This is a genomic window from Mesobacillus sp. S13, from assembly GCF_020422885.1.
Classification (GTDB): Bacteria; Bacillota; Bacilli; order Bacillales; family Cytobacillaceae; genus Mesobacillus; species Mesobacillus selenatarsenatis_A.
Genome location: NZ_CP084622.1, coordinates 290,001 through 347,671, shown reverse-complemented (window position 1 = coordinate 347,671; position 57,671 = coordinate 290,001). Strand labels below are relative to the sequence as shown.

The window sequence follows — 57,671 nt, the reverse complement described above, 5'->3', positions numbered from 1 at the left end:
GCATCCATTTCATGTGCACGGCGGCTGCCGAACTCCATCGCGATTTCGTTCTTTACCACCTGTTTGATCCGTGAAGCCTTTGTCGCAATCAACGTCTGGTAGTTGACGATATTAAGCAGGGCCGTTTCAATCAATTGCGCTTGAACCAGTGGTGCATCTACCCTTACCAGGGGCTCATTGGCAAAAACAATCTCCCCCTCTTGCATCGCACGGATACTTCCTGTAAAACGCAGGTCTTTTAAAAAGGCAAGGAAATCCTCATCGAACTTTCCTTCCTCTCTCAAATATTGAATATCATCTTCTGTGAAGCCAAAATTCTCGATATAGCTGATGATTTTTTCAAGTCCGGCAAAAACGGCATAGCCATTTCCAAAAGGAAGCTTCCGGAAAAATAAATCAAACACCGCGCGGCGATTGTGAACGTCATCGCGCCAGTACGTTTCCATCATATTCAATTGATATAAGTCCGTATGCAGCATCAAGCTGTCGTCTCTGAATTTAGTGCTCATCAAAAAACCTCCAATTTACTGCCATCAATAGGTAGCTGACAAAACGCCGGTCTGTATTACTTGATCAGGCTCCATTCGAGCAGTTATAACTTCGTTGCGTTTTACATAATCTAGTCCTAATCGAGCAGTTATAACTTCGTTGCGTTTTACATAATCTTGCCCTAATCAAGCAGTGATAACTTCGTTGCGCTTTACTTGTCCTCCGCTCTAACCGAGCAGTTATAACTCATTGCGCATTACTTGACCTCCGCTCCAATCGAACTCTCAAAATGACGGAGCGACCATTCATGGCCGATTTGGTCAAAGGAAGCAACAGCATCTTTATAAACAATAACCTTAAATCCTTTGTTATAAGCATCCACCGCTGTATGAAGGACACAAATATCCGTACACACACCGACGAGATGGACTTCAGTGATTCCCCGCTCGCGAAGTTTTATCTCCAGGTCAGTACCGGCGAACGCTGAATATCTCGTTTTATCGATATAGTACACATGATCGAGATGCTTATTCTCTTCATAAACATTCTGCAGGCTTCCGTACAAGTCCCTTCCCTTCGTACCGCGGATATTATGCGGTGGATACAGCTTTGTTTCCGGATGGAACTCATCGCCCTCATCATGGACATCAATCGCGAAAACAACATAGTCACCATTTTCGATGAACTCCTTTGTCACTCCGACAAGCTTTTCTTCAATCGCCTGCCCTGGCTCTCCGCAAGTCAGACGGCCATCATCCGCAACAAAGTCATATGTATAATCGATATTGACCAACGCCTTCTTCCCCATTATGTATCCACATCCTTTTATATTATTATCTTTTATTTTCATCCAAATATGATTTACAGGCAAATTTTTCATACCGCCAGGATATTTTGTTAATATGCAAAGACTGGTACCGGCAAGGTTTTTCCGAAGTTACACCGAGTTTGGACAAAATCTTGGTTTCTCCTCTTCGTTTTGTCCGAAGTCATGCCTTGTTCAGACAAAATCTTGGCTTCTCCTCTTCGTTTTGTCCGAAATCACATCAGGTTCGGACAAAATCCTGGCTTTTCCTCTTCGTTTTGTCCGAAGTCATGCCTTGTTCAGACAAAACCCCTGCTTCTCCTCTTCGTTTTGTCCGAAGTCACATCAGGTTCAGACAAAATCCTGGCTTTTCCTCTTTGTTTTGTCCGAAGCCACACTAGGTTCAGACAAAACCCCTGCTTCTCTCCTTCGTTTTGTCCGAAGTCACACCGAGTTCGGACAAAAACTACTGCTACCCTCTTCGTTTTGTCCGAAGTCACTCCAGGTTCGGACAAAATCACGGCTTTGCCTTTTTGTTTTGTCCAAAGCCACACCGAGTTCAGACAAAAACTACTGCTAACCCTCTTCGTTATGTCCGAAGTCACTCCAGGTTCAGACAAAATCACGGCTTTTCCTCTTTGTTTTGTCCGAAGCCACACTAGGTTCAGACAAAACCCCTGCTTCTCTCCTTCGTTTTGTCCGAAGTCACTCCAGGTTCGGACAAAATCTTGGCTTCTCCCCTTCGTTTTGTCCGAAGTCACACTAGGTTCAGACAAAACCCCTGCTTCTCTCCTTCGTTTTGTCCGAAGTCATAGTAAGTACTTTAGTCTTATTTCAAGCAATTGATAATATCCTCCTATACCCTATCCCCCCAAATAAAAAAACCACTCCAATCGAGGAGTGGCTTCCGTTTATTCTGCTTTAAAGTTCAATTCCAGGTTCTCGGGACGGTCTTCTGGTCGGATTTCATCAAGGGGCACATAAACTTGAATGTGCCTGAACAGGTTTTCGAATTCAGCTGGCAGGTTGCCGCCGTATTCACCGTCAAGGTTCAATTGGACCGTTTCCTTCGATTGGACCTTGATACGGTTTGCCTGTGTGTAAATCACACCTGGGTCATTGATATGCTCACCGCGGACTGCGAGCGAGGCGATTCTGATAAAATCGGCCAAGTTTGTCTTTTTCAAAATCAATAATGAAAATAATCCATCATTGATTGAAGAGTTTGGTGCCAGACGTTCGAAACCTCCAACAGAATTTGTCAGTCCGACAAGAAACATCATGACTTCGCCTTCAAACAGCTTTCCATCATACTCAATGCTTACCTCAGAAGCACGGATGGATGGCAGCATCTCGATCCCTTTTAGATAATAGGCTAGCTGGCCTAGCATTGTCTTGAGTTTGCTTGGCACTTCATATGTCAGCTCCGTCAGTCTGCCACCGCCTGCGATATTGATGAAATATTTATCGTTGATTCGGCCTACATCGACCGGAATTGTTTCGCCTCTAACAATGATGTCGACCGCAGCCTCGATATCCCTTGGGATATGGAGTGCGCGTGCAAAGTCATTCGTTGTGCCGACCGGAATCACACCGATTTTCGGGCGGTATTCCTGTTCAGCGATTCCATTGATCACTTCATTGATCGTGCCATCTCCGCCAGCCGCAATCACCAGGTCATAGCGTCGCTCGACCGCTATCCTTGCTGCCTGCGTCGCGTCCCCTTCGCCTGTCGTTGCATGGCATGAAGTCTCATAGCCGGCATTCTCCAGCTTCACCAGGACCTCAGCAAGATGCTTTTTAAAAACTTCACGACCTGAAGTCGGATTATAAATGATTCTTGCTCTTTTCATACCCATCATCCTACTTAATATCGTATTATATTCCATTCTTTTACATCATAGCCCATTATGGATATCCAGGCAATTACCTCAATATCAATTCTACGGGATATATCATAAACGATTTTCTGTCCATTTGCCAAAAAAGAATCACGATTTATTTAAAATGTTAACTATCGTATTTTTCGAAAAACTCTTCCATTCATGCACATTTTTTTTTACAATACAGAGAGAATGGTTACATAAATTGGAAACCCTTACCGGTTATATAGAGGTACAGATTTATATCCAAAATCCGTTTTACACACTGAAAATTGGACAAGCCTCCAATGAGTATTGTTTAACAGGGTTGAACACCTTAGCGGTTTGGTCACTACTCACTTGCTTTTGCAAAAAAATGCAGCATTTACGTGCCTTATATATAGAAGAGACGTCCTAAAAGGTATAAAAGTTCCCATGGATTTGTTCCTGTACAGAAGATTAAAAATCGTTAAAAAAACATTCTGACCATGACTATTTTAGAATAAAATTCTTTAACTAGATTAAAAGGGTGACACTATATGACTTGGATCTGTCTTTTGGCAGCATATTTGGTTGGTTCCATTCCTACAGCATTATTGATTGGCAAATATTTTTTCCATGTGGATATCAGGGATCACGGCAGCAAAAACCCTGGCGCGACGAATACATTGCGGGTCATGGGGAAGCGTGCCGCGATTGTCGTGCTTCTTGTGGATGTCGCAAAAGGGATGCTGGCGACTTCTCTTCCGATGATTTTCGATACTCCTGTTGAGCCGCTATATGCTGGCTTGATTGCCGTCATTGGCCACTGCTTCCCGATTTTCGCCGGATTCCGCGGAGGCAAGGCAATCGCCACGACAGCAGGGGCGCTGCTGATTGTTGACATCGGAATGTTCCTGGCTGTATATGTGACCTTCTTTGCGGTCATTTTACTTACCAAATATGTGTTCATGGGTTCGATTTCAGTGGGAATCGCGATGCTCGTTTATTCCTTTTTCTCTCCGGAAATTGATGAACCATTTATCTTTACTGCTTTTATTTTATTTTTAATTTTCCTCCATCGTTCGAATCTGCAAAACTTTTTTGACGGCAAGGAACCGAAAATCAATGATAAAAAAGTGAAAGGTGACCGCCTTCCTCCAAAAGACCTTAAGATGTAACGTTAACCATGGCTACCTGGCCATGGTTCTTTTTTGTCCTATAGGTATATTACTAAAGTAAATTACTATTTCAAGAATAGTATTTTCTAAGAAAAAATAGATTGTTAATCATTTGTGCGAAATGATAGAATATTAATTGTATTAGCAATATTTTTTTAATATTTTTTTCGTAATAACAAAGGGGGAAAGATGATGTCCAATGAAATGTATCAAATCATTGCCATAGGGATCTACATGGCCGCGATGCTTTATATCGGCTGGTATTCCTATAAAAAGACTAGCAATCTGACTGACTACATGCTTGGCGGCAGATCGCTTGGTCCGGCAGTCACAGCGCTAAGCGCCGGTGCGGCTGACATGAGCGGCTGGCTCTTGATGGGTCTTCCAGGAGGAATTTATGTAAGCGGTTTAGCGAATGCATGGATTGCCATCGGATTGACCGTCGGCGCTTATCTTAACTGGCTTTATGTAGCACCTCGACTTCGCTCATACACCCATGTGGCGAATGACTCCATCACGATTCCAAGCTTCCTGGAAAACCGTTTTAAAGATGATACAAAGCTTTTAAGAATTGTATCCGGAATTGTTATTCTTCTATTTTTTACTTTCTACGTTTCCTCCGGAATGGTCGCCGGAGCTGTTTTCTTCGAAAGTTCTTTCGGCCTCGATTATCATACCGGCTTGGTGCTCGTTTCCGCAGTCGTCGTTGCTTACACATTATTCGGCGGATTCCTGGCAGTAAGTTATACCGATTTCATCCAGGGAATGATGATGCTCCTTGCCCTTCTGCTCGTGCCGATTATCGGCTTTGCAAAAACAGGGGGACCTGCTGAAACGTTCGATACCATCCGTTCAATCGACCCGACATTGCTTGATTTATTCAAAGGCACGACTGTACTTGGTATCATATCAACTGCAGCATGGGGTCTTGGCTACTTCGGCCAGCCACATATCATCACCCGTTTCATGGCAATCACTTCAATAAAAGAAACAAAGAGTGCAAGAAGAATCGGTATGGGCTGGATGATCTTCTCATTAATCGGGGCTGTCCTGACAGCTTTAATCGGCCTTGCTTATTTCACACAAAATCCTGATGTGAAGCTGGATAACCCAGAGGCAGTCTTCATCGTCCTCGGACAAATCTTCTTCCATCCGTTGTTCGCCGGCCTCATGCTGGCAGCCGTCCTCGCTGCAATCATGAGCACAATTTCGTCCCAGTTGATCGTTACATCCAGCGCACTGACTGAGGACTTATACAAAATTTTATTCAAAAAAGAGAAATCTGATAAGCAATACGTATTCTTCGGACGATTGGCCGTACTCGTAGTAGCGATCATCGCTGCTGCACTTGCATGGGTGCAGAACGACACGATCCTTGGCCTGGTTGCATATGCATGGGCCGGTTTTGGCGCAGCGTTCGGACCAATCATCATCCTGAGCCTGTATTGGAAGAAGATGACCAACTGGGGCGCGATCCTCGGTATGATTGCCGGTGCCACTACAGTTGTCATCTGGAGCAATTTCGGCCTTAGCGATGTCATGTACGAAATCGTCCCAGGCTTCATTATCAACCTGATCATTTCTGTTGTTGTCAGCTTGGTAACTTCCAAACCAAACCCTGAGATTGAAAAAGAATTTGATATGAGTGTTGAAAACTTAAAATCTTAAAAAACGATGCCACAGAGATCCTTTCTCTGTGGTATTTTTATTTCATTTTTCGATAAAATCTTACAGGAAATTACATGTGATAGGTGGAATTTCTATAAGAATTACAAAACTCTGAGGGGAAAAGTTATGAAGAAGAAGCTATTAATCTACGGAACATCTGCAGTACTGTTTTTAAGCGTGCTCATTGCCATGGATCGGTATAAATTATATAAGGAAGAAAAGCCACCCTTGCCCGTTGTAACGATTGAAGGTGAGAAAATTTCTGTCGTAACAGGAGAATACAATTGGCATGGAACCAGGCAAACTTCTGAAGAACCAATTAAGCTGATGGCAGGAACGATTCCATCCAAGGCCAAGGAAAGACAGGAGTTAACTGTAACCTTCCCCGCAGACAAAAAACCAAAACAAATCATGATTAACCAGGTCAATTCTGTTCCTGGTGCTGATAAACTATCAGCGCAAAGCGATACAATACTGATACCAAAAAGCCAGACCGTCCAGAACATACTCTTCCAGATCACAGCAGGCTGGGATGAGGAATTCAATTCTTTCAGCACCTATTTCGTCAACTTATCGATAGAAGACCTGCCTGATTTCTATGATTTCCTATCGAAGAATCCTGAGAAACTTTCTGTACTGGCCATTGTTCCACGTGGAGAGTCAGAAAAGTATGACATTCCCGACGAAGTAAAGGCTAAGCTTGATTCCTTCCACATATCTGATGATATTAATAGTCTAAAAGAGCGTTATCCTGAACTGACGACAAACGTAACACCAGTCTATATGATCTTTACTAATACGCATCTTGCCATTTCAGTATTGGATAAGGAAGCACTCTTTAACATCATAATGGATGATGGTCTGGATTGACGTAAAAGGCCCTTTTGCCAGGGCCTTTATGCTCTCTTAATCAAAATCAAGATAGTCCTTATTCAAAACCAATCTCTCGCCTTCCTTGAACACTTCTTCCAGTAATTCCATCAAATTTGGATAAGAATCAATTGGCTTAAAACTCCTCATATCCATTTGAAGGATTTGGCCTTCTCCGTTATAGACAAAGAATGTTCCGGTGGCCATCGAATCCGCAAACACAAATAAGCCATCCAGGCGTTTTCTATCGCGTAAATAAGGTGGGATATTTTGAAATGAAATTGGCTGATGAATCTGCTCCTCGATGGTCATCCCTTTATAACCGTCCTGTTTGCCTGCGACCCTCAATATATCAAACAAGTAGCAGCCATTAGACGTTAACAGGAATTCTTTAAAGTCATCCGGCACATTGCCTATCTCTTCTTCGAGTGAATGTAACTCTTCAAAGGTCAATGGTTTTTGGATATGAGTTTGCCAGCGGTCTTCGTACAGATTTCCATATAGGATTGTACCAGTCCTAAGTTTTTTCCGGTCATCTTGATAAAGCTTGTCTATCTTTTGCAGGATTTTATTATACATGATCACAACTCCTGGATTTTAATCAACTGTTATAGTACCTGTCCAATGACTAGATTTCAAACGGATCTCCAGGTTTGATCTTTCCAGGCTGTTTTTCTAAAAAACATACGAAATAAACGTATTCTTCGTTAAGTCTGTTAAACTCGAATACGATTTCTTTCACCTTTTTCAAGATGGCTTTTTCCGTTGGGTTTTCAATACATGGGTGTATTCCTTCAATCGATGAGTATAATTTTTTTCTGATACTTCGACGTCGGCAACAATCCGTATTCTTACATTACCTTCCTTCAAAAATTTGACCATTTCTACACAACCTTTATATGTTTTCAACGAGCCACTTCGTTTTCCTTCCCCGATTAGTCATGGCCACTGTTCTATCAGAAATCCATCTTAAATCACCTAGATATTGAGTAAAAACCAGTTCATGCGGCCTCTCCTGGAGGACTTTTTTGCTTTTGATCAATTCACCTGATTTCTTGTCCCTGATGTTCAGCGTTGCACTAAAATAGTCTATGTCATGCGTACAAAACATCTCTGCCATATACTTTCTGTCAGGTGAGGATCTTTGTGCCCAAGTATACTCATTTACATAGTTTCGCTCTTTTATTTCAGCTGTGATCCGATTGAAGACATCATGTTCCCATGAATACTCATTCGCAACTTTAACGATTCCCTCATCGATTTTATTTAGAATAAGTGTTTTTTTATAAAAATCGGATAGAGAAAAATATGAATCTACGTCCAACTTTACCGAAACCTCAGTGAAACCATCTGTGGTGGTCTGCACTCCATCTCCTGGAAATTCCACACAATTGATCATAATTTTCTTTGACCTGTCATTTGGAAAGCGACCTAGTAAAAAAGTGTACAAACCGGCTATGCACCTAACCTGGTCTCGAAACAGCATTCTTTTTCTCTTCCAACCTTCTTCATAATCAAAGCGTAACGCTTCGGTCTCAGTAAGAGAATGCCTGGCCATTACCCTTTTGATATCTTCGTCTTTTTTTATATAAGGTAAATCCAAATCAATATCTCTAAGTAAAATAGAGGCCAGCCCCCTTTTGTGTTCTCAAGCTAATAATAGCACCAGCACGTTTGTAAGAATATGTATTTAAAGAACTATTTTTAACCCGACTTTCCCCCTTTCCCGGGAAATATCGACAAAAAAGCTGGCGAACTAATCGCCAGCTTTCGCTATTATCTCTTATTCAATTCTTCGACTAGCAATTTGTTTACTAGCGGCGGGTTCGCCTGGCCTTTTGTTGCTTTCATGATTTGGCCGACAAGGAAGCCTTTTGCTTTGTCCTTGCCACCTTTGAAGTCTTCGACTGATTGCGGGTTTGCATCGATGATTTCAGTGATGATCTTGAGCAGCTCGCCTTCGTCGGAGATTTGGACAAGTCCCTTCTCTTTAACGATTTTTTCCGGGTCGCCGCCGTTTTCGACCAATTCCTTGAATACCTGCTTGGCGATTTTGGAGGAAATCGTTCCATTCTCGATCAGCTTGATCAAGCCGGCAAGCCCTTCAGGAGTCAGTGCTGTTTCATGCAGCTCTTTTGATTCTGCTTTCAAGTAGGCTGAGAATTCACCCATCAGCCAGTTGGACGCCTGCTTTGGATCGGCTCCTGCTTTAACGGCAGACTCGAAGAAGTCAGCCATCTCTTTCGATACGGTTAAAACTTCTGCATCATAAGCTGGCAGTCCCATCTCCTCGACATATTGCTTTTTCCGCTGATCTGGCAGTTCAGGGATTTCAGCACGGACTCTTGCCTTCCACTCTTCATCGATGTAAAGATCCGGGAGATCCGGTTCAGGGAAATAACGATAATCGTCAGATCCTTCTTTAACACGCATTAGCAGAGTGGTATTCGTCGCTTCATCAAAGCGGCGCGTTTCCTGCTGGATCTCACGGCCAGCGAGGATTTCCTCTTCCTGACGCTTTTCCTCGTACTCAAGACCTCTGCGGACAAAGTTGAAGGAGTTCAAGTTCTTAAGCTCCGTCTTCGTGCCGAATTCCTTTTGCCCGACCGGCCTGATCGAGATGTTTGCATCACAGCGAAGAGACCCCTCTTCCATTTTACAATCCGATACGCCCGTATATTGAATGATCGACTTTAACTTCTCAAGATAAGCATATGCCTCATCCGGAGTGCGTATATCGGGCTCCGATACGATCTCAACAAGCGGCGTTCCCTGACGGTTGTAATCAACAAGGGAATAGCCGTTGCCATGTGTCAGCTTGCCGGCATCCTCTTCCATATGGATACGGGTGATGCCAATTTTCTTTTTATAGCCATTAACTTCGATCTCAATCCAGCCATGCTCCCCAATCGGTTTGTCGAACTGGGAAATCTGGTACGCCTTCGGGTTGTCCGGGTAAAAATAGTTCTTGCGGTCGAATTTCGTATGCTCCGCGACTTCGCAGTTCAAAGCCATAGCGGCTTTCATAGCGTACTCAACCGCTTTTTTATTCACGACCGGCAGTACTCCAGGGTATCCAAGGTCAATTACGCTTGTATTTGTATTCGGCTCAGCACCAAAATGGTTCGGACTCGCCGAAAAGATTTTTGATTCTGTTTTTAATTCAACATGGACCTCAAGGCCAATTACCGTTTCAAACTTCATCATTTTCACCCCTTTACAGCTCAGGTTTTTGTTTATGGAAATCTGTTGCCTGCTCGAATGCATGGGCAACTTTATATACAGTGCTTTCATCGAAATGACGTCCGATAATTTGCAGGCCAAGCGGCAGACCTTTGTCAAAGCCGCAAGGGACCGAAATCGCCGGCACACCTGCAAGGTTGACCGGGATCGTCAGAATATCATTCGCATACATTGTCATCGGGTCTCTTGTGTTCTCGCCAAGTTTGAATGCCGGCGTAGGTGCAGTAGGACCAATAATGACATCATATTGCTCGAACACTTTCTCAAAGTCCTGCTTGATCAGCGTGCGGACCTTCTGTGCTTTTTTATAATAAGCATCATAATAACCAGAGCTCAGCGCGAACGTACCAAGCATGATCCGGCGCTTAACTTCCTCACCGAAGCCTTCCTCGCGTGTCATCTTGTACATTTCGAGCAGATTCTCAGCATTCGGTGAACGGTAGCCATAGCGGACGCCGTCAAAGCGCGCCAGGTTGGCAGATGCTTCGGAAGATGACAGCAAGTAATAAGTCGCCAGGGCATACTTCGAGTGTGGCAGGGAAACCTCTTCCCAAGTCGCTCCGAGACGCTCAAGGATAATAAGCGCATCCCTTACTGACTTGCGCACTTCTTCGTTGACACCTTCGCCAAGATACTCCTTAGGCACAGCGATTCTTAAGCCCTTGATATCGCCAGTCAATGAAGCGATATAGTCAGGGATGTCCACTTTTGCGGAAGTTGAATCCATTTCATCGTGTCCCGCGATTGCTTTTAACAAAAATGCATTGTCTTCTACATTGCGAGTGATTGGGCCGATTTGGTCCAAAGAAGACGCAAATGCGATCAATCCAAAGCGGGAAACCAGTCCGTAAGTTGGCTTCATGCCTACCACACCGCAGAAAGAAGCCGGCTGGCGAATCGACCCGCCTGTATCAGAGCCCAAAGAGAACAACACTTCACCTGCAGCAACTGAAGCAGCCGAACCGCCAGAAGAACCACCTGGCACCCGGTCAAGATTCCATGGGTTAAGAGTCTTTTTAAAACCGGAGTTTTCGTTTGAGGATCCCATCGCGAATTCGTCCATGTTCAGCTTGCCGATCGTCACTGTTTCCGCTTGCTTCAGCTTCTGTGTGACCGTCGCATCGTAAATAGGATCAAAGTTTTCGAGAATCTTGCTCGCTGCCGTCGTGCGCAGGCCCTTTGTGACGATATTGTCCTTGATGCCAATCGGCAGTCCGTATAACTTACTTGTTGGCACATTTTGGATAGCCTTATCATCCAATGCCTTCGCCGCTGCCCTTGCGTTTTCTTCATCCAATGTTAAAAATGCCTGGACTTTGCCTTCGACCTCGCCAATCCGCTTAAACGATTCATCGACCAGGTCGGAAACGCTTAGATCTCTTTTATGTATAAGCTCATGAAGCTCCGATATCTTGTGTTCAAATAAACTCATCGCCGGTCCTCCTACTCTATAATTCCTGGCACTTTGATCTGTCCATCCTGGTGCTCAGGCGCATTCTTTAAAACCTCTTCACGCGGAAGGCCCTCTTTTGCACGGTCTTCCCGCATGACATTCTTTATTTCAAGCACATGTGCAGTGGGCTCAACATTATCCGTATTCAGCTCATTCAACTGCTCAGCATATGTAATGATTTTATCCAGCTGGTCCGTCAGCATTTTTGCTTCCTTTTCCGTAATCGCCAATCTCGCCAGGTGTGCAACATGCTTCACCTGTTCCTCAGAAATCCTTGACATAAAAGCACCTCCATTGTAAATCGTCAGACAATAATAATACTGATCATAGCAAAGTTTTCCACGTTAAAGCAATACAAGCCTTGCTGTTTGTACTATTTTAACAGAAGCAGAGGAAGATCGCAGAATTATAAAACATGATATTTGTTTGTTGTTCATAAACAGCGGGAAGGTATAGCCAAAGGAGGTTTAAAGAACTTGGCTATCTTAACTTTTTTCCTGGTCATCCTGTTAGCAGGAGTTCATCTATCGGTAAAATACTACTCCAAGTTGATGGAGCAGCCGCGTAAGCCAATTCTCAGCTTCGCCGGTGGCGCATCCATTGCCTATGTGATCGTGCATCTTCTGCCTGAATTCCAGAAGGTGCAGGAGGAATTCAATAAGCTAATACACATTCCCAAGCATTATGAAGATTATAGCTTATACTTGGTCGCGACCGTTGGCTTCATCGTTTTTTATTCCATAAATCATTTTGTAAAAGCATCTGAACAGAACAGCCCCCATCGTTCTGTCTTTATTTATCATATTGGAGCATTTGTCCTCTATAATTCTTTCATTGGCTATTACCTGATTAAAGGTTTGAAGCAGGAACCTAAAGCAGTGGTCATATTCACAGCAGTTTTCACCTTGCATCTTATGATTAACGATGTCGGACTTCGGCTTGACCACAAAAAGCGCTATGACCCATGGGGTTCGTTGATCCTCGCAGTTTCTGTAGTCGGGGGATGGCTGCTTGGCTTCTTCATCACACTCTCTACCTTCATTTTCGCCCTGTGGTTCAGCTGGCTTGCAGGAGGAATTTTATTGAACACCATTAAAGAAGAACTGCCAAAAGAACGCAAGAGCAAGCTTCTTCCGTTCATTTTAGGAGTTGCAGCTTCAACATTATTGTTCATATTAATTTGATACTTCTAGTTTCATAAAGACTCAGCGAGTATAATTTTAATAAGTACCTAAAGTGGAGGCGTGATGTTCCATCCTACATTTTATTTTCGATTTAATCAGCGATCTATTTGCGAGTGCAGGACAAAGCGGTTCCATAAACACGCAAAAAGTGGATCAGAATATCGCAAGACTGAATGAGCATGAATGGTTCAAAGACATATATACAAATGAAAAGTACCGCCGTTTATTTTTTGTGAACCGCTATGTCAGGGGGTATCTGCAAAGCTCCTTCCGCGTTAACAAAATGATTCGCGATTTAGATGCCCGGGAAAAATTTTTACGATTATTGGACAAACAACTAGAATAGGGGATGGAATTCTGCTCCATCCCCTGCCCCATTGCAGGCATGCCTATGATATTGAAAACTCGAGGAAATTCTCTAATGTGTTATTTTCCATGACTCGAATGCTCACTGATTCCCAAGGCCATTTTTAAATACTGTACAAACAAGATGGATTGCTCTTTGATTTTCAAATCTTCTCTCGATAACATCGCGTCCTCCACCGCTAGGCCGTCAATGAACGCAATGATCGAACGCGCAACGATTTCATTGTCAAACCTCGTGCTGAATTCACCATTTCTTTGCCCGTCATTGATAATATTGGCATAAATACTCAAGCCATTATTGTATCGTGTTTTTCCGTATGCTCTCCTGTGCTCATCATTTCTTCCGATGATAAAATACTCAAGTTTTGCCGGGGCTAAAGGATCCATTTCATCATCAGGCTCCCCGCCCTCGCCAAAGATGGTTTTCATGAGCATATCCCAATAAGATGTCGCATTTTCCTTTAACATCTCCAATGTCTCATCCAATTCCAGCGATAAGCCTTCTTCAAGAATCGTTTCGAACACTGCCTCTTTATTTGAAAAATATTGATACAGCCCGCCTCTGCTGACATTCGCAGCGTCCATGATGTGCTTCATCGTGGCCCGCTCATAACCATATTCAATGAAAACTTTCTCTGCCGCTTTCAGAATTTCAGCTCGACGCTGTTCCATGTGCTCCTGACTGACCTTCGGAGACATTGACTCTCCCCCGTTCTATTTTACTTTTAAAAATCAGACCAACCACCGAGACTGCAACCAATAAGAGCCCTGTTATCACAAATGTTGGAACTACTCCCAGCATAGTAGCAAGCAATCCTCCAACCAATGGACCGATGATTGTTGCAGTGGTCGTTACACTATTTAATACACCAAAAACCCTGCCTGTCATGTGTACCGGAGTATCGGTTTGGACAGCAGCCTGAAAGGGGATGAACACCAAGCCGGCAGAAAATCCAGCAACCAATCCCAGAGCAGGACCCCATAAAGTTGGCAGGTCTAAATCCAATCGAGTCAATACAGCCATCAAACTAAAAGAGACCCCAATCCCACAAACCCCAATGAACAATAGAATCAGAGCATTATAGTCTGTTTTTTTAGCCAACAGCAATCCTGCAAAAAACATCCCGACCCCCGATGCCGTAACAATATAGCCAAACAGGTCAGGTGAAACATTCGACAGTTCCCTGAGTAAGACGATGATTTGGGAGTCAGAAAGCTGTAAAATCAGCAGGCTCACCCCTAAGACCGTAATTCCCACTATCAAGAAACGATTTCCCTTGATAAAGCTGATTCCTTCTATAAAATCTTCTTTAAACGAAGCTCCCTTGGATCCATCTGACTCACTCCTGATTGATGCCGCTGCCTTTGGTAAAGTGAGCAGCAGAAGCGCCGAAATGACAAATGTACCGGAGTCGATAAAAAACACCAGCTGTGTGCCAAAAGCCGAAACCAGGAGTCCGCTCAGCAATGGCCCCAGCACCTTCGTTCCTGAATCAATCATGGAAGTAATCGACATGGCGCTTTTCATGTTTTCCTGATTTATAATCTCTTTAAGCTTGCCGTTCTTTGCCGGGACAAATATAGCTGAAAGCATTCCGATCATGAACAAGCAAATATAAACAGTCCAGAGTGAGTTGGCAAAAGCTAGAATCAGAATAAGGCCTGCTCTCACTAAGTCTGAAACAATCATTAATGCTTTTCTATTAAACCTGTCAGCAATCGTTCCGGTAAAAGGTCCAAGCAGCGCCATTGGCACCGCCAAACAAAGGATAATCATCGACACCTCCATTGGAGATGCCTCCCACTTCAATCCAACCATCGTTATGATCGCAATGACACTCAACCAGTCACCAACACTTGATATTAACTGTGCTAGCATCAATGTAATAAACGCTTTGTTTTTTGAAAGACCATTCATCATAATCCCTCCATTTTTAAAACGACGGTAGTGTCGTTTTTCTTGATTTTATTATAACGACATTAATGTCGTTTTTCAACCACCTTTATAAAATTCGGGCTATTTTTTTAAAGTAATTGAAATGGAGGCAAAAAAAGAGGCAACCTTAAAGGCTGCCTCCCGTCTCTATTTTCCAAATAACTTCCTAAACCCAGATAAGAAACCCTTTTTCTTGTTGGCTTGAGCCGTCTGGATCACCGGTTTCTTTTTACCAAGATAAATCTCCTCTTTATCAATCGCATGGTTATGGGCCAAAACAAGTCCGAGCTCTGAGTCATAATCCTTGTTTGTCACGATCGTGAACTCAATGCCCCGCTTTTCAGCCGCTTTGATGTATTCCGATAAATATCGATATGATATATGGCCATTTAAAAAGAGGTGGGCTTCACGATTTTCATCCATAAGCTGCTCGACTTCAGGTTCAACACCCTTCCTCATCACCTCGCCCTGCGTGAGCGCAATGACCACCCGCTCCCTCAGTGTCGTAAGGAAACGCCGTCTCTCATCAGGCTTCGTCTGTTTTGCACCATGGATTCCCTGCTGCAGATACTCATCCAGTTTGCTATCGCTCAACCTAGTCACCCCTAACTTAATACATCACTCAATTTGTGTTCTTCATTCATCACACTAATATTAACCCTTACGAATCACCTTGAGCTAAAACTCTGCTCACTGCTGCTGCAAAGACGGACAATAATCATGAGTTCGATTTAATTTTTGTCCATCACAGCCTGGATGACGGACAAAAATCCTTCATTCTATTCTTTATCTGTCCGTCATTGCCTTGATGATGGACAAAAATCCTTCATTCCCTTCATTTTCTGTCCGTAATGATCAATATAATACTATGTATGTTTCCGCCCAAATGTCTGTGCTAGTTTAAGGTTATCCTATTTTGAGCAAAAAAAACCTTCTCTTCAGTTCGAAGAGAAGGACACAAATAGGAGAATGCAAGGTTAAAAAATCAAAAACTAATATGGTAAATCTTCGCCTGAGTTGGAGGGCCCAGGCGAAGAGAAAACCCGTGATCAGGAAGTAGTGAACTGTGCTTCTTCGGTAGAGCCTTTTAACGCAGTCGTTGAGGAAGTCCCTCCGGAAATGACCATTGATACATCATCGAAGTAGCCTGTTCCGACTTCGCGCTGGTGTCTTGTAGCTGTGTAGCCATACTGCTCGCTATCGAACTCAGCTTGCTGCAGTTCGGAGTAGGCAGCCATGCCGCGCTCTTTGTAGCCGCGAGCCAGTTCGAACATGCTGTGGTTCAATGCGTGGAAGCCAGCAAGTGTAACGAACTGGAACTTGTAGCCCATTTTGCCAAGCTCGACTTGGAATTTCGCGATCGTCTCGTCATCCAGCTTCTTTTTCCAGTTGAATGAAGGCGAGCAGTTGTAAGCAAGCAGCTTGCCAGGATACTTCTCGTGGATCGCTTCAGCAAAACGACGGGCTTCATCCAGATCAGGCTCAGAAGTTTCACACCAAACAAGGTCAGCATATGGAGCATAAGCCAAGCCGCGTGCGATTGCCTGGTCAAGGCCAGCCTTCACACGGAAGAATCCTTCAGGAGTCCTGTCACCTGTGATGAACGGAGCATCATATGGATCGACATCGCTTGTGATCAAATCTGCTGCATTCGCATCAGTACGCGCCACAATCAGGGTTGGCGTTCCCATGACGTCTGCCGCAAGTCGGGCAGCAATCAAGTTACGGACTGCTGTCTGTGTAGGAAGCAATACCTTTCCGCCAAGGTGTCCGCATTTCTTTTCAGAAGATAGCTGGTCCTCAAAGTGAACGCCTGCTGCGCCAGCTTCGATCATACCCTTCATCAATTCGAATACATTCAGCTGTCCGCCAAAGCCTGCTTCTGCATCCGCCACGATTGGTGCGAACCAGTCGATGGAATTGTCTCCTTCGCCATGAGTGATCTGGTCAGCACGCTGCAACGCCTGGTTGATGCGCTTAACAACAGCGGGAACGCTGTTCGCCGGATACAAACTCTGGTCAGGATACATATTTCCGGAAAGGTTAGCGTCCGCTGCAACCTGCCAGCCACTCAAGTAGATTGCCTTAAGGCCAGCTTTTACCTGCTGGACAGCCTGGTTGCCAGTCAAAGCACCAAGAGCGTTAACGAAATCTTCCTCATGTACCAGCTTCCACAGCTTTTCTGCACCGCGGCGTGCCAGTGTATGCTCAATATCGATTGAACCGCGAAGCTTGATGACATCCTCTGCACTATATGTTCTTTCCACCCCAGCCCATCTGCTATCCATTTCCCAGCTTTCCTGCAATTGCTTTACACGATCTTGAGTCATTTATTGTTCCTCCTAATGTTTGTTTTTATATGAATCTATCAATCTATTAAGCTAAAGCCTGATAGCCAGGCAATGTTAAAAATTCAACGAACTCATCATTTAGAATCAATTCATCAAACATTTCTGCTGCCTGCTCGAATTTCCCATTTTCAAATGCCGCTTCGCCGACTTCCAGCTTGATTTTTTCAAGCTCCTCTTCCTTCAGTTCATGGTACATTTCAACCGTCACTTTGCGGCCATCGTCCAGGACTCCTTTTGGATGGCGAATCCATTGCCATAGCTGCGCACGGGAAATCTCGGCTGTTGCGGCATCCTCCATCAGGTTATGGATTGGAGCTGCGCCGCGGCCATTCAGCCAGGAAGCTACATACTGGATGCCGACATTGATGTTCATCCGGACGCCGGCTTCTGTTATAGTCCCCTCTGGTACAGCAAGCAAATCAGCTGCTTTAACCTCAACATCCTTTTGCTTGCCAGATTCTATCTGGTTTGGTTCCGGCATTTCCTTATTGAAGGCTTCTAGGGCTACTGGAACCAGACCTGGATGTGCAACCCAAGTGCCATCATGGCCGTCTCGGGCTTCACGTTCCTTATCCGCACGTACCTTTGCGAATGCTTCAGCATTTGCTTTCTCGTCATTTTTGATCGGGATTTGCGCCGCCATTCCACCCATTGCCGGTGCCATGCGACGGTGGCAAGTCTGGATCGTCAGCAACGAGTAGGATCTCATGAATGGAACCGTCATCGTAACCTGGGAGCGATCCGGTAAAATCACATCATCCTGTGAACGCAGTTTTTTCAGATAGCTGAAAATATAATCCCATCGCCCGCAGTTCAATCCAGCGGAATGCTCTTTCAACTCATATAGAATTTCATTCATTTCGAAGGAAGCCAGGATCGTTTCAATCAAAACAGTTGCTTTAATCGTTCCCTGTGGAATGCCAAGATGATTCTGTGCATATACGAACACATCGTTCCATAGGCGAGCTTCAAGGTGGCTCTCCATCTTAGGAAGGTAGAAGTATGGGCCTGTGCCCTGCTCTATCAGCTTTTTCGCATTGTGGAAAAAGTACATCGCGAAATCGAATAATCCGCCGGAAATCGGGTTGCCATCGAGCAATACATGTTTTTCTTCTAGGTGCCAGCCTCTCGGGCGAACCATTAAAACAGCTGTTTTTTCATTCAATTGATACTTTTTGCCATTTGGATTTTCAAAAGAGATCGTCCTGTTGACGGCGTCCCTTAGATTGATCTGTCCTTCAACAATCGCTTCCCAAGTCGGCGAAGTTGAATCCTCGCAGTCCGCCATGAAAATCTTCGCTCCTGAATTGAGCGCATTGATGACCATCTTCCTGTCAGTCGGACCAGTGATCTCGACTCTGCGATCCTGCAGATCTTTTGGCAGTGGCGCGATTGTCCAGTCACTTTCACGGATGTGCTTCGTCTCCGGCAAAAAGTCCGGTAGCTTGCCTGCATTGATTTCTGCCTGGCGCTTTTCACGTGCTTCCAGCAACTCTACCCGGCGCTCACCAAAATGCCTTTCAAGTCTCTCAACAAAATCAAGAGCCTCTGGTGTCAAAATTTCTTCATATCCTTTTTTCATGCTGCCTACGATTTCAATTCCTGTAGTTTGTGTCGACATTTACTGTCTTCACCCCTTTGTTATAGTACAGTATCAATATCTCTAATATGTATTATATAACAGAGTATTTAGATTGCAACTATTTTGTTAAATTTTTCTGAAAAATTTTTAAATTAGTGCTTTAGCCTGCTATTCCATAAAAAGGTACTTGGTGAAATTATGAAAGAAAAGCGTGCGATTCCTCTCCTTATCGATGCAATTATAAGCAGGAATGGAGCAATTCCTAATATTCACCGTGCAATTGATGATTTAGAAAGGCAGACAACACAAAGAAACCCCTGATCACAGGGGTTCATTGGCATTCTTTTTCAATATGAATTTTATAAAGATAAATGTGAGAGCAGGCACAACTAAATTAGGAAGGAGAAATTGTACGAAGAAGGAGAGTACATCTGTAAGCTGATTTGCCTTGTCTGTTTGAGGGATCAGGATTTGATTCCCGAAAGGGCCTTTTGAGAAAACGGAGTTAAAAACAAAGTTCCATCCTAAGTGGAGACCAATTGGGAGCATCATCGATTTCGTTTTATCAAAGGCATATGCCCAAACTAAACCAGAGATTGACGTCATCAGGAACACAACAAGCATCAAAACAATATTTCCTAATACTCCAAATGAAAACCAGTGATAGATTCCAAAGACCACTGCGGATAAAATGATCCCTGTCTTTGCTCCCCATTTTCGGATAGCGATGTAGAGAAGTGCTCCTCTAAAAATCAATTCCTCAAAGACAACTGACTTCACATTCCACCAGAAGAAGTTTATTGTGCCAAGGACAGATAAATTTTCATTCAGTGTCCAGTCCGTATTTGTCAGGGCAGAATCCACCAGTTGTATTACTGTACAAAGAATTGCGGTGAAAATGAACCCAATAGCTAGTTGGGACATCCTTGATTTTGATGGTGTGATTCCTAATGCACCAAGGCTTTCCCTGTAAAAAACACGAAGCAAAATCCACGATATTATGAGCTGCACTACTATTCCAAGCAAAGCACCAACTCCAATTAGGATAATTTTACCTAATTATATCAAAGGACATATCATCACATTCCCTTAAATTGAAAAAATCCCCTCTCAAAACGAGAAGGGGATTCCATTTCTATATTAGTACATTTCAGAAGTAGTCTTCGCTTGCATGTGAAGAAGCAGATAGTCTGGTCCGCCAGCTTTTGAATCTGTTCCTGACATGTTGAAGCCGCCGAATGGCTGGTAACCTACGATTGCGCCTGTGCAGCCGCGGTTGAAGTAAAGGTTTCCGACATGGAAATCTTCACGTGCCTTCTGGATGTTTTCACGGTTACGAGTGATAACAGCTCCAGTCAGGCCGTATTCAGTGTTGTTTGCGATTTCAAGAGCATGGTCGAAATCCTTCGCTTTTGCGAAAGCGACAACCGGTCCGAAGATTTCTTCCTGCATGATACGGGCTTTTGGATCAAGGTCAGCGAATACTGTTGGCTTGATGAAGTAGCCTTTAGAGCTGTCTCCTTCGCCACCAGTCATCAAACGGCCCTCTTCCTTGCCGATTTCGATGTAGCTCATGATCTTGTCAAATGCACCCTGGTCATTTACAGGACCCATGAATGTGCTTTGGTCTGTTGGATCGTCAAGCTTAAGCTCATTTGTCAATTCAACGACGCGGTTAAGAACCTGGTCGTATACATCTTCTACGATAACTGCACGTGAACATGCAGAACATTTTTGTCCTGAGAAGCCAAAAGCAGAAGCAGTGATCGCTTGAGCAGCCAATTCAAGATCAGCGTCTTTATCGACAACCATTGTGTCTTTTCCGCCCATTTCAGCGATGACGCGCTTAAGCCAGATTTGGCCTTCGCTCAATTTAGAAGCGCGCTCGTAAATACGCAGACCCACATCACGTGAACCTGTGAAGCTTACGAAACGAGTGTCTTTGTGGTCAACAAGGTAGTCGCCCACTTCTGCGCCGCTTCCTGGTACAAAGTTAAGGACGCCTGCAGGAAGGCCTGCTTCTTCCATAACTTCAACGAACTTAGCCGCAACTACTGGAGTTGTAGAAGCTGGCTTCAATAGAACTGTGTTACCAGCAACGATTGCTGCTACAGTAGTACCAGCCATGATCGCTAATGGGAAGTTCCATGGTGAAATGACGATTCCTACTCCAAGAGGAATGTAATCATAACGGTTATATTCATTTGGACGGCTGTTAACTGGCATTCCGTCTTTGATTTTTAGCATTTGGCGAGCATAGTACTCAAGGAAATCGATCGCTTCAGCTGTATCAGCATCTGCCTCGTTCCATGGCTTACCTGCTTCTTTTGTTAAAAGCGCTGAGAATTCATGCTTGCGGCGGCGAATGATTGCAGCAGCCTTGAATAATACATCTGCACGTGTCTCAGGTTTTACTTTTCTCCAAGTCTTGAACGCTTCAACAGCAGCCTGCATTGCTTTTTCAGCTAAATCGCGATTTGCTTTTGAGACGCGTCCAATAACCTCTTCTTTATTGGATGGGTTGTAAGATACAATCTTGTCTTCAGTCGAGATTCTCTCTCCGCCGATCACCAAGTCGTAATCCTGGCCAAGATAGCCTTCTACAGTCTTCAATCCTGTAAGGTATCCTTCACGGTGTTCCTCATCTTTAAAATTCGTGAAAGGCTCGTGTTTGTATGGCTGAACCATTCTATCCCCTCCTATGTATTAAAACGTTTTCATTCCTTTCCCATTCTATCATGAGAGTCTTATAGTGTTCAATGACAACGTACTAGCAAGTCTTGGATTGCAAATTTTCACATTATTTATTATGGCAATATTGTAATTCAGCCGACTTTTGGGCTTGTTACAGAGTTGGTCGATAAAATGGTGAAAGTGGTCGATATTTTATAAAATCCGCTGATATATTCGAAAATGTGGTCGATATATTTAAAAATGTGGTCGATATAATTTTATTTTCGCCAATAAAATGATTACAGTAGTAAAATCACACGAATAATCAGCAGGGAATCCCCTTAATCTAGCGAATATTTATCTATCATTTAAAAAAGGGGTCTATTTTACATGAGAAAACGGCATGAAGTTTTGTTTAATCAGTTGGAATCCTATCGCAGCTATATTTTAGGCGTGGCAGAGACAGTTTCTGAGGAAGATGCGGAGATTATCCCTTCAGGCTTCAACAATAATATCCGCTGGAACCTCGGGCATATTTACCTTGATCAATATTTGTGGATCCAGGCGGTCACCAAGGAACCCGCAGACGTTCCCGAAGAGTTCAAGTCCTGGTTCGGCTATGGCACCTCCCCGGCCAATTTTACAGAGGAAACTCCGTCCGTCAGCGAGTTAAAAGAATTGCTGAAGACGCAGCCATCGAGAATAAAAGATTCTTATGGTGAGCGATTGGAAGAGGAATTCGCCCCAACCGAAATGGGCATGCATACAATCGAGCAAGTCCTGGTGCGGACCATTTTCCATGAAGGCATGCATTTACAGACCATCCTTGATATTAAAAAGTGTATATAACAGGCAAAGAGCACCGGCTCTTTGCCTCTTTTTCCAATCCCTTAATTCAACTTTTCAGCGACCTGGGTTTCAACTTCTGCAATCAACTTTTTGATATGATTGGAGGGGTAATCGAGGGCTTTGAGCTCAGCAAAATAAGGAAACATGTCTTTTATATCATCAGCGTAAAAGCTGCCATCCCTCGGCAGGGTGTGGCCGGTTACTTTAAAGGCGCCTTCACTTCGATCGACCTTCAGGACCATAGGCACTGACATCCCTGAACCTTGCTCGACGTCGGCACCCTCTTTATAATACTCCATGATCAATGCCCATAAGTAAATTTCATCCTTCTCTTTATTGGAAGCTAGTATTTCATATGCAGTGAAGATTTCTCCGCCAAAATTAGGACTCATCACCTCTTGACGTATGTATCTTTCAATTTCCTGTCCATCTTCATCAGAAATTGCCATGTTTGAACATCCTGCCAGCAACAAAATCACAACCAATAAACTCAGAACGTGTCTCTTCACTTCCCTCCGCCTCCTTAAAAATAGGACGATGAAACAGATAAGTTCGATACACGTTTTCCATAAAAAAAGCAAAGAGCCTCAGCTCCTTGCCTCATCTTACTGATAGATATGCACAAATGGTTCGTCCTGGTCTGGCTTTTTCACGATCAGGGCTTCCTGTCCCAGTACAGATGAAACGCTGATCTGCACGGAAATATAATTAGGGAAGTGTTCCATGACCAGTCCTGTCACATACTGAGTGAAGCCAATTGCCTCGGCTTCGCCATAAAACTGGATCGGTATTTCAATGTTTATTTCCTGAAGCTGGCCATCCAGGTAAAAGCCCTTGCCGATGACGCCATTGAAGTTAGGGAAATACTCCTCAACATCCTGTTTAAAGTTCTGGAAGAATGTCAGGTCATCCCTGTGTTCCTTCTCAGCTTCATCTGACGGAAACAGGATGTATTCTTCCTTTACATCCTTCCAGCTGCCGATATTGTTGCTGCCCTGGGATACCTCCGCATAGGTGAAAAAGTTGCCAGGTACAACAGAAGAGCGGCTTTCCTGTTCAAACAATCCGATGGTGATCGGGACATTTTTTAACTCGTCGATTCCTCTAATCCTGTTGACGACTTCCTGGGCGATCTTCTTCCCTTCCGCTTCAAGAACGGATCGGGAAATATTCTTCTCATATACTGCCCCATATTGTTCCACTTGATAATAGTGAACAGAGTTCAGCGCCAGTCCGATTGCGATGCCGCCAAGCTGGTACGTATCCTCTTTCCCTGATTGGACGAGGTAATTATGCTCGAGGATATGCGCCAGATAAATAGGATTCTTTTTATTCTGTTCGTGGGCATCACCCTTCCCAGGATTGGCAGGATTCAGACCCAGATTTTCCACTGTAATCTTTCTATTACTACCTTCTTTTTTAGCCTTAGCCTGTAATTCTTTTTTCTTTGCCTCTACCTGTGCCGGAGTCATTTCACGCTCCAGCCAGGATGATACAGCGTTGCGTTTGAGATACTGGCCTTCTTTAAAGACATACTTGTCTGTCGGGAAAGAATTTTGGGCAACCCGCATCAGTCCCGTTTCGAACTCAGTGATGTCATAACGCGTATTCAGATTGTTGACGACCATGCCGCGAGCTTCCCCAGGCTCGAACGGCATAATGGTACGGTAGTATTTGTCCGAAATTTTATATTTCGGGATAATCGCTTTTTCCTTTGTTTCATCATCCTTCTCCTGGACGACCTCTTCCTGCTTTTGAAAATTCGGGGCGCAGGCCGTCAGCAGAAGGACAAGAGATAGAGCGACCATTGAGAGCTTCCTCATGGCGTGTACACCTCTTATTTATTTAATTCTTCAAGCATTCTCTCCTCGTTCCACACTTCAATCCCCAGGCTTTCTGCTTTTGTCAGCTTCGAACCTGCGTCTTCACCAGCAATGACTAAATCCGTTTTCTTGCTGACGCTGCCGGATACATTGCCGCCAAGCGCCTCGATTTTTTCTTTTGCTTCGTTTCGGCCCATCTGCTCAAGCTTTCCGGTTAACACGATTGTTTTACCGGCAAAAAATGAATCCGAGTCTGCTGCACTAACCTTCTTAGGTCCTTTGTATTCCATATTGACGCCAACAGCCTTCAGCTCGGAAACCAGTTCTTTCACTTCACCGTTGTCAAAATAAGTGACAATGGAGTCAGCCATTTTTTCGCCGATTTCATTGATGGCCGTCAGTTCATCCTTTGATGCCTGCATCAGTTTATCCATAGATTCGAATTCCTGAGCCAATGTTTTCGCTGCTTTTGCTCCAACTAGGCGAATACCGAGACCAAACAATAGCTTTTCCAAAGAGTTATCCTTCGTCGCTTCAATCGCTGACAGAAGATTGTTGACGGATTTCTCACCCATTCGCTCGAGTGCCAGCAGCTGATCGCGTGTCAGTTTGTAAATGTCGGCTACATCCTTGATCAGCTCTTGGGCAAACAACTGGCTGACCACTCTCTCTCCTAGTCCGTCGATGTTCATCGCATCGCGGGAAACAAAGTGAATCAGGCCTTCCCTTATTTGTGCCGGACATTTCGGATTGATACAGCGCAGCGCAACTTCACCTTCGATCCTGACAAGTTCGCTGCCGCATTCAGGACATTCAGTAGGCATATGGAACTCGACTTCATCTCCTGTCCGCTGCTCGGCAAGGACATTGACGACTTCCGGAATGATATCTCCGGCTTTTTTGATGACGACCTTATCTCCAATTTTGATGTCTTTTTCACGAATCAAATCTTCGTTATGCAAAGATGCGCGGCCAACAGTTGTGCCAGCAACCTGAACTGGTTCAAGAATGGCAGTTGGCGTAACTACACCTGTTCGGCCAACGCTCAATTCGATTTCCTTCAAAGTTGTTACGACTTCCTCGGCAGGGAATTTATAAGCGATTGCCCAGCGAGGGCTTTTTGCAGTGGTCCCAAGTTCAGCCTGCTGGTCAAGCGAATCTACTTTGATGACGATTCCATCAATATCATACGGAAGGTCAGGTCGCTTTTCGACCCAGCTACTCACATACTCGATGACACCATCAATGCTGTCGACTTTCCGGCGCTCTTTATTCGCTTTGAATCCAAGCTTCTCCAGATAATCCAGTCCTTCGCTGTGAGCGCGGATTCCTGTATCACCGACATTTGCCACACTATACAGGAATACATCAAGATTCCTTGATGCAGCAATCTTAGGATCCAGCTGACGAAGGGATCCAGCAGCTGCATTTCGAGGATTGGCAAATGGCTCTTCCTCTTTTTCTTTCCTTGCTTTATTCAATGCTTCGAATGATTTCTTCGGCATGAACGCTTCACCGCGGACTTCAAGTGACACAGGCTCTTTCAGACGGATTGGCAAAGAGCGGATTGTCTTAAGATTAGACGTAATATCCTCACCTGTCGTTCCATCTCCGCGAGTAGCCCCACGCACGAGCAGTCCATCTTCATAAATAAGCGATACTGCCAGACCATCGATTTTCAGTTCACAAACATAAGCAACAGCGTCGCCAACATCCTGGCGGACACGACGGTCAAAATCTCGCAGGTCCTGCTCATCGAAGGCATTGCCAAGACTCAACATCGGAGTCGCATGCTGGACCTTATTGAACATCGTTAAAATCTCGCCGCCGACACGCTGTGTAGGTGAGTCAGGAGTCTGCAGTTCCGGGTATTGCTCCTCAATTTCAATTAGTTCCCTTAAAAGCCTGTCGTACTCCGCATCCGGAACAGACGGCTGGTCAAGAACATAGTACTCATAAGCATATTGATTAAGTAGATTTTGCAAATCCTTGGCTTTTTTCTCAGCACTTTGAAAATCCATAAATCCAGCCCTTTCATAACCGAAAAGCGCAAGCGCCTTGGTCAGCCCCGACAAGCGCTGGAGGGCCTGACAGTGAAGTCGTTCTTTGACTTCATTGGCAGGACCGAAGCGACTCGAGCTGCTCAAAGCTAACGCTTCTCGCAAGATACTCGAGGAAGAACTCGCAGGGATGATAACTGGCTAGGCACTTGAGCTAGACAGTATTCAATGTTATAAAAATAGTTTACGCCTTTGTAATCGGTGCGAACTTGGCCAGCAATCGTTTGATTCCTGTTGGGCTCGGGAATGCGATATCAAGCTCCGTTCCTTCTCCGGAACCTTTTACGCTGACAACGGTCCCTGTTCCCCACTTGCCATGCTGTGCTTTGTCGCCAACCTTCCATTCGATGCCTTCGCCGCCACTTGCTGCTGCGACCGGACGGGAAACAGCTCCGCGAGTTGGCATGGACGGTCTTGCTGAAGTGCCTGGTCTGCCACCACTCATTGGTGCAGGTCTTCCACCGCTCGTTGGTGCAGGCCTTCTGACTTTTGGCACAGCGTCTTCAACCAAATCGGCCGGTATCTCCTTGATGAACCGTGATTCCGGATTCATATTCGTACGGCCGAAAAGGGTACGCATCTGTGCATTCGTGATGAAGAGCTCTTCTTCAGCACGAGTGATTCCCACGTAGGCAAGACGGCGTTCTTCCTCCATCTCATCCTCCTCCATAAGGGAGCGGCTGTGCGGGAATACTCCCTCTTCCATTCCGATCAGGAAGACAACCGGGAACTCAAGTCCCTTGGCTGAGTGCAGTGTCATCAATGTGACGAAATCGGTTTTTTGTTGGCCGTCATCATCCAGGCGGTCGATATCAGCAACAAGCGCCAAATCCGTCAGGAACGCGACAAGGCTCTTATCTTCACTGCTTTCTTCAAAGCTCTTTGTTACCGTTAAAAATTCATCTATGTTTTCAAGACGGCTCTGTGACTCCAGCGATTTTTCCGCCTTCAGCATGTCACGATAGCCAGTTTTCTCAAGTACTTCCTCTACCAGCTCGGTCACTGACAGGTATTCCTGCTGATGAGTGTAATTGCTGACCAGATTGCGGAATTCGGCTGCTGCTTTTTCCGCCTTTGGGCTCAGTCCGATCATTTCGATCGTTTCGAGCGCCTGGAACATCGACAGATCATGCATGGTCGCAAAGTTGGCGATTTTATCAATAGAAGTTGAACCAATCGCACGCTTCGGAACATTGATGATCCTCTGCAGGCTGATATCATCATCCGGGTTGGAAATCAGACGCAGATATGCAAGGATGTCCTTGATTTCTTTTCTGTCATAGAACTTGATGCCGCCAACGATTGAGTAATCGATGTTCGACTTCAGGAAAGATTCCTCAATCACACGGGACTGGGCGTTCGTACGATAGAGAATCGCGATATCAGACAGCTTGCGGCCATTGCGAAGCTGCTCCTGGATTTTCCCAATGACAAACTGCGCCTCGCCCTGTTCGCTGTCCGCTCGATAGTACATGATTTTGTTGCCCTCTGCGTTTTCGGTCCAAAGGTTTTTCGGCTTTCGGTTCATATTGTTCTGGATGACCATATTTGCCGCCAGCAAAATCTTCTTCGTCGAGCGATAGTTCTGCTCAAGCAAAATCACACTTGCCCTTGGATAGTCTTTTTCAAATGATAGGATATTCGTGATATCCGCACCGCGCCAGCGATAAATCGACTGGTCCGAGTCACCTACTACACATAGGTTCTGGAATCTTTGCGCCAGCAATTTTACCAGCATGTATTGTGCCCTGTTCGTATCCTGGTACTCATCGACATGAATGTACTGGAACTTGCGCTGGTAGTACTCCAGCACTTCCGGCACGCGGATGAACAGCGTGATTGTCGTCATGATCAGATCATCGAAATCGAGCGCGTTATTTTTGCGAAGCCTGCGCTGGTACTCCGTATACACATCACTGACCTTCTGGGAAAAATAATCCCCCGCCGTCTTCGCATATTCCTCAGGCGTAATCAATTCGTTCTTCGCCGAGCTCATCGTTCCAAGGATCGCACGTGGATCATACTTTTTCGGATCCATATTCTTGTCCTTCAAAATCGACTTGATGACCGATTGCTGGTCAGTCGAGTCAAGGATCGTGAAGTTTCGGTTGTATCCGAGACGGTCAATGTCCCTGCGCAAAATCCGCACACACATCGAGTGGAACGTCGAAATCCAGATATCGTCTGCCGCGCCGCCCATCATCTTCTGGATTCTCTCGCGCATTTCGCGCGCTGCCTTATTCGTAAACGTAATCGCAAGGATGTTATAAGGATTTACCCCTTTTTCCACCATTAAATACGCAATTCTATGTGTTAAAACTCTTGTTTTACCAGAGCCGGCACCAGCCATTAAGAGCAGCGGTCCATCCACTGTCTTGACAGCCTTCTGCTGCTCCGGGTTCAAGCCATTCAATAATTTATCCGTTAAAAATTGCACTTGCTCACCACCACCATACAAACATTTGTTCTTATTTTATCTCAAAACAGTGTAACAAACAACTTGTCTATCAGCTTATTTTTTCACAGTAGCTACGGTCTTCAATGCTTCGTCAAGGTTGCTGTAAACAACATTCCCAACCACGATGACATCGGCATGCCTGGCCATCTCTTCTGCCTGCTTTGCTGTTTCAATCCCGCCGCCGTAAAAGAGGACCGTGTTGTCGAGCACACCTTTGGCTGCTTCCACATATTCAGGATTCCCATATGTCCCGCTGTATTCCAAATAAAAAATCGGCAGGTTGAACATTTTCTCCGCCATCATCGCGTAAGCCCGCACATCATCAATCGAAAGCTCGGTCTTCGCCTCAGTCAGCTTGGCAGCCTTACAATCCGGATTCAGGATGCAATAGCCTTCCATTTTCAGCTCGTCCCAATCCATCAGGTCGCCATACTCTTTGACCGCTTCATGGTGCAGACCTGTGATCCACTGCGGTTTGCCGCTATTCAGCACTGTCGGGATAAAATAAAAATCGAATCCCGGCGTGATTGAATCAATAGTCGAAACCTCAAGAATGCACGGAACCGTGTAACGGCGTACCCTGGACATCAAATCAAGGACACCTTCAAGAGTGACTCCATCCGTGCCTCCGACCATGATCGCGTCCGTTCCCGACTCGCAAATTCTATCTAATTTTTCATCAGTTATCTCTTTATTTGGATCGAGTTTGAACACATGTCTCCACTCGCGAACATCGTACATCCTTGAATTGCCCCCATTCTATATATCCATTCCACCATTATAGCATTTGTTGTGTATATATAAAAAAGGAAACATATGAAAAAAGCGCTCCGAATGTGGGAACGCTTTTTGGTGAAAAATCATAAATCCCGGTGCTCGTATTGCTCTGTGAATAATCGTGAAAAAACATAGAAACTGATTCCGCTGACAATCAACGCGAGATAAATAGGATCAAGTCCGAAGAAGCTGATGATCTCTTTTTCGCCAAGATAGACTGCCAGACTTCCAAGGAATAAGGATGCCAGGCTGCCTGCCGGGGTCGCTTTTTCCCAAATATGCCCGAGCACATAAGGAATGAAGGCACCGCCCGCTCTCAATGTAAAAGAGAACATCAATAGCGTAATAATATCCGACACATTCCAAATCGCAGTCAGCAGTGCGAAACCCGAAACAACATACATCGTATAGCGTACCATTTTTAAGAGTTTCCCGTCAGCGGCCTTCTTGTTGACGTATTGATGGTAGATATCATTTGTAAAAATGGAGCCCGCCGCCAATAGATTACTGGATGCACTCGACATCGTCGCCGAAATCAGCGCGGCGAACAGGATGCCTGTGACCACATCCGGCAGCACCTCCATTGCCAGTAACGGCAATGCATACTGCCCGCCTCTTTCCATTAGCGTTGTCCCGTCGATCTGGCCATTCTCAACCATCCCATACATGAATAGTCCGATGACTGCCGGGATGAACGCGAACAGCACGTAGACGATCGAAGTTATATAGGAAGCTTGCTTCGCAGCCTTTCCGTCCTTGGCTGAGTAATAGCGCTGGACCGCCTCCTGGCCAACCGTGAAGGACGCGATATACATGACGACAAGCGCAATGATCGTACCCCAGCCGGCACCATCAACAAGGCTCCATTTGGCTTCGGGGATATTGGCCGTCACCTGCTCGAACCCGCCGCCAGCCTGGAGCGTGAACGGAATGATCAGTGCCATCCCGACAATGATAAAAATCCACTGGACGACATCGGTATACACAACGCTGTACATCCCACCCATGACGCTGTATAACGTGACAACTACCGTCACGATGATGACTGAAACGATATAGCTCCATCCGGTCATGACCGATAGAATCGTCGCCGATGCGATGAACTGAACCGCAGTCAGTCCCACCATCGGCAGCAGCATGATAATCGATGTTACGAGTGAATTCGCTTTGCCATATCGCCTGCGGAAGTATTCAGGTACCGTTTTTACTGCCGCTTCGCGCAACATTGGTGCGAGGAACGCCAACACGATGAACGCAATCGCCATCGTGATCACATACCATACGGCCGAAAGTCCCCAATCACCATACGCTTTTTCCACCACCCCGAGAGAAGAGCCGCCGCCAACCTCGGTCGCAGCGAGACTTCCCGCCAGCAGCCACGGACCCATCTTCCGGCCCGCCACAAGGAAATCCTCATTATCATTGATCTTTTTCGAAGATATGTACCCAATCAGGATCATAATTCCTAAATAAATGATCACAATTGCAATAACCGTCAAACTTGCCCCCATCAACTCACTCCAATATGTATGTATTACCTACCCCCTACCCTTAACAGTTAGCTATTAACCTGGTTTATTGGCGAAGTTCACAAATTAATTGGCGATTTTCAAGTTTTATTGGCGAAGTTCACAAATTTATTGGCGATTTTTAATTTTTATTGGCGAAGTTCACAATTTTATTGGCGAACTGGAAATAATCAGTACTTTTTTCCAGTCTTTTTTTATGATTTAACGAGAAGATTTACCCCTGATATAATCCAAAATTAATTTTTAAAGCGAAAATCTGATTATATAGCGACATTTTTGTTTATATAGCGCAAATCTGATTTATATAGCGGAATTTCCATTTTTATAGCGACTTTTTCGATTATATAGCGACTTTTTCATTTATATAGCGAATTGGTAATTACCCGTGATTTTTCCCAACTTTTCACCGCATAAAAAAAACGGAACCACATCTGGTTCCGTCCTCATCAATAAACTATTTCGCTTTCTCAGCGTTTTCCTGCTCTTTCAATCTTTCGAGCGCCATTTCGTAGGCATCGTTTCCGTAATTCAAGCAGCGTTTGACACGGGAAATCGTTGCCGTGCTCGCGCCTGTTTCGGTCTCGATTTTATGATAAGTCTTGCCCTCACGAAGCATGCGGGCAACTTCAAGGCGCTGTGCAAGGGACTGGATTTCGTTCACTGTTGCCAGGTCGTCGAAGAAGCGATATGCCTCATCCAGATCTTTCAGCGATAAAATCGCCTTGAATAATTGATCGAGCTCTTTTCCTCTTAGTTTATCAATTTGCATATAGTTTACCCCTTATTTCGCTCAAATTTGTTATGGTTGAGAGTCGAACGAGACATCGCTGATCGATGGGACAATGTTGATCCATGTTTTCCCGGGAACGAAACCAGCTCTTGCTCCATCCTTATAAGGGACGATCCTGCCAGCTTCATTTTTCCATTGAATCTCATTCACTTTGCCTTTTTGGAACAGATAGCCTTTGCCGCCAGATTTCATGTCGATTTCCCTGCGGCCGGCATTGTCGATGATCCTATGGTCCATTTGCACGACAAGGATGTTGTCGAGCAGAACAGGATCTTTCGATTCCAAATCAACACTTTCTTCACTGCCATTGAAACGGTGATACTTCTGCTGTTCTGCGTCATACTCATAGATCAAATCGAATGACGGCGAACCGTATTTCACCATGAATTCCTCAGCTGGTGTACCTTCAAGGCCTTCTGCTTCCTCACTGCTCAAGAATACTGCAGGAGCCGGTGCTTTATCAAGTTCGTAGCCCTTCTTTTTAGCGCCCTTCACGATATTCTCATAGGTGATATAAGAGTTATGAGGTGCTTTTCGGAAATCCGCCCGTTTGAACAAAGTTCCATCGTATTGCATGCCGTTGATGTTATCGATTACTCCTCGTTCAAGCATGTCCTTCGCTTCAGGGCTGTAGCCATGGGCGATGAAAAAGCTGTCAAAGCCTGATGCCAGGCCGATGAAGTATTCCCTCGCACTGCGGACAGGTCCAACTTTTTCAGGCTGCTCGCTTTGAAAAATCGCGACGAACCTTGTCACGTCTCCTTCCGCAAGAACCTCGTGGACAATATCAGCATTGTTCAGACCTGATTGCGGCCGTGCCTTTGGATGGTTATTGACCACCACGGCCACAGCCCGGTCAGAACTCTCCTCGTCCGTACCCACCCCGGTCAGCGGGAATTGATATGGAAGCTCCTCCGGTGCCACAACTTCATCTACTTCAACCTGTTTTTCTTTATGTTCTGTTGCTTCTTTTTTCTCTGTCTCTTTACTGCTGCACCCAGCCGTAATTACCATTGCGGCTGCCAGCACAGCGATCCATTTTTTCATGATTCTTGCCACCCCTTGAACTCCAAGTTCCTTCATGGCTGTCTATGTCTAGATGCACTGTTATATTTTAACGCATTATCGTTGGAAAGAGTACCGTTTTTTTCATTACATCATAGATACCCTCCTGTGTGATTCGGATGTATGGCAGATGTGTTGAACTAAAGAATAATAGCGAATAAATCGGATCGGCGAACTTATAGCCTTTCTCCTTTAAATAGCCAAGCAGCTTCTTCTCCTCTGTCATCAGCTCTGTCACAGGATGGCTCGACATGATGCCCTGCAGCCTTAACGGAATTTCCCTGACAGGCATACCATTTTCACAGGCTACAATTCCCCCGCCAAGCTCCTTCATCCTGTTAAAAGCAGCAACCATATCAGGCTTGCTTTTGCCAATCAGAATGATGTCGCCAGTATTGGAGAACGAGCTTGCCAGCCCCTGCAAATCAGTGGCGAACCCTTTCAGCATCGTATTGATTCGCCATTTCCCATGACGGTCAATCAACATGAAAAAGCATTCATCATGGTTCGAACTCAGCACTTCATCGGAAACATCGATTGAAATCGAATATGGCTTCGTAATGACCGAGTTCTCCATCTTGATGCCGAACGGCATTGAGAATTGAAGGTCGTCCACCGTCAGGTCCCAATCCATTTTGAGCGGTTCGAAACCCATTTCGTTCCAATCAAGCTCTTTCGCTGCATCAATTGCTTCACCATCGCGCTTCACCCATTGGCCCTTTGCCAGCACTGACACAGGTGTCGGATTCATTTCATCGCTCAAAATATTGATGTTTGCCACCCGGCCTGTTGCAATATTGCCGTGAAGATGCTCGAAATTATAATAGCGCGCCACATTGATTGTTGCCATATTATAGGCATCAATGACCGGAACGCCTTTGTCGATGGCAATGCGGATCAATTCATCGATCACACCATTTTCATAAAAAGCGGTTGATGCTCCGTCTGTTGTCATCATGAAACGGTCGTATACCGCTATATCCAGTTCATGAATCTCATCAAGCAGCTTCGGCAAATCCGGACGGATCGAAGAATGTCTCAACGAAACCATATACCCCTGCATCAGCCTTCTGCGTACTTCCTCCCCAGTCATCGCCTCATGGTCGCAATCCGCGCCGAACAGCATCATTTTTGCGAGCGTCTTTTCCGATGCTCCAGGGAAATGCCCCTCGATTTTCTTATGATGGCGCTTCGTTTCCTGCATCCAATGGAGAATCATGTCATCGCCATTCATCAGCTTCGGCCAGCACGTCAGCTCCCCGCCCTGGACGACACTTTCATGCTCTAGCCAGGCCCTGACATTGCTGTTCGAGAAGACTTCCTCCTCATGCTGGATTTCAGTCTGCGCATCAAAACGACACCACCAGTACATCGTGACAGGGTTGTCATTCAGCTCATTAATAAAAGAAAACGCTTTCTTTTTTCCTAACTGCAGAGCCAGTACCATATTGTCGTTGATCAGTGTCGTCGTCCCCGTCTGCGATGCATAGGCAGCGAAAGAATGGGGATTATAAAGTTGAAATGGATGGGCATGAGGTTCAATATAGCCCGGCACCAGCTTCATTCCGGTGCAATCCACTATTTCACATTGCTTTGTATTTTCAGGCAGGTTTTCACCAACATACACAATCCTGTCATTGTAAATCCAAATGTTCGCAGTCATCCACTTGCGGAATGTCTGGTTCAAATATGTCGCGTTCTTCAATAAGACCGTCGGTGAAAGGGTGCCGTCCAAAACAGCAGCATGGTCGCGTAATTGTTTGTTTTTCCATCGATAACGTTGTTCCATACCATGATCCCCTTTTCTCTCTATATTTAAATGAAGTAAGTGTAAGCCCTTACATTATTGTACTATCGTAACATATTTCACTGTTTAACGCATTAAAGAATTTCAAATTAACTGTAAAAAATGGAGTAAAGGAGCGGTGAGTAAATGAATGTACGCCCGAATATTGGAATCATCAACGCACTCATCAGGATTACAGCTGGCCTGACAATCCTGGCATGGTCAACTTCAAAAATGGTGAAACGCCCGTGGAAGGATTCCTATATCTTCATGGCGATGATGGGTGCCATGAAAGTTGGCGAAGGGATCGTCCGCTATTGCCCGCTAACAGCCGCATATGAAAAAGGCCAGGACATGATGGAGGATAAGAACGCGGAAAACGGGGATTCTGAGGGCTGGATTCCCTATAATCCGAGCTGATCTGATAAAAAACAAAGCCCCCAGACTCTGGGGGCTTGCTAAAAGGAGATGATACTATGTTCTGGGAATATATAACAGATGTCAGCTTCGTCTGGATTGCTTTGGTTGGAAGCATCATTGCCCTGTTGCTCGTTTATTTGAAAGGCTCTAGCAAGAGACGTGCCCGATAGCCTTGCTGCCGATGTCCTTGCGGTAAAAGGTTCCCGGGCAGTCCAGTTTTTCAAGCTCAGCATATACTTTTTGCTGTGCTTCTTTTAATGATGACGCTTTTGAACCGACAAGCAGAACCCTGCCGCCGTTCGTGATAAACTCACCATCGATGTTTTTTGCTGTGCCTGCATGAAACACCTGCGACATTTTTTCGATACCCTTCAATACAGCGCCCTTTTCATATTCTTCTGGATAGCCATTGGCCGCAACGACCACACCAATCACGGCTTCTTCAAACCACTCAATCTCCGGCTTATTTCCTTCAAGCACTTCCAGCATGACCGCCACCAAATCCGATTTCATCCTTGGCAAAATCACCTGTGTTTCCGGATCACCGAAACGCGCATTGAATTCAATCACTTTAGGGCCTTCTTCGGTCTCGATCAGCCCAGCATACAGGATTCCGGTAAAGCTGCGGCCTTCCATCTCCATCGCAATCGCTGCCGGCTGAAGGATTTGTTCCACTGCGACATCGATTGATTCCTGACGAATATGAGGCACTGGTGAATAGGCACCCATGCCGCCGGTATTCGGTCCCCTATCGCCGTCGAAGGCCCGCTTATGGTCCTGGGCGATTTCAAGCGGAATCACATTGCCGCCATTCACAAATGCCATCAGTGAAAACTCTTCCCCTGTTAAAAATTGCTCCATCACCACGCTTGCAGATGCCTCGCCGAATTTGCTGTTCAGCAACATTTCCTGCAAAGCGAATTCTGCTTCCTTTACTGTCATCGCTACGACCACGCCCTTGCCTGCCGCCAGACCGTCCGCCTTGATGACAATCGGTGCTCCGACTTCGCCCAGATACTCCCGCGCTTCTCCATAATCACTGAACGTTTCGTACTTAGCTGTCGGGATGCCGTACTTTTTCATCAGGTCCTTCGCGAATGATTTACTGCCTTCGATGATTGCGGCAGCTTTGGATGGACCGAATACCTTCAGCCCTTCCTCGATGAAACGATCTGCCAGACCCTCAAGCAAAGGAACCTCAGGTCCGATGATCGTCAGTCCGATTTGCTCCTCCTTTGCAAAAGAAACAAGTCTATCCAAATCACTTTCATTGATCTCCACTAGCTTCGCACAATCTGCCATCCCCGGATTCCCCGGTGCAGCGAACACCTCTGTCACAAGCGGACTTTCACTGACCTTCCGGCAAATCGCATGCTCACGGCCACCTTTGCCAACCACAAGAACCTTCATATCACGCACCCCCGTAAATTTCAGAACTGCTTATCACTTATTATTCCATTGATATTAATGCCTGAAATGCCTTACACCTGTAAACACCATCGCAATGCCATATTCATCGGCCTTCTTGATTGAATCAGCGTCACGGACGGATCCGCCCGGCTGGATGATCGCCGTTATTCCGGCTTTTGCCGCTGCTTCGACGGTGTCATCCATCGGGAAGAACGCATCAGATGCGAGCGCTGCTCCATCCGCTTTGGAACCAGCTTGTTCCAGGGCAATTTTAGCTGCACCGACACGGTTCATCTGTCCTGCACCGATTCCAAGTGTCATGTCTTGATCCGCCACGACAATCGCATTGGATTTAACATGCTTAACAACCTTCCAGCCAAGCTTTAACGCTTCCCACTCAGCTTCCGTCGGTTCTCGTTTCGTCGGCACGGAGATTTCTGCGTCCTCGAAACCAAATGCATCCTGTTCCTGAACAAGCAATCCGCCTTCAATTGAAGAAAGTGTGTTTTCCTTTGCAGCTTCCCCGTCAAATGAGACCTTCAGCAAACGAAGGTTTTTCTTAGCTGTTAAAATTTCCATTGCCTCGTCGCTAAAAGAAGGCGCAATGATGATCTCAAGGAAGATTTCATAAAGCTTACGCGCAGTCTCGCCATCGACTTCGCGATTCAAGGCAATGATCCCGCCAAAAATGGATACAGGATCTGCTTGGAACGCTTTTCCGAAAGCATCAAAAATATCTTTTCCAGTTCCAACTCCGCACGGGTTCATGTGCTTGACCGCAACCGCAGCAGGCTCAGAGAATTCTTTTACGATCTGCAAGGCAGCGTTCGCATCATTGATATTGTTATAAGAAAGCTCTTTCCCGTGGAGCTGTTCCGCTGCAGCCACCGAAAACGCCGAGCCAAGCGGCTTCTGGTAAAAAGCGGCCTTTTGATGAGGATTTTCTCCGTAGCGCAGATTCTGTTTCAGTTCATATGTCACCGTCATTTTTTCCGGCTGATCCTCGCCAGCAAGACTCGTCATATATTCTGCGATCAGCGCATCATAAGCAGCCGTATGACGGAATACCTTCGCTGCCAAGCGGCGACGTGTTTCCACAGTGGTTTCGTTCTGGGTTTTGTACTCTTCTATTACCTGCTGGTAATCCGCAGGATCGACAAGCACCGTTATGTATTGATGATTTTTTGCTGAGGCACGCAGCATCGCCGGACCGCCGATATCGATGTTTTCGATTGCATCCGCAGGCGTTACACCAGGTTTGGAAATCGTTTCTTTAAAAGGATACAAGTTCACGCAGACTAGCTCGATCTTCTCGATTTCATTTTCAGCCAGCTGCTTCTTGTGGGAAGGATCATCATACTTCGCAAGCAGGCCGCCATGAATTTTTGGATGCAGAGTCTTCACACGCCCTTCGAGGATTTCCGAAAAACCAGTCACATCGCTGATGCCGATGACCGGCACGCCTCCATCCTTGAGTGCCTGCTTCGTACCGCCAGTAGAGACGATCTCAAACCCAAGCTGTACAAGCTCCTTCGCTAACTCAACAATTCCGTCTTTATTTGAAACACTGATCAGTGCACGCTTTTTTCCCATTGTACTGCCTCCTCTTCTCCGTTCAACAGCTCCTCCAAAACTTCTGGATACAAGCTGTGTTCTATCCGCTGTATTTTCTTCTGAAGTGATTCTCTCGTTTCACCTGGCGCGATTTTCACAGCCGCACTGGCAATGATCGGCCCGGTGTCCATCCCTTCATCGACGTAATGGATGGTCACTCCGGTTTTCTCCACTCCCGCTGCCAGCGCCTGGCCAATCGCATCCTTCCCAGGGAACGCAGGCAATATTGACGGGTGGATGTTGACGATTTTTCCTTCATAAGCCTCAAGCAATGTCGGCCCAATAAGGCGCATATAGCCGGCAAGGACAATCATATCGATTTCAAGGCTGGTTAGTTTTTGTAAAATTTCCGCCTCGTATTCAGCCTTGGAATGATAACTCCTCGGACTGATGACAAATGCAGGAATCCCGAGCATTTCCGCGCGGTCGACTGTAAAAGCACCCGGCTTGTCGCATACGAGCAAGCTGATTTCAACATTCAGCATGCCAGCCTGCGCCGCGACCGCGATCGCCTGAAAATTGCTGCCGCTGCCTGAAGCAAAAACGGCTATTTTTTTCATACCTGTTCACCAGCCATTTTCATGTGGATTCCTTCTGAGCCGATCACTGTGCCAATCACTGAAGAATGCTCACCCATCTCGTTAAAATACTGGACCACTTCATGTGCAATATTTTTATCAACAGCCGCCACCATGCCAATACCCATATTAAATGTATTATACATTTCTGGACGATCAAGTTGTGCTAAAGACTCCAATGTTTTGAACACTTGAGGAATCTCCCAGCTGCCTTCCTCGATTTCAGCACCAAGTCCTTCTGGAAGCATCCTTGGGATATTTTCAATAAAACCGCCACCCGTGATGTGGGCAAGTCCTTTAAGCTCGAATTGCTTCATCGCGGCAAGCACCGATTTTACATAAACACGCGTCGGCTTCAGCAGCTCTTCTCCAAGCGTACAGCCGAACTCATCGACATACCGGTCAAGCTCCCAGCCTGCCTGTTCAAAAAACACCTTCCGGACAAGCGAGTAGCCATTGCTGTGGATGCCGCTTGACGCAAGCCCAATCAGCACATCCCCTTCTTTGATTTGCTTGCCGGTGACGACCTCTGCTTTTTCACAGGCTCCGACCGCAAATCCAGCCAAATCATATTCTTCCGGAGAGTACATCCCTGGCATTTCGGCAGTTTCACCACCAACAAGCGCGCAGCCAGCCTGCTCACATCCATCGGCAATCCCTTTGACAATCGCCTCGATTTTTTCAGGCTGAGCCTTTCCGCAGGCGATGTAATCAAGGAAATATAATGGCTCCGCTCCCTGGACAACAATGTCATTCACACACATCGCAACTGCATCTATGCCGATTGTATCATGGCGGTCCATCATGAACGCCAGCATCAGCTTTGTGCCGACGCCATCGGTACCTGAAACGAGCACCGGTTCCTTCAGATCAAGGCTGGAAAGGTCGAACATTCCGCCGAATCCGCCCAGCGCCCCCATCACACCAGGACGAACTGTCCGATTCACATGCTTTTTAATCCGTTCGACCGCTTCGTATCCGGCCTCAATATCCACACCAGCCTGTTTATACGCATTTGCCATGTTCACTACCTCCGATTTGGCTGTTTTTCTACATTCAGCTTCTTAATTCCTGTTTAACTTTAATCTTTGCCGACCTGCTACAGCGGAATTCTGGAAAATCCGTATTCAAAACACGCATATCGGGGTAATTGCACCCACAAAACGTATAATTGCACGGTTATTCCGGTTAATTGCACGCACAACCCCTATAATTGCACGGTCTTTCCGCATAATTGCGCGTTCATCTGCCTTAATTGCACCGTCATCCTAAATTTGGAAATATAGTCACCTTAAACAATCAGCACTTCTGCCCGGCAGGCACGGCCTGCGGATAGATTTCCGTCGGATACTTCCCGGTAAAGCAAGCAAGACATTGGCCGCGCGTCTCTCCGCCATCTTTTCGCCCAATCGCCTCCAGCATGCCCTCGACACTCAAGAACGTCAATGTATCAGCACCAATTAACTGGCGAATCTCCTCTACCGAATGTTCAGAAGCAATCAGCTCCTCACGAGTCGAGGTATCAATTCCATAAAAGCACGGGTTCTGGATTGGCGGCGAGCTGATAACGACATGGACCTCGGTCGCACCCGCTTCCTTCAGCATCTTCACGATCCGGCGGCTGGTCGTTCCGCGCACAATCGAATCGTCCACCATGATGACACGTTTTCCTTCCACGATTCCGCGCACTGGTGATAGCTTCATCTTCACACCCTGCTCCCTCAAAGATTGGGATGGCTGGATGAAGGTCCGGCCGACATAACGGTTCTTGATCAAGCCCATCTCATAAGGAATGCCAGATTCCTCTGCATATCCGATTGCGGCGGAAATACTGGAATCCGGTACCCCAGTCACAACATCAGCTTCAATCGGTACTTCCTTCGCCAGCTGCTTGCCAAGATTTTTACGGGCCGCATGGACGTTGATTCCGTGGATGTTGCTGTCGGGTCTTGAAAAATAAATATACTCCATCGTGCAGATTGCAGTATTTGAATTCATCGAGTACATTTCAGAATGCATTCCCTCTGCATCAATCACGAGCAATTCGCCTGGCAGGATGTCCCTGACAAACTCAGCGCCGACGATATCAAATGCACAAGTTTCAGAAGCGACGACATAAGCATCGCCCAGCCTGCCTAATGAGAGCGGGCGCAGTCCGTGCGGATCGAGCGCGACCATGAATTCTGTCTCGGTCATAATCAAAAAGGCATAAGCACCCTTCAACATCGGCAAGGCATTTTTCACGCGATCCCTCAGCTGGCTGAAGCCGCCCCGTTTGATCAAGTGTGCAAGCACCTCGGTATCAGAGCTAGTTTGAAAGATGCTGCCCTGTGCTTCAAGCTGGTTCCTTAGTGCATCTGCATTCACAAGATTGCCATTATGCGCAAGCGCAAGGCCGCCGCTTTGCGCTTGGAACAGAAGCGGCTGGACATTCTCGTAGCCGCCTCCTCCCGCTGTTGCATAGCGGACATGACCGATTGCACCGACACCCTGAAGATCTTCCATCGCATCTGCCGTGAAAATTTCCGTCACAAGTCCTTCGCCTTTCCGGCCCTTCAACTGCTGGCCATCGCTGACAACGATGCCAGTGCCTTCCTGGCCGCGATGCTGCAGGCTGTGAAGGCCGTAATAGGTGATTTGCGCTGCCTCGGGATGTCCCCAGATTCCAAAAACGCCGCATTCCTCATTCAAGCCTTTTAGTTCAGCAAGCATGGGATGGCTCCTTTCCAGGCCTTTTTCAGCCCCTCTGCATCATGGTTGATGACGTTCTCACCATTTACATCAATCTTCAAAACTGGCGTTTCAACGACTTTGCCAATCAGCACCGCATCTGTTAAACTTTCAAACTCAATCTGGTGCTCTGGTTTTACCGATAAAAGAAAGCGGGATTGCGATTCGCTGAATAAGGCTGAAACTGCGTTGCCTTCCAATTCAACCCTAGCTCCAAGCCCCTTGCTGCCAATCACGGATTCAGCAAGCGCTACTGCTACGCCGCCCTCTGCGACATCATGGGCAGATGATACAAGACCATTTTTAATTGCTGCTAAAATCTGAGCTTGATAGCTGGCTTCCACTTCTAAATCCAGTTCAGGTGCCTTGCCGAAAATCTGGCCATGCATTAGCTTCTGCAGCTCGCTGCCGCCGAACTCATCCTTCGTGTCACCAAGCAGATAAATCAAATCGCCAGCATCTTTAAAATGCTGCGTCGTAACATGTTTTAAATTTTCAACAAGACCGACCATGCCGACAACAGGTGTCGGATAGACAGCTGTTCCATTCGTTTCGTTATACAGACTCACGTTTCCGCCGATGACAGGCGTGCTCAATGTCCGGCACGCTTCACTCATGCCATCCACCGCTTTTTCAAACTGCCAGAAAATCTCCGGCTTCTCTGGATTCCCAAAGTTCAGGCAATCCGTAATCGCCAATGGTTCGCCGCCAGAGCAGACGATATTGCGCGCCGCCTCAGCAACAGCAATCTTTCCGCCTGTCTCCGGGTCAAGATAGATATAGCGCGAGTTGCAGTCCGTCGTCATCGCGAGGCCCTTCTCTGTGCCGCGAATGCGCACCACAGCAGCATCAGATCCAGGGGAAACGACCGTGCTCGTACGGACCATATGGTCATACTGGTCATAAACCCATTCTTTGCTTGCAATCGTTGGCTGCTGGAGCAGCTGTAAAAGAGTAGTTTCATAGTTTTCAACATGAGGAACTTCATTGTCCATGTTCTGGAATTCACGGTAATAAGCTGGTTCGCTTGAAGGCTTGTAGTAGACAGGCGCTTCCTCAGCAAGCGCATCTGCTGGAACCTCAGCCACCACTTCCCCTTTATGTAAAAGACGAAGCATCTTGTCGTCCGTTACTTTTCCAATCGCAACCGCTTCTAGCTCATACTTTGAAAAAAGGTCGATGATTTCCTGCTCACGCCCTTTTTCGACAACGATCAGCATGCGCTCCTGAGATTCGGAGAGCATCATTTCATAAGCCGTCATCCCTGTTTCACGCTGCGGCACAAGGTCAAGATTCATCTCGATACCCGAACCCGCCTTGCTCGCCATCTCTGCAGATGAACTCGTCAAACCAGCAGCGCCCATATCCTGGATACCAACAAGTGCATCATTTTTCACAAGCTCGAGGCAAGCTTCCAACAGCAATTTTTCCATGAACGGATCGCCAACCTGTACCGCAGGACGCTTCTCTTCAGACGCTTCATTCAATTCCTCGGAGGCAAAAGTAGCACCATGGATTCCGTCACGGCCTGTCTTAGCGCCAACATACATGACTGTATTTCCGACACCATGCGCCTGGCCTTTTTTGATATCTTCATGGTTGATCAGTCCAACGCACATAGCATTCACAAGCGGATTGCCCTCATAAGCAGCGTCAAACTGGACTTCTCCGCCAACCGTCGGGATCCCGATGCAGTTTCCATATCCGGCAATTCCAGCAACAACCTGTTCAAACAAATATTTCACCCGCGGTGACTCAAGCTCACCAAAACGGAGGGAATTCAATAGCGCGATAGGCCTTGCTCCCATTGAAAAAACGTCGCGGATGATTCCGCCAACACCTGTAGCGGCACCCTGGTATGGCTCGATGGCAGATGGATGGTTATGACTTTCGATTTTGAACACGACCGCCTGGCCGTCTCCAATATCTACAATTCCCGCTCCCTCGCCAGGCCCCTGTAAAACACGCTCCCCAGTGACAGGAAACTTTTTCAAAACAGGCTTCGAGTTCTTGTAGCTGCAATGCTCCGACCACATGACAGAGAACAAACCTGTCTCTGTATAGTTAGGAGTACGTCCAAGGATCTTTTCGGCAGAAGCAAACTCGCTGTCTGATAGTCCCATTTCCCGATAAATCTTTCCCTCTTTAATTTGCTCTGGACTTGGTTCAAGCATTAAGCGCATATGCTTCCCTCCATTGTTTGACGATCGATTTGAAAAGCTTCAACCCGTCCGCGCCGCCAAGCAGCTCATCGACTGCGCGCTCCGGATGCGGCATCATTCCGAGAACATTCCCTCGTTCATTGATGATTCCCGCGATATTTCCAAGGCTTCCGTTCGGATTTTCGCCATTGTATGTGAACACGATTTGATTATTTGCTTTTAAACGAGCAAGAGTTTCTTCATCGCAATAATAGTTGCCCTCACCGTGCGCAACCGGAATCGTGATGATCTCATTTTTTTCATAACCAGCAGAAAACATTGTTTCGTTATTCTCCACCTTCAATTCAACCTGCTTGCAGATGAACTTCAGGCTGTCATTGCGGCGCATCGCTCCAGGAAGCAAGCCAGCTTCAAGCAAGATCTGAAATCCGTTGCAGACTCCAAGCACTGGCTTTCCTGCTTCAGCCGCCTTAACGACTTCCTTCATGACATTGCTGAACTGCGCGATTGCGCCAGACCTTAAGTAATCTCCATATGAAAATCCGCCAGGCAAAAGCACCGCGTCATAGTCTTCTAGACTTTCTGCATCATGCCAGACATATTCCGCTTCTTCGCCAAGCTCATCTTTTACCGCGTGGTACATGTCGATGTCACAGTTCGAACCCGGAAAAACGATCACCGCAAATTTCACTGTGCAACAACCTCCTCGACTTCGTACCTGTAGTCTTCGATGACCGGATTCGCCAGCAGGCGCTCGCACATTTCTTTAACAGCGCCGTCAACATCCTTTACACTTTCATCCAAAGTCAACTCCATATACTTGCCGATGCGAACCTCCTGGATGCCTTCATAACCATGCGTAGCCAGTGAACTTTTTACAGCCGTTCCCTGAGGATCCAGAACACTTTCCCTTAACGTTACATACACCTTCACTTTATACATGCAATTGTCCTCCCAATCTCGTTAAAATGGTTTCGTAAGCATCTGTCAGATTCCCTAAATCACGGCGGAATACATCCTTATCAAGCTTCTGCTGTGTCTCCATGTCCCACAGGCGGCATGTATCTGGTGAAATCTCATCCGCAAGCAGGATCATTCCATCTGCATCTTTGCCGAACTCAAGCTTGAAATCTATTAACCTCACGCCAATCTCTGCAAAAAAACCGCCAAGCACCTCATTGATCTTCAAAGCCGCTGCCTTCAGCTCAGCCACTTCATCTTTTGTCGCCAGGTCCAGCACATCGACATGCTCATCCGTAATCAGCGGATCACCGAGCGAATCATCCTTCAGGTAAAACTCAACAATCGGACGTGGAAGCTGCTTACCTTCCTCGACACCAAGCCGCTTAGAAAAGCTGCCGGCAGCAAAGTTCCTGACAACCACCTCAAGCGGAATGATCTCTACACGCTTAACAAGCTGCTCATTCTCTGAAATTTTCTCAATAAAATGCGAATGGATTCCCGCTTTGCGAAGTTTTAAGAATAATAGACTTGTAATCTCGTTATTCAGTTTGCCCTTGCCGACAATCTCCGCCTTTTTCTCGCCATTGAAGGCCGTCGCTGAATCCTTGTATTGCACTCTTACAACCTGCTCTTCATCCGTTGCATAAATCCGCTTCGCTTTCCCTTCGTATAACAGCTCTTCCATTTTAACGCCCTCCGATTGAGATAATTAGCAATCTTCAGTCATCGAAAAGTGTAAGCGCCTTGGTCAGCTCCGACAAGCGCTGGAGGGCCGCATGAAGAAGTCGTTCTTTGACTTCATCGTGCGGACCGAAGCGACTCAAGGAGCTAGGCGCTGAAACTGGACAACTCTCGCAGTTATATTTCTACACTTTTCTTATCATTTAAAAGAAGGGCAAGAAACCTTGCCCGTTCGTATTAAAGTCCGAGTCGTTCAAAAATCATATCCACATGCTTGATATGGTAATTGTAGTCAAAGCAGTCATCAATCTCTGCTTCGCTCAGCAGCCCGGCGATTTTTTCATCGCTCTCGATGAGGCTGCGGAACTGCACTTGCTTTTCCCACGCTTCCATCGCGCGAGGCTGAACAGTGTCATACGCTTCTTCACGGGACATCCCCTTGTCGATCAGTGCAAGAAGCACACGCTGTGAGTAAATCAAACCAAGCGTCCGGTCCATATTGCGCTTCATGTTCTCTGGGTAGACCGTCAAGTTCTTGACGATATTGCCAAAGCGGTTCAGCATATAATTTAATGCAATCGTCGCATCCGGCAGAATGATTCTCTCCGCGGATGAATGCGAGATATCGCGCTCATGCCATAACGGCACATTTTCATAGGCAGTTGTCATATAACCGCGAATCACCCTAGCCATACCTGTCATGTTTTCAGAGCCGATCGGATTGCGCTTATGCGGCATCGCCGATGAACCCTTCTGGCCTTTTGCAAAAAACTCTTCTACCTCGCGAGTTTCACTCTTTTGCAGGCCGCGAATCTCAACCGCAAACTTCTCGATTGAAGTCGCAATCAACGCAAGCGTCCCCATATAAAAAGCATGACGGTCACGCTGCAAAGTCTGAGTTGAAATCGGAGCAGGCTGCAGCCCCAATTTTTCACAAACATATGATTCAACGAATGGATCAATATTCGCGTAAGTACCTACCGCACCGGAAATCTTGCCGAACTCGACGTCGCGGGAAGCCATTTTGAAACGCTCAAGATTGCGCTTCATTTCCTCCAGCCAAAGTGCCAGCTTTAAGCCAAATGTTGTTGGCTCGGCATGAACACCGTGCGTACGGCCCATCATGACCGTGTATTTATGTTCTTTTGCCTTATTCATCAGAATCTCAACAAAGTTTTCAAGATCCTTCAGCAAAATCTCATTCGCCTGCTTAAGCACATAAGAAAGCGCCGTATCGACTACATCCGTCGAAGTCAGACCATAATGCACCCATTTGCGCTCCTCGCCAAGCGTTTCTGATACCGCTCTTGTAAAAGCAACAACATCATGGCGTGTCTCTTCCTCAATCTCCTTGATCCGCTCAATATCAAAAGAAGCATTCTCACGCAGTTTCTTCACATCTTCCTTAGGAATATCCCCAAGCTCAGCCCATGCTTCACAAGCAAGAATCTCAACCTCAAGCCATGCTTTAAAACGATTTTCCTCCGTCCAGATTGCTCCCATTTCCGGTCTTGTATAACGATCTATCATTTCTTTTGTCCTCCGATCATTTCTGCTGCGCCTTTCCAGATTCTGCTTCTTTCAGCCTCATCAAGCGCGATTTCCACTGTGTCTCGTAAAAGGGTCACATGCCCCATCTTTCTTTTATACTTCGCTTCTTTTTTACCATATAAGTGAATCTTCCAATCCTGCAATTCAGCGATTCTTTCCAGTAAAGGCTGCTGATGCTGCCCGAGGATATTCACCATCACAGCAGGCTTCAGCAAATTCGTGCTTCCCAATGGCCACCCGCAAACAGCCCTGATATGCTGCTCGAACTGCGAAGTCTCACATGCTTCAATACTATAATGCCCCGAATTATGAGGCCTTGGAGCCAGTTCATTTATGTAAAGTTCATCATCGGCAGCTAAAAACATCTCAACCGCAAGCGTCCCTATTAACCCCAACGCCTCCGCAATCTGTTTCGCTGCTTCTACTGCCCTAGCCTCGGCTTCACTGCTGATTCTCGCCGGAACAATGGTCTGATGAAGGATGTTTTCTTCATGGACATTCTCAGCGACCGGGAAAATCGCCGTCTCACCATTCGTACCTCGCGTAACAATCACCGAGATCTCCTTTTCAAAAGGAATCCATTTCTCCAGCACGCACGTACCCTGGCTGACCAGTGTTTCAGCCAAATCGATATCATCCTTTGACCTGATCACAAGCTGCCCTTTGCCGTCATAACCGCCACGCGCTGTTTTCAGGACAGCTGGCAGTCCCAGCTTCTCGACTCCACCCCTGACATCTTCCACTTTTGCGACCACAGCATAAGGGGCTACCCTTACACCTGCCGCCTCTATATGGCGCTTCTCTTCTATCCTGTCCTGAGTAACCCGCAGCAATTCCGTCCCCTGCGGCACATAAGCATATTTATTTAGCCATTCAAGACCATCTGCATCAATGTTCTCAAACTCGTACGTGATTACATCGCTTTGTTCAGATAGCTGCTTTATTTTTTCAAGATCATCATAACTGCCGACAATCTGCTCGTCAGCCACCTGGCCGCACGGGCAATCCTCTGTAGGATCGAGCACGATCACCCTGAATCCCATCGCTTTAGCTGACTGCGTCATCATCTTGCCCAGCTGCCCGCCGCCAATAATCCCGATTGTGTCTCCTGGTAAAATCAATTTAGACAAGCTCATCACTGCTTTCCATCACTGACATTTTCGTTTCTTCCCTTAGCCTTTCCAATCTCTGTGCAACTTCACTGTCAAACGCTCCAAGAATCTGGGCCGCCAGCAATCCGGCGTTCGTAGCACCCGCTTTCCCGATTGCGACCGTCGCAACCGGTACACCGCCAGGCATCTGAACGATTGATAAAAGTGAATCCAGGCCGTTGAGAGCTCTCGACTGAACGGGCACCCCGATGACCGGCAGCGTAGTCTTGGCCGCTACCATACCTGGCAAATGCGCCGCTCCGCCAGCTCCAGCGATGATGACCTTTATTCCTTCGTCCCTGGCCTTCTCAGCAAACTCAAACATCAAATCCGGCGTTCGATGAGCCGACACGACCTTTTTTATATAAGAAACATCCAGCTGATCAAGTATGTCACATGCATGCTTCATCGTTTCCCAATCCGATTTGCTTCCCATTATGACTGCAACCGACATCTATCTTACCCCCTTTGGAGTTATCAGAAATGCGCAAGCGCCTTGCTCAGCCCCGACAAGCGTTGGAGCTAGACATTTCTTGAAGTAAAATATATACATTAGGTTATCAAAACAAAAAACCCGGATAGACTGCTTCCTCTGAATAGAAGAGAAAGTAGTCTGTCCGGGTGCGCAAGCAAAGAAATCCATAAGTGAACGCAGATTTCTTTTCCCTTCACTTAAAAACTACTTTCCCTCATAGTCCGGCAATTTACGGTTGCCAGGTAGAGACTCATGGGCCATATCCCCATTATTATACGAGGGAAAAACTAAATTTCACTTTCGACATTTACATATTACCAACTAATTCGACTTATTGTCAATCAATAATCGAACATTAATAAAGTAATTATTTTTTATTGTTCGTGTTTTGGTGCTTTAAACGGATAACGCAATCTATGCCTCCAACGGCTTAGCCTCAAAAATGATCTGCCTGCCAGCAGGCTCATACTCGACTGCCCCGTTCTTCTGCACTTCCTTGAAGATGGGTTTCTCCATCCTCCTTACAGGCGCATAGCCATCCTTCTTCATTCTATTAAGACAATCATCGATTGATTCATTTTCACCGACTTCATACATCTGTTTCTTTTTACCCTTGCTCATGAAAACAGCTTTCCTTTCCGCACCGATTTTACCCAGAACCCGCCATGGATCGATTTTGGCTCATACGCGATGATGAATGCCTTCGGATCCAATTCTTTGATTTTCTCATACAGTTTCAATTCATATTTACGCGGCGTTAAAATTTGCATCGCCATCCGGTCACCCTCAAGTCCGTGAGCAGCCCAATCCGTCACACCGTAACCGAGCGCACGCAAAGCCTTCGGCAGGTCCACATCATATTCTTTCGTAATCACATTGATTGTAATATAGCCAAGTGCCAGCTTCTCTTCGATTTTCATCCCGACAATGACACCTATTCCATAGCCGACAGCATATGCTACCAAATTCTGTATCTCATTCAAATTTTCAAGCACCAGTCCAAGCCCAACAACATAAATCACAACCTCAATCGTGCTTAGTCCTGCAGCCAGGTAACGCTGCCCCTTCAACGTCAGGATCATCCTGATCGTAAAAAAAGACACATAGACAATATTGATGATTAAGATGATGGCCACCATGACAAAACTATTCTCCAGCATTTAAACACCCTCCAGACATCTCTTCTAATAAGCCTTAATGTTCGCATTAATCCAATGTCTTGTAAAGCAACATGCAAAAATCCCTAAGGAAAAGATTCCTTATTTTAAGGTTTCCTGAACCTTATGATTTGAAACTCCTTTCCTTAAAAAATGGTAAAGCATTGACGTTCCACCCTCCTTGCTGAATAATATGGAAGAGTATACCAATGGAAGAAAGGGGTTGTAACGATTGTTCTATCGCCGCAAGTTTTACATGGTCAAAAATGAATTCATTGAACCATTCAATACATTATTTAACGACATTAACTTGCCTAATCAACTGAAACACGGAGCAAGGTTAATTGGCAGATGGATGCTACCGCATGATGAGGAAACAACAGAAATTTTCGCTATTTGGGAATACGACAGCTATGAAGCATATCTTAAAATAGAGGACAATGTCAGAAGCGACATGGAACATCTTAAGCGAATTCGCAACTGGTACGAGGAACATGGAGGCAAGGAGTTTCTGCAGAAGCAATACTTCTTGGAAGCAAGAAATGAAAAGCTGGTTTCCACCGTTTCCTTAAATAAAAAAACATCAAGCCAGTTGTGATATGGCTTGATGGTTAATACTTTAGATCTTAAAGGCTGTTACCGTATCCTTCAACGATTCTGCCATGGTAGACAGATTGTTTGCTGAGGCGGTTATTTCCTCCATGGAGGCTAATTGTTCCTCCGCTGAAGCAGCAACATTCTGGCTATGCAGTGATGAATCTCGGGAAATCGAGGCCATTCCATTGACTGTAGCCGATATCTCTTCAGTGCTCGCAGACATCTGTTCAGCCGTTGCAGCCATCCCTTCCACTTGTCCGCCCAGATTCTCCATAGACCTAAGGATTTCCTGAAAGCTTCTTTGCGAGCCTTCAACAATTTCCAAGCCATTCAGCACTTCTTTTTTGACAGTATCCATCGAAGCATCTGATTGCTCCATATCTGTTTGGATATGCCTGATCAACTCCGAAATCTGGGAAGAGGAAATCTGCGACTGTTCAGCTAATTTTCTTACCTCTGCCGCCACGACAGCAAATCCTTTCCCATGCTCTCCAGCCCTCGCTGCTTCAATGGCTGCATTAAGGGCAAGTAAATTGGTTTGATCTGCGATTTGGATAATAGCCTCGGAAATGCTTCCAATCTGTCTCGATCTTTCATTCAGCAAGCGGATGACTTCCCCCGTTTCATTAACAGAAGCATGAATCAGATTCATCTGGTTTGTGGTCTTCTGGACAAATGCCTCACCCTGTTTTGCATGGTCACTTGCCAGTGAACTGGTTTCAGCGATCAAGGAAGACGTCTCCGCAATATTACTGACTCCCTTTGCCAACTCCTCTAAAGACCGCGCACTTTCCTCTATTCCCTGTGTCTGGGTATCCGAGCCACCCGCTATTTGTTGAATGGCCTCAGTAATCTGCTCTGTAGCCCTGCTTGTCTGTTCAGCACCTGCATTCAACTCTTCCGAGGATGCTGCTACCTGTTCTGATGTTTCCAGCACCTCTCTTAACATAGAATTTAGATTATCTTTCATTTTATTAAAACTATCAGCAAGATCACTAAGTTCATCACCACTATGATCCTCCACCTCTGCCGTAAAATCGCCCGCCCCGGCCTTTATCATCGCTTCCGATACCGCCACAAGCCTCTTTCTCAGACTACGAGTAAACCAGTAGATTCCTATCGAGGCGATGATTACAACGACAAATACCTGAATGATAAACTTGGTCATGAAAGAAGATAGAATCTGTTCAATCGTCTTTTCCGAAGCCCCTACGTAGAGTATCCCAATCGCTTTACCATTCTGATCTTTTATAGGAGTGTAAGCTGTTTGATAGGAATGACCAGCAACAACCGCCTCACCATAATACGGTTCCCCTTCCTTCAGGACAACGTCAGCCACCTCCTGTGAAACCTTCGTTCCCACAGCACGCTTACCCTCAAGCATGACATTCGTTGCTATCCGGGTATCCCCCTGAAAAATCGTTACAGTATCTCCTGTATCATTGCCGATTGTGTCTACGATCTCGTAATGCTCGTTAAAAAGTTGATCTCCCTTATACAGTTGACCATTTTTGATTTCCCACTCACCGGGGAATTTATTGTTGATATATCGCTCACTCAGAGCAAGGTCTCCCTTCGCCTTTTCCACTGCAAAAGACTTGATCCCCATTGTCACTTCTCTTGTCACGACAACACCGATGATCACAGAGAGCAACAACACCGTGCCCAATACAATCAAATTGATTTTAGTCCCTAACTTCAAGCGCAGACCAGATTTTTTCATCCCCACAATTCATGCTCCCCCTTGTTGAAATAACTGCTAGATACTAACCATACCTGCTAGAGTAATATCGGAAGAGTAGATTGTATATCCATTATTTAGGGTCAGTTTTCATAAAATGGACACATTCATTGAAGCTATTCTGAGTTTTGGGGTAAAAAAAGAACAGCGAGTATCGCTGCTCTTGATAGCTTTGATGAGTGTTGAGGTTTCACCTTTCCTTGTTCAGACAGCTTTGTATGCATTTCTTTTACTATTGTCGGAAGTTGAGCTCCTGCTTCGGACAGCTTTTCGTTCTCCTGCTCCAAACCTGTCTGAGGTGGCTCCTACTTCGGACAGTTTTTTGTTGTCTTCCTCTCAACCTGTCTGAAGTTGCTTCTGTTTCGGACAACTTTTCTGTCTTTCTATCTCAACTTTTTCGAAGTCAGCTCTTTTTCTGACAGATTCATAAGATTTTCTACCTAACCTGTCCGAATTCATCCCGCAGGTAGGATCAGTTGCTGCTACATCTTTAGCACCTTTTATAATAAATCAACAAAAAAAAGAACAGCCATTACAGCTGTTCTTTCGCGTGCCCGGCGGCGTCCTACTCTCACAGGGGGAAACCCCCAACTACCATCGGCGCTGAGAAGCTTAACTTCCGTGTTCGGTATGGGAACGGGTGTGACCTTCTCGCCATCGCCACCAGACTATTTAATTGAAAGAAAGTATTTATTCCTTCAAAACTAGATAATGTTGTAAGAAGAATTCAAGAAGAACGAATGATCATTTTGGTTAAGTCCTCGAACGATTAGTATCAGTCAGCTCCACACGTCACCGCGCTTCCACCTCTGACCTATCAACCTGATCATCTTTCAGGGTTCTTACTAGCTTGCGCTATGGGAAATCTCATCTTGAGGGGGGCTTCATGCTTAGATGCTTTCAGCACTTATCCCGTCCGCACATAGCTACCCAGCGATGCCTTTGGCAAGACAACTGGTACACCAGCGGTGCGTCCATCCCGGTCCTCTCGTACTAAGGACAGCTCCTCTCAAATTTCCTGCGCCCACGACGGATAGGGACCGAACTGTCTCACGACGTTCTGAACCCAGCTCGCGTACCGCTTTAATGGGCGAACAGCCCAACCCTTGGGACCGACTACAGCCCCAGGATGCGATGAGCCGACATCGAGGTGCCAAACCTCCCCGTCGATGTGGACTCTTGGGGGAGATAAGCCTGTTATCCCCGGGGTAGCTTTTATCCGTTGAGCGATGGCCCTTCCATGCGGAACCACCGGATCACTAAGCCCGACTTTCGTCCCTGCTCGACTTGTAGGTCTCGCAGTCAAGCTCCCTTGTGCCTTTACACTCTGCGAATGATTTCCAACCATTCTGAGGGAACCTTTGGGCGCCTCCGTTACTCTTTAGGAGGCGACCGCCCCAGTCAAACTGCCCACCTGACACTGTCTCCCGCCCCGATCAGGGGCGTGGGTTAGAATTTCAATACAGCCAGGGTAGTATCCCACCGACGCCTCCACCGAAGCTGGCGCTCCGGTTTCTCAGGCTCCTACCTATCCTGTACAAGCTGTACCAAAATTCAATATCAGGCTACAGTAAAGCTCCACGGGGTCTTTCCGTCCTGTCGCGGGTAACCTGCATCTTCACAGGTACTATAATTTCACCGAGTCTCTCGTTGAGACAGTGCCCAGATCGTTACGCCTTTCGTGCGGGTCGGAACTTACCCGACAAGGAATTTCGCTACCTTAGGACCGTTATAGTTACGGCCGCCGTTTACTGGGGCTTCGATTCAGAGCTTCGCGTGAGCTAACCCCTCCTCTTAACCTTCCAGCACCGGGCAGGCGTCAGCCCCTATACTTCGCCTTGCGGCTTCGCAGAGACCTGTGTTTTTGCTAAACAGTCGCCTGGGCCTATTCACTGCGGCTCATCCGGGCTATTCACCCAAATGAGCACCCCTTCTCCCGAAGTTACGGGGTCATTTTGCCGAGTTCCTTAACGAGAGTTCTCTCGCTCACCTTAGGATTCTCTCCTCGCCTACCTGTGTCGGTTTGCGGTACGGGCACCTTTTATCTCGCTAGAGGCTTTTCTTGGCAGTGTGGAATCAGGAACTTCGGTACTATATTTCCCTCGCTGTCACAGCTCAGCCTTCACGCAAGCGGGATTTGCCTCACTTGCAGCCTAACTGCTTAGACGCGCATATCCAACAGCGCGCTTACCCTATCCTCCTGCGTCCCCCCGTCGCTCAAACGATAAAGAGGTGGTACAGGAATATCAACCTGTTGTCCATCGCCTACGCCTTTCGGCCTCGGCTTAGGTCCCGACTAACCCTGAGAGGACGAGCCTTCCTCAGGAAACCTTAGGCATTCGGTGGATGGGATTCTCACCCATCTTTCGCTACTCATACCGGCATTCTCACTTCTAAGCGCTCCACCAGTCCTTACGGTCTGACTTCAACGCCCTTAGAACGCTCTCCTACCACTGACATCTAAGATGTCAATCCACAGCTTCGGTGATACGTTTAGCCCCGGTACATTTTCGGCGCAGAGTCACTCGACCAGTGAGCTATTACGCACTCTTTAAATGGTGGCTGCTTCTAAGCCAACATCCTGGTTGTCTAAGCAACTCCACATCCTTTTCCACTTAACGTATACTTTGGGACCTTAGCTGGTGGTCTGGGCTGTTTCCCTTTTGACTACGGATCTTATCACTCGCAGTCTGACTCCCACGGATAAGTCTTTGGCATTCGGAGTTTGTCTGAATTCGGTAACCCGATGAGGGCCCCTAGTCCAAACAGTGCTCTACCTCCAAGACTCTTACAACGTGAGGCTAGCCCTAAAGCTATTTCGGAGAGAACCAGCTATCTCCAAGTTCGATTGGAATTTCTCCGCTACCCACACCTCATCCCCGCACTTTTCAACGTGCGTGGGTTCGGGCCTCCAGTTGGTGTTACCCAACCTTCACCCTGGACATGGGTAGATCACCTGGTTTCGGGTCTACGACCACATACTCATTCGCCCTATTCAGACTCGCTTTCGCTGCGGCTCCGTCTTCTCAACTTAACCTTGCATGTAATCGTAACTCGCCGGTTCATTCTACAAAAGGCACGCCATCACCCATGAACGGGCTCTGACTACTTGTAGGCACACGGTTTCAGGATCTCTTTCACTCCCCTTCCGGGGTGCTTTTCACCTTTCCCTCACGGTACTGGTTCACTATCGGTCACTAGGGAGTATTTAGCCTTGGGAGATGGTCCTCCCAGCTTCCGACGGGATTTCTCGTGTCCCGCCGTACTCAGGATCCACTCAGGAGGGAACGAAGTTTCAACTACAGGGTTTTTACCTTCTCTGACGGGCCTTTCCAGACCACTTCATCTACCCCGTTCCTTTGTAACTCCATGTAGAGTGTCCTACAACCCCAAGAGGCAAGCCTCTTGGTTTGGGCTATGTCCCGTTTCGCTCGCCGCTACTCAGGGAATCGCGTTTGCTTTCTCTTCCTCCGGGTACTTAGATGTTTCAGTTCCCCGGGTCTGCCTTCAATACCCTATGTATTCAGGTAAAGATACTGTTCCATTACGAACAGTGGGTTTCCCCATTCGGAAATCTCCGGATCAAAGCTTACTTACAGCTCCCCGAAGCATATCGGTGTTAGTCCCGTCCTTCATCGGCTCCTAGTGCCAAGGCATCCACCGTGCGCCCTTTCTAACTTAACCTAAAAGGTCATTTCTCTAATTGAATAGAGAGAAAACTAAAATGGCGATCACTCGGTTTTTCTTGGTTCTTCTTACTTACGATTATCTAGTTTTCAAGGAACAAAAAAGCTTTGAGAGAATTGCTCCCTCAAAACTAAACAAACAAGCTAGTCAACAGTACGAACCAGAAGGTTCGCATTCCGATTGCCATTACGGCAATATCCTTAGAAAGGAGGTGATCCAGCCGCACCTTCCGATACGGCTACCTTGTTACGACTTCACCCCAATCATCTGTCCCACCTTAGGCGGCTGGCTCCAAAAGGTTACCCCACCGACTTCGGGTGTTACAAACTCTCGTGGTGTGACGGGCGGTGTGTACAAGGCCCGGGAACGTATTCACCGCGGCATGCTGATCCGCGATTACTAGCGATTCCGGCTTCATGCAGGCGAGTTGCAGCCTGCAATCCGAACTGAGAATGGATTTATGGGATTGGCTCGACCTCGCGGTTTTGCAGCCCTTTGTTCCATCCATTGTAGCACGTGTGTAGCCCAGGTCATAAGGGGCATGATGATTTGACGTCATCCCCACCTTCCTCCGGTTTGTCACCGGCAGTCACCTTAGAGTGCCCAACTGAATGCTGGCAACTAAGATCAAGGGTTGCGCTCGTTGCGGGACTTAACCCAACATCTCACGACACGAGCTGACGACAACCATGCACCACCTGTCACTCTGTCCCCCGAAGGGGAACGCCCTATCTCTAGGGTTGTCAGAGGATGTCAAGACCTGGTAAGGTTCTTCGCGTTGCTTCGAATTAAACCACATGCTCCACCGCTTGTGCGGGCCCCCGTCAATTCCTTTGAGTTTCAGCCTTGCGGCCGTACTCCCCAGGCGGAGTGCTTAATGCGTTTGCTGCAGCACTAAAGGGCGGAAACCCTCTAACACTTAGCACTCATCGTTTACGGCGTGGACTACCAGGGTATCTAATCCTGTTCGCTCCCCACGCTTTCGCGCCTCAGCGTCAGTTACAGACCAGAGAGCCGCCTTCGCCACTGGTGTTCCTCCACATCTCTACGCATTTCACCGCTACACGTGGAATTCCGCTCTCCTCTTCTGCACTCAAGTTCCCCAGTTTCCAATGACCCTCCCCGGTTGAGCCGGGGGCTTTCACATCAGACTTAAGGAACCGCCTGCGCGCGCTTTACGCCCAATAATTCCGGACAACGCTTGCCACCTACGTATTACCGCGGCTGCTGGCACGTAGTTAGCCGTGGCTTTCTGGTCAGGTACCGTCAAGGTACCGGCAGTTACTCCGGTACTTGTTCTTCCCTGACAACAGAGCTTTACGACCCGAAGGCCTTCATCGCTCACGCGGCGTTGCTCCGTCAGACTTTCGTCCATTGCGGAAGATTCCCTACTGCTGCCTCCCGTAGGAGTCTGGGCCGTGTCTCAGTCCCAGTGTGGCCGATCACCCTCTCAGGTCGGCTACGCATCGTTGCCTTGGTGAGCCGTTACCTCACCAACTAGCTAATGCGCCGCGGGCCCATCTGTAAGTGACAGCCGAAACCGTCTTTCAGCTTTCCCTCATGTGAGGGAAAGGATTATCCGGTATTAGCTCCGGTTTCCCGAAGTTATCCCAGTCTTACAGGCAGGTTGCCCACGTGTTACTCACCCGTCCGCCGCTGATCTTCAAAAGCAAGCTAATGAAGATCCGCTCGACTTGCATGTATTAGGCACGCCGCCAGCGTTCGTCCTGAGCCAGGATCAAACTCTCCAAGAAAGAGTTATGAGTTAGCTCATAAAGTTAAAACGTTGGCTCATGTTCTTCTATAAATAGAAGTCATGATAATTTATTGTTTGTTGACGCTTGTTTGTTTAGTTTTCAAAGAACAATTTGTGTTGCCGTTCAAATGACAACTTTTATATCTTATCATCTTCGGACCAGCTCGTCAACACTTATTTTTGAAAGTCTTTTGAACAATCAATCAAGTGAGCTGAGTT

General features: G+C 46.4%; 47 protein-coding genes, 3 rRNA genes and 1 riboswitch (1 of these 51 only partly in view). Of the genes, 8 read left to right on the top strand and 42 right to left on the bottom strand.

Going from position 1 to position 57,671, the window contains the following annotated elements; translation table 11 throughout:
* The 3 genes from LGO15_RS01810 to LGO15_RS01800 form a co-directional block, all read right to left on the bottom strand.
* A protein-coding gene (locus LGO15_RS01810) for a nicotinate phosphoribosyltransferase (RefSeq protein WP_226086447.1) crosses the window boundary here: on the bottom strand, positions 1 to 509 show its beginning. Its footprint begins 967 nt before the window's first position; only the first 509 of its 1,476 coding nucleotides appear in the window; its start codon is at positions 507 to 509; the stop codon falls past the left edge of the window.
* Positions 510 to 745: 236 nt separating this feature from the next.
* Positions 746 to 1,297, bottom strand: a complete 552-nt coding sequence (locus tag LGO15_RS01805; RefSeq protein ID WP_226086446.1) for a cysteine hydrolase family protein — start codon at positions 1,295 to 1,297, stop codon at positions 746 to 748.
* Between the two features lie 908 nt (positions 1,298 to 2,205).
* Positions 2,206 to 3,147 (bottom strand): diacylglycerol kinase, encoded by a 942-nt coding sequence (locus LGO15_RS01800; protein ID WP_226086445.1) that lies wholly within the window; start codon positions 3,145 to 3,147, stop codon positions 2,206 to 2,208.
* Between the two features lie 548 nt (positions 3,148 to 3,695).
* On the opposite strand from LGO15_RS01800, the gene plsY reads away from it, so the two are divergent.
* From plsY to LGO15_RS01785, 3 genes are all read left to right on the top strand, one after another.
* The gene (gene plsY / locus LGO15_RS01795) at positions 3,696 to 4,316 is read left to right on the top strand and encodes a glycerol-3-phosphate 1-O-acyltransferase PlsY (RefSeq protein ID WP_226086444.1); all 621 of its coding nucleotides are present in this window, start codon (positions 3,696 to 3,698) and stop codon (positions 4,314 to 4,316) included.
* A 192-nt stretch (positions 4,317 to 4,508) separates the two neighbouring features.
* Positions 4,509 to 5,984, top strand: coding sequence for a sodium/proline symporter PutP (gene putP, locus LGO15_RS01790; RefSeq protein ID WP_226087793.1), 1,476 nt, complete (start codon positions 4,509 to 4,511; stop codon positions 5,982 to 5,984).
* A 126-nt stretch (positions 5,985 to 6,110) separates the two neighbouring features.
* Entirely contained in the window at positions 6,111 to 6,854 is a 744-nt protein-coding gene (locus LGO15_RS01785) for a hypothetical protein (RefSeq protein WP_226086443.1), read from the top strand.
* A 36-nt stretch (positions 6,855 to 6,890) separates the two neighbouring features.
* On the opposite strand, the gene LGO15_RS01780 is transcribed toward LGO15_RS01785, so the two are convergent.
* The 5 genes from LGO15_RS01780 to gatC form a co-directional block, all read right to left on the bottom strand.
* A complete protein-coding gene (locus LGO15_RS01780; RefSeq protein ID WP_226086442.1) occupies positions 6,891 to 7,433 on the bottom strand; it encodes an SMI1/KNR4 family protein in 543 nt (180 codons plus the stop codon).
* A gap of 316 nt (positions 7,434 to 7,749) precedes the next feature.
* A complete protein-coding gene (locus LGO15_RS01775; RefSeq protein ID WP_226086441.1) occupies positions 7,750 to 8,220 on the bottom strand; it encodes a hypothetical protein in 471 nt (156 codons plus the stop codon).
* 410 nt (positions 8,221 to 8,630) lie between these two features.
* Entirely contained in the window at positions 8,631 to 10,058 is a 1,428-nt protein-coding gene (gene gatB / locus LGO15_RS01770) for an Asp-tRNA(Asn)/Glu-tRNA(Gln) amidotransferase subunit GatB (RefSeq protein WP_226087792.1), read from the bottom strand.
* 13 nt (positions 10,059 to 10,071) lie between these two features.
* Positions 10,072 to 11,529: an Asp-tRNA(Asn)/Glu-tRNA(Gln) amidotransferase subunit GatA gene (gatA, locus tag LGO15_RS01765; protein WP_226086440.1), complete on the bottom strand. Its 1,458-nt coding sequence runs from the start codon at positions 11,527 to 11,529 to the stop codon at positions 10,072 to 10,074.
* An 11-nt stretch (positions 11,530 to 11,540) separates the two neighbouring features.
* The gene (gene gatC / locus LGO15_RS01760; protein ID WP_226086439.1) at positions 11,541 to 11,831 is read right to left on the bottom strand and encodes an Asp-tRNA(Asn)/Glu-tRNA(Gln) amidotransferase subunit GatC; all 291 of its coding nucleotides are present in this window, start codon (positions 11,829 to 11,831) and stop codon (positions 11,541 to 11,543) included.
* Positions 11,832 to 12,026: 195 nt separating this feature from the next.
* On the opposite strand from gatC, the gene LGO15_RS01755 reads away from it, so the two are divergent.
* Positions 12,027 to 12,734: a hypothetical protein gene (locus LGO15_RS01755; protein ID WP_226086438.1), complete on the top strand. Its 708-nt coding sequence runs from the start codon at positions 12,027 to 12,029 to the stop codon at positions 12,732 to 12,734.
* Between the two features lie 426 nt (positions 12,735 to 13,160).
* Here LGO15_RS01755 and LGO15_RS01750 read toward each other — a convergent pair whose 3' ends face one another.
* From LGO15_RS01750 to pruA, 7 genes are all read right to left on the bottom strand, one after another.
* Positions 13,161 to 13,772, bottom strand: a complete 612-nt coding sequence (locus LGO15_RS01750; RefSeq protein WP_226086437.1) for a TetR/AcrR family transcriptional regulator — start codon at positions 13,770 to 13,772, stop codon at positions 13,161 to 13,163.
* A complete protein-coding gene (locus tag LGO15_RS01745; protein WP_226086436.1) occupies positions 13,753 to 15,021 on the bottom strand; it encodes an MFS transporter in 1,269 nt (422 codons plus the stop codon). Before LGO15_RS01745 ends, LGO15_RS01750 begins: the two co-directional genes overlap by 20 nt.
* A gap of 162 nt (positions 15,022 to 15,183) precedes the next feature.
* Positions 15,184 to 15,630, bottom strand: coding sequence for a YueI family protein (locus tag LGO15_RS01740; RefSeq protein ID WP_226086435.1), 447 nt, complete (start codon positions 15,628 to 15,630; stop codon positions 15,184 to 15,186).
* 455 nt (positions 15,631 to 16,085) lie between these two features.
* Entirely contained in the window at positions 16,086 to 17,366 is a 1,281-nt protein-coding gene (gene aceA / locus LGO15_RS01735; protein ID WP_167832413.1) for an isocitrate lyase, read from the bottom strand.
* Between the two features lie 46 nt (positions 17,367 to 17,412).
* A complete protein-coding gene (aceB, locus tag LGO15_RS01730) occupies positions 17,413 to 19,008 on the bottom strand; it encodes a malate synthase A (protein WP_226086434.1) in 1,596 nt (531 codons plus the stop codon).
* Positions 19,009 to 19,290: 282 nt separating this feature from the next.
* Positions 19,291 to 19,995: a CPBP family intramembrane glutamic endopeptidase gene (locus tag LGO15_RS01725; protein ID WP_226086433.1), complete on the bottom strand. Its 705-nt coding sequence runs from the start codon at positions 19,993 to 19,995 to the stop codon at positions 19,291 to 19,293.
* A gap of 114 nt (positions 19,996 to 20,109) precedes the next feature.
* Positions 20,110 to 21,657, bottom strand: coding sequence for an L-glutamate gamma-semialdehyde dehydrogenase (gene pruA, locus LGO15_RS01720; protein ID WP_226086432.1), 1,548 nt, complete (start codon positions 21,655 to 21,657; stop codon positions 20,110 to 20,112).
* 375 nt (positions 21,658 to 22,032) lie between these two features.
* On the opposite strand from pruA, the gene LGO15_RS01715 reads away from it, so the two are divergent.
* Positions 22,033 to 22,491, top strand: coding sequence for a DinB family protein (locus LGO15_RS01715; RefSeq protein ID WP_167832417.1), 459 nt, complete (start codon positions 22,033 to 22,035; stop codon positions 22,489 to 22,491).
* A 41-nt stretch (positions 22,492 to 22,532) separates the two neighbouring features.
* On the opposite strand, the gene LGO15_RS01710 is transcribed toward LGO15_RS01715, so the two are convergent.
* From LGO15_RS01710 to LGO15_RS01670, 9 genes are all read right to left on the bottom strand, one after another.
* Positions 22,533 to 23,000, bottom strand: a complete 468-nt coding sequence (locus LGO15_RS01710) for a hypothetical protein (RefSeq protein WP_226086431.1) — start codon at positions 22,998 to 23,000, stop codon at positions 22,533 to 22,535.
* Positions 23,001 to 23,096: 96 nt separating this feature from the next.
* Complete coding sequence (locus LGO15_RS01705) at positions 23,097 to 24,314, bottom strand: CamS family sex pheromone protein (RefSeq protein ID WP_167832419.1); 1,218 nt, start codon at positions 24,312 to 24,314, stop codon at positions 23,097 to 23,099.
* Between the two features lie 14 nt (positions 24,315 to 24,328).
* The gene (gene ligA / locus LGO15_RS01700; RefSeq protein WP_226087791.1) at positions 24,329 to 26,335 is read right to left on the bottom strand and encodes an NAD-dependent DNA ligase LigA; all 2,007 of its coding nucleotides are present in this window, start codon (positions 26,333 to 26,335) and stop codon (positions 24,329 to 24,331) included.
* A gap of 223 nt (positions 26,336 to 26,558) precedes the next feature.
* Positions 26,559 to 28,811, bottom strand: coding sequence for a DNA helicase PcrA (pcrA, locus tag LGO15_RS01695; protein ID WP_226086430.1), 2,253 nt, complete (start codon positions 28,809 to 28,811; stop codon positions 26,559 to 26,561).
* A gap of 75 nt (positions 28,812 to 28,886) precedes the next feature.
* Entirely contained in the window at positions 28,887 to 29,573 is a 687-nt protein-coding gene (locus LGO15_RS01690) for a heptaprenylglyceryl phosphate synthase (RefSeq protein WP_226086429.1), read from the bottom strand.
* A gap of 119 nt (positions 29,574 to 29,692) precedes the next feature.
* Positions 29,693 to 31,120 carry a sodium:solute symporter family protein gene (locus LGO15_RS01685; protein WP_226086428.1) on the bottom strand — a complete coding sequence of 476 codons (1,428 nt, stop codon included), beginning with the start codon at positions 31,118 to 31,120 and terminating at the stop codon, positions 29,693 to 29,695.
* A gap of 472 nt (positions 31,121 to 31,592) precedes the next feature.
* Positions 31,593 to 31,907, bottom strand: a complete 315-nt coding sequence (locus LGO15_RS01680; RefSeq protein WP_023626236.1) for a YerC/YecD family TrpR-related protein — start codon at positions 31,905 to 31,907, stop codon at positions 31,593 to 31,595.
* 30 nt (positions 31,908 to 31,937) lie between these two features.
* Positions 31,938 to 32,975, bottom strand: a complete 1,038-nt coding sequence (locus LGO15_RS01675; protein WP_226086427.1) for a DUF3048 domain-containing protein — start codon at positions 32,973 to 32,975, stop codon at positions 31,938 to 31,940.
* Between the two features lie 67 nt (positions 32,976 to 33,042).
* Positions 33,043 to 34,782 (bottom strand): adenine deaminase C-terminal domain-containing protein, encoded by a 1,740-nt coding sequence (locus tag LGO15_RS01670; RefSeq protein WP_226086426.1) that lies wholly within the window; start codon positions 34,780 to 34,782, stop codon positions 33,043 to 33,045.
* 144 nt (positions 34,783 to 34,926) lie between these two features.
* Here LGO15_RS01670 and LGO15_RS01665 point away from each other — a divergent pair, with 144 nt between their 5' ends.
* On the top strand, positions 34,927 to 35,199 hold the full coding sequence (locus LGO15_RS01665) for a YgaP family membrane protein (RefSeq protein WP_167832425.1): 273 nt from the start codon (positions 34,927 to 34,929) through the stop codon (positions 35,197 to 35,199).
* A 56-nt stretch (positions 35,200 to 35,255) separates the two neighbouring features.
* Positions 35,256 to 35,369 (top strand): EYxxD motif small membrane protein, encoded by a 114-nt coding sequence (locus LGO15_RS24315; protein ID WP_348633495.1) that lies wholly within the window; start codon positions 35,256 to 35,258, stop codon positions 35,367 to 35,369.
* On the opposite strand, the gene purD is transcribed toward LGO15_RS24315, so the two are convergent.
* From purD to LGO15_RS01595, 14 genes are all read right to left on the bottom strand, one after another.
* Complete coding sequence (gene purD / locus LGO15_RS01660) at positions 35,347 to 36,609, bottom strand: phosphoribosylamine--glycine ligase (protein WP_226086425.1); 1,263 nt, start codon at positions 36,607 to 36,609, stop codon at positions 35,347 to 35,349. The genes LGO15_RS24315 and purD overlap by 23 nt on opposite strands.
* Positions 36,610 to 36,663: 54 nt before the next feature.
* On the bottom strand, positions 36,664 to 38,202 hold the full coding sequence (purH, locus tag LGO15_RS01655) for a bifunctional phosphoribosylaminoimidazolecarboxamide formyltransferase/IMP cyclohydrolase (RefSeq protein ID WP_226086424.1): 1,539 nt from the start codon (positions 38,200 to 38,202) through the stop codon (positions 36,664 to 36,666).
* Positions 38,181 to 38,783, bottom strand: a complete 603-nt coding sequence (gene purN / locus LGO15_RS01650) for a phosphoribosylglycinamide formyltransferase (protein ID WP_226086423.1) — start codon at positions 38,781 to 38,783, stop codon at positions 38,181 to 38,183. The genes purH and purN overlap by 22 nt, the downstream gene beginning before the upstream one ends.
* On the bottom strand, positions 38,780 to 39,823 hold the full coding sequence (gene purM / locus LGO15_RS01645; protein ID WP_226086422.1) for a phosphoribosylformylglycinamidine cyclo-ligase: 1,044 nt from the start codon (positions 39,821 to 39,823) through the stop codon (positions 38,780 to 38,782). Before purM ends, purN begins: the two co-directional genes overlap by 4 nt.
* A 277-nt stretch (positions 39,824 to 40,100) precedes the next feature.
* Complete coding sequence (gene purF, locus LGO15_RS01640; RefSeq protein WP_226086421.1) at positions 40,101 to 41,513, bottom strand: amidophosphoribosyltransferase; 1,413 nt, start codon at positions 41,511 to 41,513, stop codon at positions 40,101 to 40,103.
* Positions 41,498 to 43,714, bottom strand: a complete 2,217-nt coding sequence (gene purL, locus LGO15_RS01635; RefSeq protein ID WP_226086420.1) for a phosphoribosylformylglycinamidine synthase subunit PurL — start codon at positions 43,712 to 43,714, stop codon at positions 41,498 to 41,500. Before purL ends, purF begins: the two co-directional genes overlap by 16 nt.
* Positions 43,698 to 44,384, bottom strand: coding sequence for a phosphoribosylformylglycinamidine synthase subunit PurQ (gene purQ, locus LGO15_RS01630; RefSeq protein ID WP_226086419.1), 687 nt, complete (start codon positions 44,382 to 44,384; stop codon positions 43,698 to 43,700). Before purQ ends, purL begins: the two co-directional genes overlap by 17 nt.
* A complete protein-coding gene (purS, locus tag LGO15_RS01625; RefSeq protein WP_226086418.1) occupies positions 44,381 to 44,635 on the bottom strand; it encodes a phosphoribosylformylglycinamidine synthase subunit PurS in 255 nt (84 codons plus the stop codon). The genes purQ and purS overlap by 4 nt, the downstream gene beginning before the upstream one ends.
* A complete protein-coding gene (gene purC, locus LGO15_RS01620) occupies positions 44,628 to 45,341 on the bottom strand; it encodes a phosphoribosylaminoimidazolesuccinocarboxamide synthase (protein ID WP_226086417.1) in 714 nt (237 codons plus the stop codon). Before purC ends, purS begins: the two co-directional genes overlap by 8 nt.
* Positions 45,342 to 45,574: 233 nt before the next feature.
* Positions 45,575 to 46,867 (bottom strand): adenylosuccinate lyase, encoded by a 1,293-nt coding sequence (purB, locus tag LGO15_RS01615; RefSeq protein ID WP_226086416.1) that lies wholly within the window; start codon positions 46,865 to 46,867, stop codon positions 45,575 to 45,577.
* Entirely contained in the window at positions 46,864 to 48,024 is a 1,161-nt protein-coding gene (gene purK, locus LGO15_RS01610) for a 5-(carboxyamino)imidazole ribonucleotide synthase (RefSeq protein ID WP_167832435.1), read from the bottom strand. Before purK ends, purB begins: the two co-directional genes overlap by 4 nt.
* Positions 48,011 to 48,493, bottom strand: a complete 483-nt coding sequence (gene purE, locus LGO15_RS01605; RefSeq protein ID WP_167832436.1) for a 5-(carboxyamino)imidazole ribonucleotide mutase — start codon at positions 48,491 to 48,493, stop codon at positions 48,011 to 48,013. The genes purK and purE overlap by 14 nt, the downstream gene beginning before the upstream one ends.
* 218 nt (positions 48,494 to 48,711) lie before the next feature.
* Positions 48,712 to 48,813: riboswitch (purine riboswitch) on the bottom strand.
* A gap of 115 nt (positions 48,814 to 48,928) precedes the next feature.
* Positions 48,929 to 49,135, bottom strand: coding sequence for an NETI motif-containing protein (locus LGO15_RS01600; RefSeq protein ID WP_167832437.1), 207 nt, complete (start codon positions 49,133 to 49,135; stop codon positions 48,929 to 48,931).
* Positions 49,132 to 49,674: a DUF2179 domain-containing protein gene (locus LGO15_RS01595; protein WP_102260923.1), complete on the bottom strand. Its 543-nt coding sequence runs from the start codon at positions 49,672 to 49,674 to the stop codon at positions 49,132 to 49,134. Before LGO15_RS01595 ends, LGO15_RS01600 begins: the two co-directional genes overlap by 4 nt.
* A gap of 229 nt (positions 49,675 to 49,903) precedes the next feature.
* Between LGO15_RS01595 and LGO15_RS01590 the strand changes: the two genes are divergently transcribed.
* Positions 49,904 to 50,269 (top strand): NIPSNAP family protein, encoded by a 366-nt coding sequence (locus tag LGO15_RS01590; protein ID WP_167832438.1) that lies wholly within the window; start codon positions 49,904 to 49,906, stop codon positions 50,267 to 50,269.
* Positions 50,270 to 50,290: 21 nt separating this feature from the next.
* Here the strand turns inward: LGO15_RS01590 and LGO15_RS01585 are convergent, their stop codons facing one another.
* The 4 genes from LGO15_RS01585 to LGO15_RS01570 form a co-directional block, all read right to left on the bottom strand.
* On the bottom strand, positions 50,291 to 51,991 hold the full coding sequence (locus tag LGO15_RS01585; protein ID WP_167832456.1) for a methyl-accepting chemotaxis protein: 1,701 nt from the start codon (positions 51,989 to 51,991) through the stop codon (positions 50,291 to 50,293).
* 570 nt (positions 51,992 to 52,561) lie between these two features.
* Positions 52,562 to 52,677 (bottom strand): 5S ribosomal RNA (gene rrf / locus LGO15_RS01580).
* 81 nt (positions 52,678 to 52,758) lie between these two features.
* Positions 52,759 to 55,693, bottom strand: a 23S ribosomal RNA gene (locus tag LGO15_RS01575).
* 207 nt (positions 55,694 to 55,900) lie between these two features.
* Positions 55,901 to 57,450 (bottom strand): 16S ribosomal RNA (locus LGO15_RS01570).
* Together the 16S, 23S and 5S rRNA genes form the textbook arrangement of a ribosomal RNA operon.
* Between the last annotated feature and the right edge of the window lie 221 nt (positions 57,451 to 57,671).

What these genes read in the sequence shown, in the direction of transcription:
- LGO15_RS01670 (WP_226086426.1), bottom strand. Translation starts at nt 34,782, where the DNA reads ATGGAACAACGTTATCGATGGAAAAACAAACAATTACGCGACCATGCT.
- LGO15_RS01690 (WP_226086429.1), bottom strand. Translation starts at nt 29,573, where the DNA reads ATGTACGATGTTCGCGAGTGGAGACATGTGTTCAAACTCGATCCAAAT.
- LGO15_RS01585 (WP_167832456.1), bottom strand. Translation starts at nt 51,991, where the DNA reads ATGAAAAAATCTGGTCTGCGCTTGAAGTTAGGGACTAAAATCAATTTG.
- gatB (WP_226087792.1), bottom strand. Translation starts at nt 10,058, where the DNA reads ATGAAGTTTGAAACGGTAATTGGCCTTGAGGTCCATGTTGAATTAAAA.
- purC (WP_226086417.1), bottom strand. Translation starts at nt 45,341, where the DNA reads ATGGAAGAGCTGTTATACGAAGGGAAAGCGAAGCGGATTTATGCAACG.
- purK (WP_167832435.1), bottom strand. Translation starts at nt 48,024, where the DNA reads ATGAGCTTGTCTAAATTGATTTTACCAGGAGACACAATCGGGATTATT.
- LGO15_RS01600 (WP_167832437.1), bottom strand. Translation starts at nt 49,135, where the DNA reads ATGAGCAAGGGTAAAAAGAAACAGATGTATGAAGTCGGTGAAAATGAA.
- LGO15_RS24315 (WP_348633495.1), top strand. Translation starts at nt 35,256, where the DNA reads ATGTTCTGGGAATATATAACAGATGTCAGCTTCGTCTGGATTGCTTTG.
- purN (WP_226086423.1), bottom strand. Translation starts at nt 38,783, where the DNA reads ATGAAAAAAATAGCCGTTTTTGCTTCAGGCAGCGGCAGCAATTTTCAG.
- LGO15_RS01715 (WP_167832417.1), top strand. Translation starts at nt 22,033, where the DNA reads ATGAGAAAACGGCATGAAGTTTTGTTTAATCAGTTGGAATCCTATCGC.
- LGO15_RS01680 (WP_023626236.1), bottom strand. Translation starts at nt 31,907, where the DNA reads ATGCAAATTGATAAACTAAGAGGAAAAGAGCTCGATCAATTATTCAAG.
- putP (WP_226087793.1), top strand. Translation starts at nt 4,509, where the DNA reads ATGTCCAATGAAATGTATCAAATCATTGCCATAGGGATCTACATGGCC.
- LGO15_RS01805 (WP_226086446.1), bottom strand. Translation starts at nt 1,297, where the DNA reads ATGGGGAAGAAGGCGTTGGTCAATATCGATTATACATATGACTTTGTT.
- LGO15_RS01675 (WP_226086427.1), bottom strand. Translation starts at nt 32,975, where the DNA reads ATGAAAAAATGGATCGCTGTGCTGGCAGCCGCAATGGTAATTACGGCT.
- purM (WP_226086422.1), bottom strand. Translation starts at nt 39,823, where the DNA reads ATGGCAAATGCGTATAAACAGGCTGGTGTGGATATTGAGGCCGGATAC.
- LGO15_RS01595 (WP_102260923.1), bottom strand. Translation starts at nt 49,674, where the DNA reads ATGCTGGAGAATAGTTTTGTCATGGTGGCCATCATCTTAATCATCAAT.
- purF (WP_226086421.1), bottom strand. Translation starts at nt 41,513, where the DNA reads ATGCTTGCTGAACTAAAAGGCTTGAATGAGGAATGCGGCGTTTTTGGA.
- LGO15_RS01665 (WP_167832425.1), top strand. Translation starts at nt 34,927, where the DNA reads ATGAATGTACGCCCGAATATTGGAATCATCAACGCACTCATCAGGATT.
- LGO15_RS01705 (WP_167832419.1), bottom strand. Translation starts at nt 24,314, where the DNA reads ATGAGGAAGCTCTCAATGGTCGCTCTATCTCTTGTCCTTCTGCTGACG.
- pruA (WP_226086432.1), bottom strand. Translation starts at nt 21,657, where the DNA reads ATGGTTCAGCCATACAAACACGAGCCTTTCACGAATTTTAAAGATGAG.
- plsY (WP_226086444.1), top strand. Translation starts at nt 3,696, where the DNA reads ATGACTTGGATCTGTCTTTTGGCAGCATATTTGGTTGGTTCCATTCCT.
- ligA (WP_226087791.1), bottom strand. Translation starts at nt 26,335, where the DNA reads ATGGATTTTCAAAGTGCTGAGAAAAAAGCCAAGGATTTGCAAAATCTA.
- LGO15_RS01785 (WP_226086443.1), top strand. Translation starts at nt 6,111, where the DNA reads ATGAAGAAGAAGCTATTAATCTACGGAACATCTGCAGTACTGTTTTTA.
- purH (WP_226086424.1), bottom strand. Translation starts at nt 38,202, where the DNA reads ATGGGAAAAAAGCGTGCACTGATCAGTGTTTCAAATAAAGACGGAATT.
- aceA (WP_167832413.1), bottom strand. Translation starts at nt 17,366, where the DNA reads ATGACTCAAGATCGTGTAAAGCAATTGCAGGAAAGCTGGGAAATGGAT.
- LGO15_RS01800 (WP_226086445.1), bottom strand. Translation starts at nt 3,147, where the DNA reads ATGAAAAGAGCAAGAATCATTTATAATCCGACTTCAGGTCGTGAAGTT.
- LGO15_RS01750 (WP_226086437.1), bottom strand. Translation starts at nt 13,772, where the DNA reads ATGGAACAGCGTCGAGCTGAAATTCTGAAAGCGGCAGAGAAAGTTTTC.
- purL (WP_226086420.1), bottom strand. Translation starts at nt 43,714, where the DNA reads ATGCGCTTAATGCTTGAACCAAGTCCAGAGCAAATTAAAGAGGGAAAG.
- purS (WP_226086418.1), bottom strand. Translation starts at nt 44,635, where the DNA reads ATGTATAAAGTGAAGGTGTATGTAACGTTAAGGGAAAGTGTTCTGGAT.
- gatA (WP_226086440.1), bottom strand. Translation starts at nt 11,529, where the DNA reads ATGAGTTTATTTGAACACAAGATATCGGAGCTTCATGAGCTTATACAT.
- LGO15_RS01780 (WP_226086442.1), bottom strand. Translation starts at nt 7,433, where the DNA reads ATGTATAATAAAATCCTGCAAAAGATAGACAAGCTTTATCAAGATGAC.
- gatC (WP_226086439.1), bottom strand. Translation starts at nt 11,831, where the DNA reads ATGTCAAGGATTTCTGAGGAACAGGTGAAGCATGTTGCACACCTGGCG.
- purE (WP_167832436.1), bottom strand. Translation starts at nt 48,493, where the DNA reads ATGTCGGTTGCAGTCATAATGGGAAGCAAATCGGATTGGGAAACGATG.
- LGO15_RS01745 (WP_226086436.1), bottom strand. Translation starts at nt 15,021, where the DNA reads ATGATGAATGGTCTTTCAAAAAACAAAGCGTTTATTACATTGATGCTA.
- purD (WP_226086425.1), bottom strand. Translation starts at nt 36,609, where the DNA reads ATGAAGGTTCTTGTGGTTGGCAAAGGTGGCCGTGAGCATGCGATTTGC.
- aceB (WP_226086434.1), bottom strand. Translation starts at nt 19,008, where the DNA reads ATGTCGACACAAACTACAGGAATTGAAATCGTAGGCAGCATGAAAAAA.
- LGO15_RS01685 (WP_226086428.1), bottom strand. Translation starts at nt 31,120, where the DNA reads ATGGGGGCAAGTTTGACGGTTATTGCAATTGTGATCATTTATTTAGGA.
- purB (WP_226086416.1), bottom strand. Translation starts at nt 46,867, where the DNA reads ATGATAGATCGTTATACAAGACCGGAAATGGGAGCAATCTGGACGGAG.